Source organism: Phenylobacterium sp. LjRoot97, from assembly GCF_964254345.1.
Classification (GTDB): Bacteria; Pseudomonadota; Alphaproteobacteria; order Caulobacterales; family Caulobacteraceae; genus Phenylobacterium.
The window spans coordinates 3,653,614-3,707,701 of sequence record NZ_CAXUTH020000001.1 but is presented as its reverse complement, the minus strand read 5'-3'; the positions used below and the strand labels follow the sequence as shown (position 1 = coordinate 3,707,701).

The following is a 54,088-nucleotide window of genomic DNA, read 5'->3' as shown; positions in this document are numbered from 1 at the left end:
ATCCTGAGCGGCTGTGTTCGCGGCGAGCGTGAGCCCGAGATGGCGCGAGCCCTCGTTGTCCTGACGAGTGCGCGGGCCGCGACCCTCTATTCCCTTGAGCCCGTCACAAGCGATGTCGGGCTTCCGCACCTCAACGGCTATGCGACCTTGGGAAAGGTGCGACTCGGACCCGCCGATACGGTCAAGGCGACTCGCCAGATCGCTGACGGCATCGTCGAGAACGAATGGCTGGTCGCATGTTTCCAGCCCCGACAAGCTCTACGCATCGTCGCGGATGGTCGCGTCTACGACTATCTGGTTTGCGACGAGTGTAGCCGTGTCGTGGTCTATCTGAATGGCGAAAGGGTCGGCGCCGTCGACTATGCTGGGCCCTCTACAGTACTGGAGGGCCTCCTGAGCCAAGCGGGCGTTCCGCAGTCAAACAGCGAATTCGCTCACCGCTAGCTCTCCGACCAGACCGCCAGCTCGTTGCCGGACGGGTCGCGGAAATGGAAACGTCGGCCGCCCGGGAAGCTGAAGATCGGCTTGACGATGGCGCCGCCGGCGGCTTGCACCTTCGCGGCCATAGCCTCCAGGTCGTGGGCGTAGAGCACGACCAGCGGCTTCTCCGCCTGCGCGGCGGCGTCGGCGTCGAACCCGCCGTCCAGGCCTTCCTCGAAGGCGGCGTAGCTGGGGCCATAGTCGGTGAAGGTCCAGCCGAAGGCCGACTGATAGAAGCTCTTGGTGGCGACGAGGTCGCCGCCCGGCAGCTCAACATAGTCGATCTTGCCGTCTTCGCGCATGACGCTCTCCGCCACCTAAGTTCTCAATTCGTTCCAGTTTCGCCCGTCAGGCCGGCAGAGTCCACACCGCGGTCTTCTTCACTTCGCGGTCTTCGAGTTCGCGGGTGGTCGGCACCTCGTACTCGGCCAGCTTTTCCAGCCCGACGCGCGGGAAGTAACTGCGGCCCGGATCGCCGATGAGCACCCGGGTCCCACGCACGTGCGCGGCGGCCAGCCAGTTCATGACCTGGTCGGCCAAAGGCTTCTCGTAGCAGATGTCGCCGGCCAGGATGACGTCGACGTCCGGCGGCGGGGCGTCCAGCAGGTTCTGGTCGGTGAAGTCGATCCGCACCTCGTTGAGCTCGGCGTTGACCGCCAGGGCCGCGCCGCAGAACGGGTCGATGTCGGTGGCCGTGGCGTGCCCGGCGCCGGCCCGCATCGCGGCGATGCCGACGATGCCGGAGCCTGAGGCGAAATCGAGCACCCGCTTGCCGGCGACCTCGTCCGGGTGGTCGAGGACATACCGCGCCAGCGCCTGGCCGCCGGCCCAGGCGAAGGCCCAGAAGGGCGGCGGCAGCCCGATTTCGGCCAGCGCCTCCTCGGTCAGACGCCAGATCGGCGTCACCTCGTCGGCCAGGTGAAGCGTCAGCTCCGGCGTGTGCGGCGGCGGCTGGATGCGGGTGTTTTCGAGGATGAAGGCGCGGCGGCCTTCCAGGGTCTGGATGATCACCCGCGCCCCCTAGCATGGGCGGGCGAAGCGCGCGCGCCGCGATTGGCGGGAACCGAACGCCCAGGTTTCGCCTTTTTCCCTCCAAGCGGGAGAAGGCCATGACGACAGATCAAGGATTGCGTTCCCCCAATCCGGTGCTGACCTCGATGTTCGAAGGGGTCTCGTGGCAGGCGATCGCGCTGCGCGGCGTCGTCGGGGTGCTGTTCGGACTGTTGGCGATCTTCGCGCCGGTGACGACGGCGCTGTCCCTGGTGCTGGTGTTCTCGATCTACCTGATGGCGGACGGCTTCCTGGCCATCGCCAGCGCCTTCCGGGCGATGCGCGAGCGCCATTCCTGGGGCCTGCTGGCGGTCGAAGGGGTGGCCAACATCCTGGCCAGCCTGATCCTCTTCTTCATGCCGGGCCTCGGCATGATCACCTTCGTCGCCATCGTCGCGGTCTGGGCGCTGTTCGCCGGCGGCGTGAAGCTGGTGACGGCGATGCGCCGCGGACCGGTGCCGGCGCGCGGATGGCTGGCCTTCTCGGCGGTGGTGTCGCTGCTGTTCGGGATCGTTCTGATCCTGGCGCCGATGGCCGGCGGGGTGGTGCTGACCTGGTGGCTCGGGATCTATGGCCTGGTGTTCGGCGTCGTGCTGCTGTTCCTCGCCTTCCAGCTCCGGTCGGCGCGGAAGAGGGCCGGCCTCTAGGCCGCCTTCGACGAGGCCAGCTTCAGCACCTTCAGATATCCGCCCGGCTCGATCAGCATGCGCTCGCCGACGCCCTTGGCGCGGAGCGCGCGGTGAACCCGGGGCAGGTTGTAGCAGGGCACATGCATGAACATGTGGTGCTCGCAGTGATAGTTCACGTAGTAGGGCGCGATCAGCAGTCGCTCGAGGAAGCTGGCCCGGGTGGTGCGCGCCTGACGCATCGGGTCGGGCTCACCCACGTCGATGCAGGCGTGTTCGGCGATGTTGCGCAGCCGGGTGACCAGCGGCAGCCAGGTCGCCTGCGGCAGCACCCACAGCACCGGCCAGATCCACCACAGCCCGAACGGCGCGCCGGCCGCCGTGACGACCAGGCCGAAGCCCAGCCAGCGGCGCTTGTCCTTGATCTCCTGGACGATGATCGGCAGCAGCGGCTGGCCGGCTTTGCGCATCTTCAGCTTGGCGACGAACCCGCCGAACCGTTGCTTGAAGAAGGTCTGGCCCGTCAGGTCGCGAATGATCTTGCGCCGCAGCGACAGCGGCGTGATCGGGAACGGCGCCGACAGCACCAGATCGGGATCCTCGCCCTGCTGTGCGAAGCGGTGGTGGGTCAGATGGTAGGGACGATAGCGGTGCAGGCCGCCCGCGGTCATCCACTCGCCGATGAAGTCGTTGACCTTGAGGTTCTTGTGCAGGGCGCCGTGCGCGGCGTCGTGCATCAGTATCGCCAGGCCGAGCTGCCGCGTGCCGATGATCATCACCGCCAGCGGCAAGGTCAGCGGCCAGATCACCACCATGGCACCGGCGGCGATGATCAGCGCCCAGGCGTGGGCGATCATCGCCGGCCCGCGCCAGTACGACCGGGCCGAGATCGGCGCCCACTCCTGGTCGGTGAAGAAGTCCTTGGGCGAAAGGCGAGCGGCCGCGGCCATCAGTGTTCTCCTCCGCCGGCGCCGTGCCGCAGCAGGGCCAGCATCTCGTCGACGGCTTCCTGGGTCGTGGCGCCGGTCGCTCCGTCGCGCAGGGTGACGCCCAGCGCCAGGGTCCAGAACCGGCGGGCGGTGACGGCGGGATCATCTCCGCCGCTCCAGCCGCGCGCCGCCCTGGTCTCGGCGTAGGCGCGGTCGCCCTGGGCGTGCAGCCGCTCGAAGGTGCGCTCGACCTGCGGGACCAGGTCCTGCCGGCGGCGGGTCAGGGACAGCGCCTCAACGAACAGCGCCAGCCCCGGCGATCCGATCACCGTCTCGACCAGCACGCGATTGTAGTCAGGCCCGGTCGAAGCGCGCGCCGCGGCCTCTTCGGCCTGGCGGGCGACATAGAGCACCTCGCGGCAGGCGGCCTCGACGAACAGCGCTTCCTTGGTGCGGAAGTAATAGGTGATCTGGCTGGGAAACGCCCCGGCCGCGGCGGCGATGTCAGCCACCGCTACGCCGGACAGCCCCTGGTCCTTGAACAGTTCCACCGCTGCATCCAGCAGGCGCGAGCGCATCCGCTTGCCCGGCTCCCGCACCGCCCGCGTCGCCTTCAGGGGTCGCACGTTCGACATGGCGTTATTTGTACGCCATACAAATAATGCGGTCAATCGGGTCGAGGGGCTGTCCTGCGCGGGGTCGACCCGGTCAGGCGTTGCGCGCCATCAGCCCGCCGTCCACCGGAATGGTTACGCCGGTGATGTAGGAGGCGGCCGGCAGGCAGAGGCTCAGGGTGATGTGCGCCACCTCGTCGGGCAGGCCGTAGCGGCCCAGCGCCGTGCGCCGCTTGGCGAATACCGCCTTCTGGTCGTCGGGGATTGCCGCCGTCATGCCGGTGGCGATGGGGCCGGGGCAGATGCAGTTGACCGTGATCCCCTCGCGGCCCAACTCCACCGCCAGCGCCCGGGTCAGGCCAGTGACCCCGGCCTTGGCCGCGGCGTAAGGGCTGTCCATCGCCGTCGCCCCCAGCGCCTCGGTCGAGGCGATATTGACGATCCGCGGGGCGGGCGAGGCGCGCAGGAACGGCAGGGCTGCGCGGATCACCCGCTGGTGGGCGCTAAGCAGGATCGCCAGCGAGCGGTCCCACACCGCCTCGTAGCCGTCGCTGTCGATCGGCGAGAAGGCCGATATGCCGGCGTTGTTGATCACGGCGTCCAGGCCACCCAGCCCCTCGGCGATCTGTGGCACGACCGTCGCGATCTCGGCGGCGTCCGAGACGTCCAGCTTCCAGGCCCGCGCGCTCAGGCCGCGTGCGGTCAATTCGTCGGCGACCGCGGCCGCTGGCGCCAGGGCGTGGTCGGTGACCGCCACGTGCGCGCCTTCTTCGGCGAACACCTCGGCCGTCGCTCGACCCATGCCGGACCCTGCGCCGGTGACCAGCACCCGCGCTCCCTTCATCGATCGGCTCAGGCGGCTCACAGGCTCAGCCCTCCGTCCACGACCAGCGTCTGGCCGACGACATAGGCGGCCAACGGGGAGGCCAGGAACAGCGCCGCCCCGGCCATGTCGGCCGGCTCGCCCATGCGTCCGACCGGGATGCGGCTCAGCGCCCCGCGCAGCCGATCGGGATGCTCGGTGGTGACCTTGGTCAGCTTCGTGTCGACCAGGCCGGGGGCCAGGCCGTTCACCCGGATGCCGTCGCCGGCCCAGGCCTGGCCGAGGGTCTTGGTCAGGCTGACCGCCCCGGCCTTGGAGGCAGCATAGGCCGGATTGCCGCGATTAGCCTGGAAGCCGGACACCGAGCTGACGATGATGATCGAGCCCTTTGCTGCGGCCAGCATGTCGTGGAACTTGGCCGCGCAGGCCATCAGGCTGTCGAGGTTGACCGCCATGACCTGGTCCCAGCCGGCGCGCTCGAACTCGCCGCGCCGGTAGACCACCGTGCCCTGGCACAGCACCAGCACGTCCAGACGCTCGAAGTCGGGAATGGTGTCGGCGATCGCGTCCCGATCGGCCACGTCGACCTGGGCATAGGCCAGTCCCATGAGGTCGGAACCTTCCACGCCGGCATAGTCCGCGGCGCTCGGGCGGGTGCCCCAGACGTGGACCTCCGCGCCACGCGCCCGGAAGCCTTGCGCGATCCCGTTGCCGATCCCGCTCGATCCGCCCACGACCAGCACGGTCCGGCCGGTGAAATCCAGTTCACCCATCGTCTCGTCCTCCCATTTTTCGACATCCTCACGCCGCAGGGAGGGGTGCGGCAATGCTAACCCAACGTCAGCATTGACGTGAACGTAAGGTCGGGGAACTGTTCGTGGTGACGGGCGCGGAACAAGCCCCGCGCTTCAGAGACAAACGGGAGGTACAGATGCTCCAGAAGCTTCGCCGTCCGGCGACGACTTTCACCATCACCCAGCTTTGCCGCGAGTTCGGAACGACCCCACGGGCGCTCCGCTACTACGAGGAGCAGGGCCTGCTGTCGCCCAGCCGCGAGGGTCAGGCGCGCATCTACACCTATCGCGACCGCGCGCGGCTGACCCTGATCCTGCGCGGCAAGCACGTCGGGCTGTCGCTTGCGGAGATCCGCGACATCCTCGACCTCTACGAACGTGACGACGACCTGACCGCCCAGAACACTCAAGCCCTTGGCAAGTTCAAGGAGCGGATCAAGGCGTTCGAGGAGCAACGCCGCGAGATCGATCAGGCGATCGACGTGCTGCACGACGCCAGCGCCCGGCTGGAAGCTGCGCTCGCCGAGCGCGCCGGCCGCGCCGCCTTCGGCTGAGGACCGATCCCGTGGCGGTCTAGAACCCCGCCACGGGGCCTTTCCAGGCCCCGGCCGCCAGGGCCAGGAACAACAGCAGCCCGGCCAGATAGTTGGACCTGAACAGCGCCAGCGCCAGCGGGCCGTCGTTGACGTCGATCCGGGCCGCCTGCCGCGACAGGTGCATGCCGAACAGCGCGGCCAGCGGCAGGAACAGCGGGCCCATGCCCCCGGCCCAGGCGGCCGCCAACGCCAGGGCGAAGCTCAGCACGTAGAAGATCAGCACGCCCTTCTGGACGTTCGCGCCCAGGCGGCGGGTCGACGACTTGATCCCGGCGAGGGCGTCGTCCTCCAGGTCCTGGATCGCGTAGATCGTGTCGTAGCCGAGCGTCCAGAAGATCCCGGAAGCGTAGAGCAGCGCCGCCGCCAGGGTCAGCCGCCCGATCTCCAGCTGGTCGGCTGGGACCAGCGCCGCGCCGCCGGCCTGCGCCGCCAGCCAGCCATAGGCGCTGACCGACCCCGTGGCCGCGGCGAAGCCGAGTAGGGCGCCCCAGTTGAAGGTCAGGCCCAGCCACGCCTGCGGCCACCAGGTGATGCGCTTCATGAACGGATAGCCCGCGACCAGCGCCAGGGAGAGCACGCCCAACCCGACCGCCAGCGGCGTCATGCTGAGCAGCAGGCCCAGCGAGATCAGGCTACAGACGACGATGAAGCCCCAGGCCTGGCGCACGCTGATCTGGCCCGACGCCACCGGCCGCATGGCCGTGCGGGCTACCTTGGCGTCGAAGTCTCGGTCGACGATGTCGTTGAACGCGCAGCCGGCCGCCCGCATCAGCGCCGCGCCGACGAAGATCTTGGCCAGTAGCAACAGGTCGGGCAGCTTGCCGTCCATCGCCGCGGCCAGCGCCGCGCCTTGCCAGCCGGGCAGCATCAGCAGCCAGATCCCCGTCGGCCGGTCGAAACGGCCCAGCTTCAGCCAGGGCTGCACCGCAGCGGGCGCGTGGCGGTCGACCCAGTTGCTGGGCGCGGCGTCGGGCAGTTGGGTGGTCATGGGTTGGCTTTACTCCGCCTGTGGCGTTGCGGCCACTCCTGCGCTGCAACTCTGCGGTGCGGGTGAAATAACGCCGGTCATTGCGATTGACAGGGCGAATCCATGCGCGCAGTTTGCGTCCCGTCGTCGTCCGGCCCCGCAACCATCTGACAGGGAGGTGATCATCGTGGCAGCACTAAATCATCGCCTGCAGATGCCGTCTGTCGCCGTGATCGCCTTCGCAGGACGGTTCCGCGACTAGGTCGCGCCCGGCCCCGCCAGCGGGCTGATCTGCACCTCCATCGCCAGTCTGAAAGCGCGCTCGTTCGCGCAGCTCTGGCGTTCCCCGATTCCACGGATTTCCCCCTCGCAACGCGCGAAATCCGTCCGTCTCGAAAGACGACGACATGCCTATCGCCGAACCCATTTCGGTTCCGACCAACGCCCCCCATCCCAATCGCTACGGGGCGATGTGCACAGAGGTGTACGACCTCGACAAACCGCCTGGCTCGCTGCCCGACGTGCCGTTCTATCTGGAACGGCTCGCGGGAACCGACGGTCCGATCCTCGAGGCCGGGGTCGGGACCGGCCGCCTGCTGATCCCGCTGCTCGAGGCTGGGCTGGAGGTGGAGGGCTTCGACCGCTCCGCCGACATGCTGGCCTCCTGCGCCCGCCATTGCGCCGCGCGCGGCCTTGCGCCCGCGCTCCGCCAGGCGCGGTTCCAGGACTTCGGCTACGAGCACGACTTCGCGGCGATTCTCGTGCCGGCCGGGACCTTCACCCTGCTGGACGACTTCGCGGAGGCGCTGGCGGTGCTGAAGCGGTTCTTCGATCACCTCCGTCCCGGCGGGCGGCTACTGATCGACCTGATGCCGCTCGGTTACCTGACCAACGAGCGACCGGACATTCGCACCTGGACGACGCCCTCGGGCGACGTTCTGCGGATCGAAGGCCGGGCCGTGGAGATCGATCTCGTACGCCAGCGTCGGGTCACCCACGACCGCTACGAGCGCTGGCGCGACGGCCGGCTGGTCGAGACCGAGCTGGAGGTGATGGCCTTCCGGCTCTGGGGCTTGAAGGAGTTTGAACTGGCGCTCGCCGCGGCGGGCTTCACGGACATCCTCGTAGGCGCCGACCACCAGCCCGGACGGCCGCCCGGCCGGTCGAGCCGCATACTCAATTTCGAGGCCCGGCGACCCGTCTAGGGGCGCGGCAGCGGCGCTGGGGTCCGTGCTCCCCCACGGGCCCCGGCGCCCACCCTCGATGTCTCAATTTACCCCCGGCGGTTGCCGGGCCGATTTGCGAAACACGTTATGACCGACATTCTCGACGACGACCTCGACCGTCCCCGAACCCTGACCAACCGCCAGGTGCTCGGCTTCATGGCCGGGCACTGGATGCGCGAGCCGAAGAAGTTCGCCCTGATCATCGGCTTTGGCCTGATCGCCACGATCTGCGACCTGTCGATCCCCTGGGCGACGCGCGGCCTGATCAACGCCGTTTCCAGCCCGGACAAGGTGACCGACGCGGCCTGGATCGCCTGGGCCTCGCTCTCGGGCCTCTACCTGGTGTTCTACATGTCCCGGACCAGCATGTTCCGGGTGATGAACGGCTTCTACGCCCGGATCATGTCGCGCATGGTTAAAGAAGGCTTCGCCCGCGTGCAGGCCTTCTCCTCGGACTGGCACGCCTCGAACTTCGCCGGCGCCACGGTGCGGCGCGTCAGCCGCGCCATGTGGGGCTATGACAGCGCCGCCGACGCCCTGATCGCCATGCTGCTCCCCACCGTCCTGGTGCTCGGCGGTCTGGCGATCTCGCTGGGCCTGCGCTGGCCGCTGGCGGGGCTGTTCGTCGCGGTCGTGATCGTCGCCTTCGCGACCTACAACATCCTGATGTCGGTGCGTTTCGTGCGCCCGGCCAACCTGCGGTCCACCGCCCTCGACTCCGAGATCGGCGCGGCCCTGGCCGACGCCATCGGCGCCAACCCGACGGTCAAGAGCTTCGGGGCCGAGGAGCGCGAGGCCGAGCGTTTCGCGCAGACGGCGGACGCCTGGCGCTGGGCGGTCAACAAGACCTGGGACCGCTTCAACGTCATCGGCCTTGGACAGAACCTGCTGCTGATCATCCTGCAGGCGGGCCTCACCGGCTTCCTGGTCCATGCCTGGGCGCAAGGTCAGGCCACCCCGGGCGACGTGGCCTTCGCGATCACCTCGTTCATCGTCATGGCCGGCTACATGCGCAACTTCAGCGAGATCACCCAGATGCTCCAGAAGGGCCTGGACGACATGCTGGATGTGGCGACCTACATGCGCACCGAGCCGCAACTGAACGACCACGCGCAGGCGCGGCCGTTCCGCGGCGACCTGGGCGAGATCATCTTCGACCGGGTCACCTTCGGCTACGCCAACCAGCCGCGGCCGCTCTACGAGGGCTTCACCCTGATCGTCGCACCGGGCGAGCGCATCGCCCTGGTCGGCCCGACCGGGGCGGGCAAGTCCACCTTCGTGAAGCTGATCCAGCGTCTGTACGACGTACAGAGCGGCCGGATCCTGATCGATGGTCAGGACATCTCCAAGGTCGGCCAGACCAGCCTGCGGCGCGCCATCGCCGTGGTGCCGCAGGACCCGGCCCTGTTCCACCGCAGCATCGCCGAGAACATCGCCTACGCGCGGCCCGATGCGACGGCGGACGAGGTGATGCTGGCCGCCAAGCGGGCCCGCGCCCACGACTTCATCGCCCGCCTGCCGAACGGCTACGACACGCCGGTCGGCGAGCGCGGGGTGAAGCTGTCGGGTGGCGAGCGCCAGCGCGTGGCGATCGCCCGCGCCTTCCTGGCCGACGCGCCGATCCTGGTCCTCGACGAGGCGACCTCATCGCTGGACGTGGAGACCGAGCGCCTGGTCCAGGCGGCGATGGAGGAACTGATGGTCGGGCGTACCACCATCGTCATCGCCCACCGGCTGTCGACCATTCGCGGCGCCGACCGGATCCTGGTCTTCGACCGCGGCCGGATCGTCGAGGAGGGCCGCCACGCCGAACTGATCGACAAGGGCGGCGCCTATGCGCGGCTGCACGCCGTGACCGAAGGAACCGAGCTGTGACCGACCACTACGAAGACGCCGAGGACCAGAAGCAGCGGACCCTGCCCAACCGCAAGGTCATCGGCTTCGTCATGCGCTACTGGCTGCGGCGCCCGGGCCTGCTGAGCGGCATGGTCCTCTTCTCGCTGCTCTCCATCGCCGCCGACATGGCCATCCCGCTGGCGGCGGGGCGGCTGGTCGACGCCGTCGCCGAGGGACCGCAGGCGGCGAATGTCGCCTGGGGCGCCTGGGCGGTGTTCGTCGCCCTGTACCTGGTGCTGTCGGTGGTGCGGAACATCGCCAACAAGTTCTGGAACCCGTTGGCCGCGCTGAACATGCGTGACCTGACCGACGAGGGCTTCGCGCGGGTACAGTCGTTCTCGGCCGACTGGCACGCCGACGCCTTCGCCGGCGCTACGGTGCGCCGGCTGTCACGGGCGATGTGGGGCTACGATCTGGTTTCCGACGCCATCGTCATGTGGATCGGCCCGGCCCTGCTGGTGCTCATCGGCCTCTCGGTGATGATGATCGTCCGCTGGCCGATGGTGGGACTCTTCTCGCTCGCCATCGTCGCGCTCTACATCGCCTCCAACGTGATCCTGACGGCCAAGTACGGCCGTCCGCTGAACCAGCGTTCGGTGGCGCTGGACTCGCGGATCGGCGGCGCGCTGGCCGACTCCGTCACCGGAAACGCCACCGTCCGCAGCTTCGGCGCCGAGGCCCGCGAAAGCGCCCGCATCGGCGAGATCACCGAGACCTGGCGCGGCGCGGTGGTGCGGACCTGGAACCGCTTCACCGATCTCTGGCTGATCCAGAACATGCTGCTGGCTGTGCTGCAGGGCGGGCTGACGGGCCTGCTGCTGCTGCTCTGGTCCCAGGGCAAGGCGACCCCCGGCGACGTCGCCTTCGGCATCACCGCCTTCCTGGTGATGAGCGGCTACCTGCGCAACATCGGCGAGAACGTCCGCATGCTGCAGAAGGGGCTCGACGACGTCGAGGACGTGGCCCGCTTCGCCGAGATGGCGCCGCAGGTGGCCGATGCGGCTGACGCAGCGCCCCTCGCCGGGCAACTGGGCGAGGTGGTCTTCGAGAACGCCACCTTCCGCTACAAGTCGGTGAACGAGCCGCTGTTCCGGAATTTTTCCCTGACCATCCGTCCGGGGGAACGCGTCGCCCTGGTTGGTCCGACCGGGTCGGGCAAGTCGAGCTTCGTCAAGCTGGTCCAACGGCTCTACGACCTCGACGAGGGCAGGATCCTGATCGACGGTCAGGACATCGCCCGCGTGCAACAGGGCTCGCTGCGCCGCGCCATCGCCGTGGTGCCGCAGGACCCGGCGCTGTTCCACCGGACCATCGCCGAGAACATCGCCTATGCCCGCCCCGAGGCCACGGCCGACGAGGTGGCGCTCGCCGCCCGCCGCGCCCGGGCGCATGAGTTCATCATGCGGCTGCCCCTCGGCTACCAGACCCTGGTGGGCGAGCGCGGGGTGAAGCTGTCGGGCGGCGAGCGCCAGCGCGTGGCGATCGCCCGCGCCTTCCTGGCCGACGCGCCGATCCTGGTCTTCGACGAGGCCACCTCGTCGCTCGACGTGGAGACCGAGCGCGACGTGCAGGCGGCGATGGAGGAGCTGATGGCCGGGCGCACAACCATCGTCATCGCCCACCGCCTCTCGACCGTGCGCAACGCCGACCGGATCCTGGTCTTCGACCAGGGCCACATCGTCGAGGAGGGCCGCCACGCCGACCTCGTGAAGATGGGCGGCGCCTATGCCCGTCTGCACGCCGTCGCCGAGGGGACAGTCTGACGGCTGACAGAAGCATCGTCGTGGGTGTTAGATGGCCCAGGGACCCATCGACCCTGGGGGGAGTCGCATGACCTATATCGAGCAGGTGGTGCAGTGGCTGCGCGACCGGCTGGCGCGGGAACCGTCGCTGGCCGACCCGCGCGAGATGAACATGGCCTTGCGGGTGCTGGCGGTCTGGCGATCGCGCGGGATCGCCAGCGCCTATGTCCGCCAGTACGGCGCCAAGATCATGCAAGGTCCGTTCGCGGGCATGGACTATGTGACCTCCGCCACCGAGGGGGCGCTGGCTCCGCGGCTGATCGGCACCTACGAGTCAGAACTGCATCCCTATCTGCAGCGCTTCGCGGAAAAGGCGCTTGATTGCGTCATCGATGTCGGCTGCGCCGAGGGCTACTACGCGGTCGGCCTGGCGCGGCTGATGCCGGGCGTCACCGTCCATGCCTTCGACATCCAGGAAGCGGCCCGCGCCGCCTGCGCCGACCTCGCCGCCAAGAACGGCGTGTCCGAACGGGTGATCATCGGCGAGCGCTTCGCACCCGACGGCTTCGAGGCGTTCAAGGATCGCCGCTGTCTGGTGCTGGTCGACATCGAAGGGGCCGAGGACGACCTGCTGCGCCCCGACCTGTCTCAGGCTCTGGCAGGCATGGATCTGATCGTCGAGACCCACGACGTCTACCGCCCCGGCGTCCTGGAGCGGCTGATCGAACGGTTCACGCCGACCCACGAGATCGTGCGGCTGGATCCGCAGCCCAAGACACTGCCGCTGCCCGACTTCCTCAAGGGCGCGGGCCACCTCGACCAGCTGCTGGCGGTCTGGGAGTTCCGGCACCAGGCCACGCCCTGGCTGGTGATGACGCCGAAGGCGGAGCGCTTGGGCTCAAGCCCCAAATAGGAGAACGAAGGTCGCGACGGCCAGGAATGGCGTCGCGATTGCGGCGGCCAGATACTGAAAGAGGCGGCGGCGTTCGCTCATCCAAACCGCCCATCCGAACACCGCGTAGAACGGGGTGTTGAATAGGGCCAACTCGAGCGACGGCTCGCACCGAGCAGCCCCCAAGACGTCAGCACCTTCCCGTGCGCCAGAGCCTGGGTCATCGAAGCGCGCTCGCCAGCGCCTCGGCCAGATCACCCTTCGGCGCGACCTCGACGCGGTCCAGGCCCAGCCAGCCGGCCATCAGCTTCAGTTCGTCGGCGAGCAGGGCCGGCGTCGCCGCATTCGCGCCCGGTTCGGCGTGGGCGGCCTGGACCATCAGCAGGCCCTTCTTGCGCTCGGCCTTCAGGTCGACCCGCGCGGTGATCGCCTCGCCTTGAAGGAACGGCAGCACGTAGTAGCCGTGCACGCGCTTGTGGGCCGGGGTGTAGATCTCCAGCCGCACCTTGGTCCCGAACAGCCGCTCGGTCCGCTCGCGGAACCAGATCAGGTTGTCGAACGGCGAGAGCAGGGCGTTGGCGCTGATCTTGCGCGGTCTCCGGGCGTCGGCGTGCAGGTAGGCTCCGTTGTCCCAGCCCTTCACCTTCACCGGGATCAGGTCGCCGGCTTCGACCAGTTCGGCGATCCGCGCCTTGGTCTCGGCCACGCCCATCCGGAAATAGTCGCGCAGGTCCCGTTCCGTGGCCACGCCCTGGGCCCGCGCCGCGATCCTCAGCAATTCGCGCTGCGCCTCCTCGCGGGGCGGCGGCTCTTCGAGGGCGGCCTTGGGCAGCACCCTCTCGGGCAGGCCATAGACTCGCTCGAAGGTCCCGCGCCGGGTGGCGGTGGTCAGGTCGCCGACCCAGAACAGGCACTCCAGCGCCCGCTTGCCGTCGCTCCAGCCCCACCAGCTGCCCGCGCCCTTGGCGCCGAGGCTGAGCTCCGAAGCCGGCATCGGCCCGCGGACGGCGATCTCGTCCAGGCATTTGTCGATGAAATCGGCGTGGCTGCGCAGGAACCGGGCGATGCCCTTCCAGGTGCCGACGCCGGCGCGGGCGTCGTCCATTCGCCAGCGCAGCAGCCGATGCGTCGCCGCCGGCAACAGCGAGGCTTCGTGCGCCCAGTACTCGACCAGCGCTGGGCGCTTGCCCCAGGCGATCTCCTCCAGCAGCGGCCGCGGATAGGCCCCGAGCCGCGAGAACATCGGCAGATAGTGAGTGCGTGAGACCACATTCACCGAGTCGATCTGGATGACACCCAGCCGCTCGATGGTTTTCAGCATCTGGCGCTTGCCCGGTTCTTCGGGCCGCCGCTCGGCGAAGCCCTGGGCGGCCAGCGCGATGCGCCGCGCCTCGCGCGCGGTGATCTGCTCCACTGCCGACCGCCCCTACCTGAAGAGCCGGTCCGCGTCTGCTGCGCCGATCTCGAAGGGAAACAGCACTTGCTTGTCCGGCTTCGCGATATCGGGTGCGATGTCCTTCGGCACGATCGTGCGCACCACATGACGAAGCACGTTCAGGCGCGCTTCCTTCTTGTTGTCGGTGACCACGCAGATCCACGGCGTGATGTTGTTGTGTGTGCGGGTCAGCATTTCGTCGCGGGCGGCGCTGTACTCGTTCCACTTCTCTTGGGCTACGTCGTCGAGGGGGCTGGTCTTCAGCGCCTTCAATGGATCGCTGCGGCGGTCGTTCAGGCGTTCGGCCTGTTCTTTGCGGCTGATGTCGAGCCAGATCTTGATGAGGGTGATTCCGCTCTCGACCAGCATTTCCTCGAAATGCGGCACGTCGCGCAGAAAGATCTCATGCTGCAGCGGCGTGCAGAAACCCATGACCCGCTCGACGCCGGCCCGGTTGTACCAGGAGCGGTTGAAGATCACGATTTGGCCGGCCGACGGCAGGTGCGAGACGTAGCGCTGGAAGTACCACTGCGTCGTTTCGGTCTCGGTCGGCTTTGGCAGGGCCACCACGCGAGTCGCACGGTTCGACATGTATTCGACCATCCGCTGGATGGCGCCGTCCTTGCCGGCGGCGTCCCGGCCTTCAAAGATGATCATCACCTTGTCAGCGCCGCTCGCCGCTTGGCGCTGGTAGTCGACGAGCGCCAACTGCAGCTTCGCCAATTCGGTGTCGTAAGCTTTGTCGTCGTCTGTCTTTGACATAGGCATACCCTAATCCCGATCTCGCACGCCCCGCCAGAACCTCGTCTCATGATCAGACTTTTCGTTTCCGCTCAGCTTGCCATGGACGTCGCCCTCGGGCTCGACCACGGCCAGAGCCACTATCTGACCTCGGTCATGCGCCGGGCGGTCGGCGACGAGGTGCTGGTCTTCAACGGCCGGGACGGCGAGTGGCGCGCGGCGATCGAGGTCGCCGGCAAGCGCGGCGTGATCCTGCGCCCGACCGGGCAGGAGCGGCCGCAGGCCTTTGGTCCGGACCTCGATCTCGTGATCGCCCTGGTGAAGCGTTCGCGCGTCGAGACGATCGTGGAGAAGGCGGCCGAGCTGGGGGCCCGCCGCGTTCGGCTGGTGATCACCGAGCGCACCAACGCTGAACGAACCCGCGTCGACCGGCTGACCGCCATCGCGGCGGAGGCCGCCGAGCAGACCGGCCGCCTCGACGTGCCGGAAGTCTTCGAACCGGTGAAGCTCTCCAAGCTTATCGAGGGCTGGGACGCGCCGCGCCGGCTGCTGTTCTGCGACGAGGCCGGTGACGCCAAACCAGTGCTGGCGGCCTTGGACGGCGCGCCGCCCGCGCCCTGGGCGATCCTGATCGGGCCCGAGGGCGGCTTCTCGCCGGCCGAGCGCGAAGCTTTGCGGAACCTTCCCTACGCCACGCCCGCTACCCTAGGGCCACGGATCCTGCGGGCCGACACCGCCGCCATCAGCGCGCTTACTCTTTGGCAAGCTGCTCAGGGCGATTGGCGTAGCCTTGAGGTTTCCTGAATTGCGCCCACCTGTCTGAGCGGCGTAAAGATCGCGCCGCTTTGGGCTGGATTGGGCTGGAGAACGAGATGGCCGACGTCGTGACCGACGAGCGCCCCCTCACGCTGGAGGACCTGGTCCGCTGGTTTGAGGCAGGAGAAAAGCCCGCCAGCGCTTGGCGCGTGGGCGCTGAGCACGAGAAGTTCGTGTTTCGCCTCGGCACCGCCGAACCGATTCCTTACGGCGGTCCGGCGGGCATCCAGGCGCTGCTCAACGGCCTGACCCGATTCGGCTGGAAGGGCGTCTACGAGGGCGACAACATCATCGCCCTGGAACGCGGCATGGCGAATGTCAGCCTCGAACCCGGCGGCCAGTTCGAACTCTCCGGCGCGCCGCTGGAGACCATGCACGAGATCTGCGAGGAGACCGGCCAGCACCTCACCGAGGTGAAGGCTGTCGCCGACGAACTCGGTCTCGGCTTCCTTGGGCTCGGCTTCACCCCGCTCTGGCGGCGGGACGAAATCCCGGTGATGCCCAAGGGCCGCTACAAGATCATGCGCGAGTACATGCCGAAGGTCGGCAAGCTTGGCCTCGACATGATGTTCCGCACCTGTACGGTCCAGGCCAACCTCGATTTCGGCTCGGAAGCCGACATGGTGGCCAAGTTCCGAACCAGCCTGGCCCTGCAGCCGATCGCCACCGCGCTGTTCGCCAATTCGCCGTTCATCGAGGGCAAGCCCTCCGGTTTCCTGTCGGCCCGCGCCAACGTCTGGACCGATACCGATCCCGACCGCACCGGCATGCTGGATTTCGTGTTCGCCGACGGCTTCGGCTACGAGACCTACGCCAACTACGCCCTCGACGTGCCGATGTACTTCGCCAAGCGCGACGGCAAGTACGTCGACCTGGCCGGCAAGTCGTTCCGCAAGTTCATGGCCGGCGAACTGGCCGAACTGCCCGGCGATCGCCCCAGCCTCAAGGATTGGGCCGACCACACCACCACCGCCTTCCCGGAAGTGCGCCTCAAGCAGTACCTGGAGATGCGCGGCGCCGACTCCGGGCCCTGGAGCCGCCTGTGCGCGCTGCCGGCCCTCTGGGCGGGGATCTTCTACGACCAGGCCGCGCTCGCCGCCGCCTGGGACCTCTGCAAGGACTGGCAGGTCGAGGACCACGAGCGCCTGCGCGCCGACGTCGCGCGCCTGGGTCTGAAGGCGCAGGTCAACGGTCGCAGCGTCCAGGACGTGGCCAAGGACATGGTCGCCATCGCCAAGCAGGGCCTGAAGAATCGCAATCGGCTCAGCGCAGGCATGGTCGACGAAAGCGGCTACCTGGCCGAGCTCGAGGACATCGCCGACAGCGGGATCACCCCGGCTGAGCGCCTGCTTGAGCTTTACAACGGCCCGTGGAACGGCGACGTGCGCCGCGTGTTCGACGACTTCGCCTACTGACCATGTTGGCCGGCTCTTGCCACTGCGGGGCCGTGCGCTTCCAGGTCGAGGCCGAGATCACCGAACTCACCACCTGCGACTGCTCGCTGTGCGTGAAGAAGAACGCCGTCATGGCCAAGGTGCACGAGAGCGCCCTGACCATCACGTCGGGCGAAGACGCACTCTCGCTCTATCGCTGGAACACCCGCGTCGCGCGGCACTACTTCTGCGGCCGCTGCGGGATCTACACCTTCCACCGCAAGCGGGCGGCGCCCGATCACTTCGGGATCAACGTCTTCTGTCTCGACGGCTTTGATCCGGCCTCGGTTCCGCTGCGCGCTACCGAGGGCGTCGGCATGACGCTGGAGGATCCCAATGCGCGGCCGGAGTGGCCCGGACCGCGCGGGTCCTAGGCGCTAGCCCTCGGGGGACGGCGTGGTGACGTTCGGCGGCCAATGGTCGCGCTGGCTTGCGCCCGAGCCGCTGTCGGTATGCTGGACGATCTCGTCCACTGCGGCATGCGGATGCTTGCGGTCGACCAGCATGTCCTCGACCGCATAGACCTCGACCTTGTCCGGATAGAAGGCCAGCCGGCCGCGGATCGCGTCCATCGCCGGATACGGCTCCTCGTAGGTCCAGACCGCGTTCTCGGCGAACCGGCCGTCCATCAGGATCGTGTAGTAGGCCGCGTCACCCTTGTACGGACAATGGGTTTGGCGGTCGGAGCGGGAGAAGTACTCCATCGAGACGTCGGCTCGCGGGAAGTACGCGACCGGCGCGTAGCTGGCCTCGGTCAGGATGAGGACGTCGCCGCTGTCGGCGATCACGTGCTCGCCGTACATGACGCGCCAGCGGGTCTTGGCCGGAGTGATCTCGATGGGATGGTCGGGACCGGGGGTCAGCATGGGGACGCTCCTCCTTCGTGCAGATGCAACGCTCAAGGTGGGGTGCAGGCTCCCTCATTGCCAAGCTTCAGGCGCCCGATTGCTTGTGCTCGGCCGAGCCGCGTGATCTTCTCCCGCCAAATTAGCCGGCGGGGGCGAAAACGACCCCCTTCAACGAGCCGGCAGTCCAAGGAATCGGAACACCGCCCTCATGAACATCGTAATCCTTTTGGGGATCGTCATTACGTTGGCGACCGGGATCCCCGTCCTCATGCAGTTGCTGAAACAGCATCCGCGAGGGCTGATCATCCTGTTCTTCGCCGAGATGTGGGAGCGGTTCTCCTACTACGGGATGCGCGGCATCCTGATCTTCTTCCTGACGCAGCATCTGCTGTTCGACGACGCCACCGCCGGGGCGCAATACGGCTCCTACACCAGCCTCGTTTACTTGCTGCCGCTGATCGGCGGCCTGCTCGCCGACCGCTATCTTGGCACCCGCAAGGCGGTGGCCTTCGGCGCCCTGCTGCTGGTTGCCGGGCACCTGACCATGGCGGTCGAAGGTAAACCGGCGACCCAGCAACTCGTCTATGGCGGCCAGAAGTACGAGGTCGTCGCCGAGGGCCGGATGGAATCGCGGACCGTCAAGCTGATGGTCGGCGACAAGACCTACGACTTCGGTCCCGCCGAGGGCGGCGGCCTGGAGATCAAGGGCCTTCAAGCCGGCGGCCCGCTGCCCACCGTCCTGCCCAAGGACAGCTACACCATGGAGAAGCAGGTCGATCCGCTCGGGAAGAACGCGTTCTACCTGGCGGTTTCGCTGATCATCATGGGCGTCGGCTTCCTGAAGCCGAACATCTCGACCATCGTCGGCCAGCTCTATCCGCAAGGCGACCCGCGGCGGGATTCCGGCTTCACCCTCTACTACTACGGCATCAACCTCGGCGCCTTCTGGGCCTCGGTGCTCTGCGGCATGCTCGGCCAGACGGTCGGCTGGTGGGCGGGCTTCGGCCTTGCCGGCGTCGGCATGGCGCTGGGCTGGGTCGTCTTCGTGTTCGGCAAGCCGCTGCTGCAGGGCAAGGGCGAGCCGCCGAACGCCGAGCTGCTGAAGGCCCCGATCGCCGGTCCGATCAATCGCGAATGGCTGATCTACATCCTCGCCATCCTGGGCGTCGCCCCGATCTGGCTGCTGGTGCAGAGCAACCAGCTGGTCGGCTGGGCGCTGGGCGTCTCGACCATCCTGGCGCTGGCGTTCATCGCCTACTTCCTGGTCGTGAAGTGCGGCAAGATCGAGCGCGAGCGGATGATGCTGGCGCTGGTGCTGATCTTCGGCTCGGTGGTGTTCTTCACCCTGTTCGAACAGGCCGGCACCTCGCTGAACCTGTTCGCCGCGCGGAACGTCGATCTGATGGGCATCTCCGCGGCTCAGACCCAATCGTTCAACGCCGGCTTCATCCTGATCTTCGCCCCGGTCTTCGCGGCGATGTGGGCCTGGCTCGGCGCTCGCGGCCGCGATCCGAACCCGACGCTGAAGTTCGGCTTCGGCCTGCTGCAGGTCGGTCTCGGCTTCCTGGTCGTGGTCTGGGCCCAGGGCCTGGCCGACGACAACTACCGCCTGCCGCTGATCATGCTGGCCCTGCTCTACATGCTGCACACCACGGGCGAGCTCTTCCTGTCGCCGGTGGGCCTGTCCGAGATCACCAAGCTCTCGGTGGCTTCGGTGGTGTCGTTCATGATGGCCGTGTGGTTCCTGTCCTCCTCGATCGCCCAGTACGTCGGCGGCATCATCGCCGGCGCCATGGGGACCGAGACGGTGGGCGGCCAGGTGCTGGACCCGGCCGCAGCGCTGGCCACCTCGATGGACGGCTTCAACAAGCTCGGCTGGGCCGGCGTCGGCGTCGGCGTGGTGTTCGTGGTGCTCAGCTTCTTCATCAAGCACTGGGCTCACGGCGCCAATAATCCCGCCCACGCCCAGCACGAGCCGATCGCTCCGGTGCTGGACGGCGAGCGCCAGGCCGTCAGCCCGGCCGCTATCCGCGCCGACCGCGAAAACTGATCGCGGCCCGCATTCGGGCGTGAAAAAGGGGCCGGACGCAGCGATGCGTCCGGCCTTTCTTCGTTCTGCGGCGGCGGTGTCAGGCGCCGAAGGTCTTGCGGATGCGAACGTAATACATCCGTCCGAACTCCAGCTTTCGGTCGTCGATGAACGCCACCTGGCTCGACCCACGCGGACCGTCGTAGACCGTACGCGTGCGGCGCAGGCCCCGTTCGGTGATGTTGGGCAGCTCGAAGCGGACAATGATGTCGGGCCGCACCCGCCACTCGGCGAAGGGACGCACGTAGGTTCCGAGCTTGAAGGTCGAGACCTCGTTGAACCGGTAGCTGGTCTCGCGCCAGCCGCCATAGACGTCCACGCCCCAGGTCGTGCGCCACTGCGGCAGGTCCTGCGAGAAGGTCGCTTCCCATTCCACGGGCCGCAGCTTGGAAATCTCGCGGCTCTCGCCGGTCGTCGGGTCGGTGACGTCCGACCGCCGCCACGTCGCCTCGCCCTTCAACTGGGCGCCGGTCAGGCCGAACCGGCCGAGCGGCGCGGTCAGGTTCAGCACCAGTTCGTCCTTGGTCCCGTCGCCGATGTTGGCCGGGGAGTCGAAGATCGCTACCTCGGTGATGATCGGGGCGCGGTCGATCACATCGGTGAGGTCCGAGCGCCGCAGGGTCACGCCGACCACGCCGTCCTTCCAGAACCGCTGCTCGACCGCGACTTCGCTGACCCAGGCCTGTTCGGGATTGAGGTCGGGATTGCCCGCCGTGACGACGCCGGTGTTCAGCGACGAATCGGCCACGAAATCGTCGAACGACAGCTGCCCGACCACGCGCTCGAAGCGCAGGCGGACCTGCGTGGCCTCGGTCGGGGCCCAGGTCGCCGCCAGCCGCGGCTTGAGGAAGTTCAGGCTCTTTTCCAGCGCCACGTCGCCGGACGAGGAGATCGACGAGGCCTCGTAGCGCAGGCCGCCTTCGAGCGTCCATTTGCTGGTCGGGCGCCAGACGCTCTTGGCGAACACCTCGCCGCGGGTCTCCTCGACGACGACGTTGGCGGCGGGCAGCAGGATCGGCGCGCCGCTGACGATCAGGCGGGTTTCGCTTTCCAGTTTGTTGAAGGCGCCTTCGCCGCCGGCCTCGAACGAGAGGGTCTCGCTGGCGCGATAGGACAGCACGCCCCGGCCGATCGTCTCGCTGCCGTCGCGCTGCAGGTTGAAGCGGTCTTCCTCCGCCGCCTCGACATAGACCGAGGAGATGTCGCGATCGCGGGTCTGACGCAGGCCGATCAGGTCCAGGGTCGCGCGCGGGCCGAGGTCACGGGTGAAGCGCAGGCCAAGCTCGGTCTCGTAGGTGTGGTTGATGTCGTCGGTCGTCGCCAGGCCCGGCTCGGGCAGGGTGAAGACGTTGTCCTCCTTGAACTTGTACTTCTCCCAGAACAGCCGCCCGTTGACGCGGAACTTGCCGCCCAGCACCGGCTGCTCGTAGGCCCCGGTCAGGGTCTGGTTGCCGATGCCGCCGGTGGAGTCGATCTGGCTGACGCGGATCGGGCGTCCGTCCGGGCCCATGACCACGCCCGGCCCGAAGTCGCCGCCATCGTCGGCCCCGAAGCCATAGCGGGCCGAGCCTTCCCAGTTGCGGCCGTCCTTGCCGCCCGACAGCTCCAACCGGAAGCCGTGCAGGTTGCGGCCGTCATAGATGTGGTTGTTGGCGACAGCGACCAGGCCCTGCAGGCCGCCGCCCGGCTTGCGGATCACGTTGGCGATCACCGTGCGGCCCTGCATGTCGATGCCGGGCGCGCCGCCGCGGATCAGGTCGATGCGTTCGATCTGGGCGAGCGGGACGCGGCGTAGCAGTTCGTCGAGCGGGTCGGTCTTGCTGGTCGGCCGCTGGCCGTCGATCAGGGCGTTGCCGCCGCCGCCCTCGAAACCGCGGATCTTGTCGCCAGTGTCGAGCGTGAAGCCCGGAAGCCGCAGCAGCATCTCCCAGGCGTTGGCCGCCTGGCTGTCGGCGAAGAAGGCGACGGGATAGCTGATCACTCCTTCGGTCGCGGCGCCCGACGTCGCCGGGACCGGCGGTGCGGACTGGGCGGAATTCCCCGCGGCCGCCTCGGGCGCGGCGAGGGCGAGTGCGGAGGCCAGGGCCGGCGCGATCATGTAACAAAGCTCCCCAAAGACACAGGCAAGTGACCTGCGCCTCTGGGTGCGCGCCAATTAAATCCAGGAAAGGTGGATTAAATTCCCGAAAGAAATCCGATGATTACGGGCCTGTAACCATCGGCTCTGCGGCTAGATGCTTGTGCCGCCGACCGTCAGGCCGGTCAGCTTCAGCGACGGCTGGCCGACCCCGACCGGGACGCTCTGGCCGGACTTGCCGCAGACGCCGACGCCGGCGTCGAAGTCGAAGTCGTCGCCGATCATCGTCACCCGGGTCAGGGCCGAGGGGCCGTCGCCGATCAGCGTCGCGCCCTTGACCGGCGTGGTGATCTTGCCGTCCTCGATCAGGTAGGCCTCGGTGCACTGGAAGACGAATTTGCCGTTGGTGATGTCGACCTGCCCGCCGCCGAAGTTGGCGCAATAGAGCCCGCGCTTGGTCGAGGCGATCATCTCCTCGCGCTTGTGCTGGCCGCCCAGCATGGCGGTGTTGGTCATCCGCGGCATCGGCATGTGGGCATAGGACTGGCGCCGTCCGTTGCCGGTCGCCTCCATGCCCATCAGCCGCGCGCTCATCCGGTCGTGCATGTAGCCGACCAGGATGCCGTCCTCGATCAGGATGGTCCGTTCGGTCGGGGTTCCCTCGTCGTCGACGGTCAGCGAGCCGCGGCGGCCGGGCAGGGTGCCGTCGTCGAAGACGGTGACGCCGGGCGCGGCGACGCGCTGGCCGATCTTGCCGGAGAAGGCCGAGGTGCCCTTGCGGTTGAAGTCGCCTTCGAGCCCGTGGCCGACCGCCTCGTGCAGCAGCACGCCGTTCCAGCCGGGGCCCAGCACCACGTCCATCTCACCGGCCGGGCAGGGGACGGCGTCGAGGTTGACCAGCGCCTGGCGGATGGCCTCGTCGGCCTGCGACTGCCACTTGTCGGGCGCGATCCAGGCGTCGAAGCCGGCGCGGCCGCCGGCGCCCGAATAGCCGCTCTCGCGCTTGCCGTCCTTTTCCATGGTGACCTGGACGTTCACCCGGCACAGCGGGCGCACGTCGCGGATCAGCCGGCCGTCGGCGCGCAGGATTTCCACGATCCGCCGCTCGCCGGCGATGCTGGCCATCACCTGCACCACGCGCGGGTCGCGCGCCCGCACCCAGGCGTCGATCTCCTGCAGCAGGGCGACCTTGTCCCCGAAGGCGGGCGAGGCGGTGGGATCGTCCTCGCCATAGAGCTTGGTGTTGGTGGCGCGCGGGCCCTCGGCCGACACGCCCGAGTAGCCCCGCTTGGCCAGCGACGACGATGAAGCCGCGCGCTTGATCGCGGCCTCGGAGACCTCGCTCGAGTGCGAGTAGCCGGCGGTTTCGCCGGCCACCACCCGCAGGCCGAAACCCTCGGACGAATCATACGACGCCGATTTCAGCCGTCCGTCGTCGAACAGGAACGCTTCGCTCTCGGAGCGCTCGACGAACAGTTCGCCGTCGTCGGCGCCGGCCAGGGCCTCGCCGAGGATCTCGCGGGCGCGTTCGGGGGCGACACCGACGGAATCGAGAATCGAGGCGGCGGGAGCGAGGGCGTTCATCGGCGGTTCTGCTTTCGGAAGGCGAGCCCACAGAAATAGGGGCTCGCGCCGCGAACGTCACCCCAAACCGCCGCGGGGCCCCGGTTTGCTGGCGCCTTGATGGAAACTCGGCCGCTTAACCTTCCGCAGTTATGCGAAAACGGCCGTTTTCAGGCGCGCTCGGACGATCCGAAGCGTCTCCATGTCGAGACATTGCGCCATAGGGGGTCTTAGCGCCTTGGCAAGCTCCGGGAGAGCGCGTATGCACCCCGGCTTAAGGGCGGGGCCTCGCGGTTTGCGCGGCGCTACGTCTTGATTCAGTCGGCGGGGGCGATCGTCTTTCGCGAGGCGCGGCCGGCCAAGCAGACCGAGGGGACATGAAGTCTAGGGTTCAGGGCATGCGGACGTGGGCGGCGGCAGCCGCGGCGGGCGCAACGTCGGCGTTCTGGGGCGTCCAGGCGTTCGCAGAGGAATTGATGGGTCAACCGACCCCGGGCGGCATCGGGCTGCAGCCGGCGGCTTCGCCGCTGAAGCACGCTGCGCACGATTTCCACAATCTTATCCTGCTGCCGATCATCACGCTGATCTGCGTGTTCGTGCTGGCCCTGCTGATCTGGGTCGTCGTGCGCTACAACAAGCGCTCGAACCCGGTTCCGGCGAAGTGGAGCCACAACACCCTGATCGAGGTGATCTGGACGATCGTTCCCGTCCTTATCCTGATGGGCATCTCGATCTTCTCGTTCCGCCTGCTGTTCGCCTATCACGACATGCCCAAGCCGGATTACACGGTGAAGGCCACCGGTTATCAGTGGTACTGGGGCTACGAGCTTCCGGACCAGAAGGTCGGCGAGTTCGTCTCGAACATGCTGCCGGAAGACGAAGCCAAGAAGCGTGACGTTCCGTTCCGCCTGGCCGCCACCGAGCCGCTGGTCGTTCCGGTCAACAAGACCGTCCGCGTGCTGGTCACCGGCGCCGACGTCATCCACGCCTTCGCCCTGCCGGCCTTCGGCCTGAAGATCGACGCGATCCCAGGCCGCATCAACGAAACCTGGTTCAAGGCTGAGCGCACCGGCACCTTCTATGGTCAGTGCTCGGAACTGTGCGGCGTCGACCACGCCTTCATGCCGATCGAGATCAAGGTCGTGACCCAGCCGGAATTCGAAGCCTGGGTGGCTTCCAAGGGCGGCTCGATGACCCCTGACGCGCCGGCTCCGGCCGCTGCCCCGGCGGCGCCCGCCGCCGAGGCCGCTCCGGCCGCCGAAGGCGCCGCGACCCCGGCCGCCGCCACGGCGCCCGCCGCGGCTCCGGCCGCCGCCGCGCCGGCCCCGACCTCCACGCCCGCCGCGCCCGCCGCGGCGCCGGCCGCGAAATGAGCCTAGGACATAGTAAGATGGCACAAGCCGCAGCTCACGATCATCACGACGAAGCCGAACACAAGCCAGGCTTCATCGCTCGCTGGTTCTTCTCCACGAACCACAAGGACATCGGCACCCTCTACCTGCTGTTCGCCATCATGGCGGGCCTGGTCGGCGGCGCCCTTTCCGGCCTGATCCGCTGGGAGCTCGCTGAACCGGGCATCCAGATCTTCAAGGAAGGCTCCTCGATCCAACTGTTCGGGCTCGTTGAGCAGTCGAAGCACGGCTACAACGCCGTGGTCACTGCGCACGCCCTGATCATGATCTTCTTCATGGTCATGCCCGCCATGATCGGCGGCTTCGGCAACTGGTTCGTGCCGCTGATGATCGGCGCGCCGGACATGGCCTTCCCGCGGATGAACAATATTTCGTTCTGGCTGCTGGTGGCCGCCTGGATCCTGCTGCTGGTCTCGATGTTCGTCGACGGCGGCCCGGGCAAGGGCTTCGGCGGCGGCTGGACGGCGTATCCGCCGCTCTCGACCAGCGGTCACGCCGGTCCGTCGATGGACGCCGCGATCCTGGCGCTCCACCTCGCCGGCGCCTCGTCGATCCTGGGTGCGATCAACTTCATCACCACGATCTTCAACATGCGCGCGCCGGGCATGACCCTGCACCGTATGCCGCTGTTCGTGTGGTCGGTTCTGGTCACCGTCTTCCTGCTGCTGCTCTCGCTGCCGGTTCTGGCGGGCGCGATCACCATGCTGCTGACCGACCGTAACTTTAACACCCACTTCTTCGATGCGGCCGGCGGCGGCGACCCCGTCATGTACCAGCACCTGTTCTGGTTCTTCGGTCACCCGGAAGTGTACATCCTGATCCTGCCGGGCTTCGGCATCATCAGCCACATCGTCTCGACCTTCTCGCGCAAGCCGGTGTTCGGTTACCTGGCCATGGCCTACGCCATGGTGGCCATCGGCTTCATCGGCTTCGTCGTGTGGGCCCACCACATGTACACCGTGGGCATGAGCATCAATCTGCGCGCCTACTTCGTGGCCGCCACGATGGTCATCGCGGTGCCGACCGGCGTGAAGATCTTCTCCTGGATCGCCACGATGTGGGGCGGCTCCATCGACTTCAAGACCCCGATGCTCTGGGCGATGGGCTTCATCTTCCTGTTCACCGTGGGCGGCGTCACCGGCGTGGTCCTGGCGAACGCCGGCATCGACTACACCCTGCACGACACCTACTACGTGGTCGCGCACTTCCACTACGTGCTGTCGCTGGGCGCCGTCTTCGCGATCTTCGCGGGCTTCTACTACTGGTTCGAGAAGATCTTCGGCGTGAAGTACCGCGAGTGGCTCGGCCAGGTGCACTTCTGGGTCATGTTCGTCGGCGTGAACCTGATCTTCTTCCCGCAGCACTTCCTTGGCCTGCAAGGCATGCCGCGCCGCTACATCGACTACCCGGAAGCGTTCACCTACTGGAACCACGTGTCTTCGATCGGCTACCTGGTGACCCTGGCTGCGGTCGGCGTCTTCCTGGTCGTGCTGATCGACGCGATGATCTTCCGCCGCAAGGCTGAAGCCAATCCGTGGGGCGAAGGCGCCACGACGCTGGAGTGGACCCTGTCCTCGCCGCCGCCGTTCCACCAGTTCAACGAACTGCCGGTGGTCAAGCCGGACCTCCACTAGGTCCGGCTCCCCAAAGACCTCTGTGGGGCGCGGGCTGGGACATTCCAGCGCGCGCCCTTCGGTCGTTTTGAGAGTATTGTGATGGCCATGTCGCCAGCCGTTCCACGCTCCAGCGCGCCCCCGCGGTGGCAGGACTATGTCCAGCTGCTGAAGCCGCGGGTCATGTCGCTGGTTATCTTCACCGCGATCACAGGGCTGATCTGCGCCAACGCGCCGATCAATCCGGTGCTGGCCGGCGTGGCGATCTTCTGTATCGCCGTCGGGGCGGGCGCATCGGCCGCATTCAACATGTGGTACGACGCCGACATCGACGCCAAGATGCGGCGGACGCGCGCGCGGCCGGTGCCGGCCGGCAAGGTCCAGGGCGCCGACGCCCTGGCGATGGGCGTCGTCCTGTCGCTGTTCTCGGTGATGCTGCTGGGAATGACCACCAACTGGCTGGCCGCGGGCCTGCTGGCCTTCACCATCTTCTTCTACGCCGTCGTCTACACGATGTGGCTGAAGCGCTCGACGCCGCAGAACATCGTCATCGGCGGTCTCGCCGGGGCGCTGCCGCCGGTCATCGGCTGGGCCGCGGCGACGGGAACCGCGCCGCTGAACGCCTGGCTGCTCTGCGCGATCATCTTCATGTGGACCCCGCCGCACTTCTGGGCGCTGTCGCTCTACACCAGCGAGGACTACCAGAAGGCCGGCGTGCCGATGATGCCGGTCACGGCCGGCGCGGCCTCCACCCGCAAGCAGATCCTGATCTACAGCCTGCTGTTCGTGCCGCTGTGCATTGTTCCGGCCTTCACCGGCCTGGGCGGCATGACCTATCTAGCGGTCGCGGCCCTGGGCGGCCTGGTCTTCCTCATGCTCGCCTGGCGCGTCTTCCGCAGCCGGGCCGGCGAGACCGGCGGCCAGCGCAACGACGACGGCCTCTATGACGTGAAGGCCAGCTCCAAGGACGCGCGTAACCTGTTCGCGTTCTCGATCCTCTACCTGACCCTTCTGTTCGCCACCCTGCTGGCCGAGCACCTGCTCGACCTGCCTGCTGTCGGAGTATTCTAGTGAGCGAGCCCACCCCCGATCCGACCGTCGAAGCCCGCGCCCGTCGCGGCCGCAACATCGCATTGGCGCTGGGCCTGGTCCTGTTCGTCGTCCTGGTCTTTGTCGTGACCATCGTGCGTCTGGGAGGCAGTGTTGGCCACCGGCCCTTCTAAGTCCGAGCTCTCGCCGCTCCAGAAGCGCAACCGCAAGGTCGCCATGATCGCCGCCGGCGGCTTCGTCGCCATGGTCGGCGCCGCCTTCGCCTCGGTGCCGCTCTACAAGGCCTTCTGCCAGGTCACCGGCTTCGACGGCACCGTGCGCAAGGCCGAGGCCGCGCCGGACAAGACGCTCGACCGCAAGCTGACGATTCGCTTCGACGCCAACATCCGCGAGCTGCCCTGGACCTTCACCGCCGAGCAGGTGACCCAGGAGGTCAAGATCGGCCAGACCGGCCTGGCCTTCTTCAGGGTGACCAACAACAGCGACCGGCCGCAGACCGGCCGCGCGATCTACAACGTCGTGCCCGAATCGGCCGGCGCCTATTTCCAGAAGCTCGAGTGCTTCTGCTTCTCGGATCAGACGATTCCGCCGAAGACGACCATCGAATTCCCGGTCGTCTACTTCGTCGATCCGAAGTTCGCGGACGACTTCGAGACCAAGGGCAAGGGCGAAGTGACCTTGTCGTACACCTTCTTCCCGTCGGTGGAGGCCGCGCGCGCCGAGAAGCGCGCAGACGCCACGCCGTCAAAGCACTCTTCCGCCCTTGGCGTACCGGCCAAGGCGGGGCTATAGCACACGCGAATTGTCTTTCGTCGGCCCGAGAGAGGGGCTGGCGTCTGTAGGATCTGAGAGGGGTTAGGACCGAAATGGCCCACGGCGAAGTTAAGCACGACTACCACCTGCTGCCGCCCAGCCCGTGGCCGTTGGTCGGATCGCTGTCCGCGACGGTCATGGCGATCGGCGGGGTGATCTGGATGAAGGGCCTGTTCGGCCTTCCCCAGCACTTCCCGTGGGTGTTCTTCGCCGGCCTGGCTGGCGTGCTGTACACGATGTACGGCTGGTGGTCGGACGTGATCAAGGAATCGAAGGCGGGCGACCATACCCCCGTCGTGTCGATCGGCCTGCGCTACGGCATGATCATGTTCATCGCTTCTGAAGTGATGTTCTTCGTCGCCTGGTTCTGGATCTTCTTCGAAATGGCCCTGTTCCACGGCCATCGGACCCTGTCCTCGATCGAGGAAGTCCGTCTGGCCTGGGCCACCTGGCCGCCGGCCGGCATCGAAACGGTTCCGGCCTGGAACCTGCCGCTGCTGAACACCCTGATCCTGCTGCTCTCGGGCACCACCGTCACCTGGGCGCACCACGCGCTGCAGCAAGGCGACCGCAAGGGCACCAAGATCGGCCTGATGCTGACCATCGGCCTCGGCGCGATCTTCACCATGGTGCAGGTCTACGAGTACCACCACATCCTCGAGCATAAGTACTTCTTCGGCGGCGAGGGCGCGGAGCATTCGGGCCTCTACGGTTCGTCGTTCTTCATGGCCACCGGCTTCCACGGCTTCCACGTCCTCATCGGGACGATCTTCCTGGCCGTCTGCCTGATCCGCCTGCTGCGCGGCGGCATGTCCCCGCAGAAGCACTTCGGCTTCGAAGCCGCCGCCTGGTACTGGCACTTCGTCGACGTCGTCTGGCTCTTCCTGTTCGCCTTCATCTACGTGGTGTTCGGCGGGGCGGGCCACTAAGGCCCGCCGATATGGACAGCCCCAATCCGCTGATGGCGGGCCTTCGCGGCCGCTGCCCGAACTGTGGAGAGGGGCGTCTGTTCCAAGGCTTCCTGACCGTAGCCCCCGCCTGCGAGCGGTGCGGCTACGATCTGGCCAAGGCGGACTCTGGAGACGGTCCCGCGGTCTTCGTGATCCTGATCGCGGGCTTCCTCTGCGCCTTCGCCCTGCTCTTCACAGAGCTGACGTTCTCGCCCCCGATCTGGGTGCACTTCGTCATCTTCCTTCCCCTGACGCTTGTCGTGTGCCTCGGCCTGCTGCGCCCGCTGAAAGGGCTCATGTTGGCGGCCCAGTTCGCCAACAAGGCATCGGAAGCCCGTCATGACTGATCGCGCCCGGCGCTTCCCGGTCGGCCTGACGGTCGCCACCGCGATCTCCCTCGCCATCCTGATCGGCCTCGGCAGCTGGCAGATGCAGCGCCTCCACTGGAAGGAAGCTCTGCTCGAACGCGTCGCCGCCCTGCAAGCGGCCCCCGCCACCAGCGGCGAAGCGGCGCTGGAGCGGATGGCCGCCGGCGCTGATCTCGATTTCGCCCGCATCCGGCTGGTGTGCCCGGGCCTCAGCAGCGCGCCCTTTCTCGAGCTGTATTCGGTCCGCGAGGGCAAGGCCGGCTCACGGTTGATCTCGGCCTGCCGCGTGGCCGGTGGGCGCTACCGGAGCATCCTCGTCGATCGCGGTTTCGTGCGCGACGACGTCTCGGCCCGCCCGCGGGTCAACGTCTCGGACCTGGTCCCCATCGAGGTGATCGGCGTGTTGCGCGTCCCGGAGGCCGGCAACCGCTTCAGCCCCGCCAACGACGCGGCCGGCAATCGCTGGTACGTCCGCGACGTCGCCGCCATGGCCCAGGCCCTGAAGGTCGACGCCCCGGCGCCCCTGTTCCTGATGGCCGAGACCTCGTCGAACCCCGACTGGCCGGCGCTCAATCCGGCTCCGCTGCCGGCGGAAATCTCCAACCGTCACCTCGAATACGCCCTGACCTGGTTCGGCCTTGCCGCCGCCCTGGTCGGCGTCTATGCCGCCATGCTCTGGCGCAAGTGGAAGTCCTGATGCGGTACGTCTCTACGCGGGGGCAGTCGCCCTCGGTCGGCTTTGTCGATGCGGTCCTGGCGGGCCTGGCCCCGGACGGCGGGCTCTATGTTCCGCAGGAGTGGCCGAGCTTCACGCGCGACGAGATCGCCGCCTTCGCCGGCCGGCCCTACGCCGAGGTCGCCACCGCTGTGCTCGCCAAGTTCGTCGGCGACGAGATCGACCGCGAGACGCTGGCCGAGATGTGCGCCGAGGCCTATGCCAGCTTCACCCACGCCGCCGTCGTGCCGGTGCGCCAGATCGCGCCGGGCGGCTTCATCGCCGAGCTGTTCCACGGCCCCAGCCTGGCCTTCAAGGACGTGGCGATGCAGCTGCTGGCCCGCCTGTCGGACCATGTCCTCGGAGAGCAGAAGCGCACCCAGACCATCCTCTGCGCCACGTCGGGCGACACCGGCGGCGCGGCGGTCGAGGCCTTCCGCGGCCGCGGCAACACCAAGATCGTCGTGATGTTCCCGGACGGCCGGATCTCCGAGGTCCAGCGCCGCTTCATGACCACCGCCGAGGAGGACAACGTCCGCTGCGTGGCGGTGGACGGCGACTTCGACGACTGTCAGGCGATCCTCAAGACCTCGCTGTCGGACGCTTCGCTCAAGCAGTCGGTGGGCCTGTCGGCGGTCAACTCGATCAACTTCGCCCGCATCGTCGCCCAGAGCGTCTACTACTTCACCGCCGCGGTGGCCCTGGGCGCCCCGCACCGCCCGGTGTCGTTCGCCGTGCCGTCGGGCAACTTCGGCGACGGCTTCGCCGGCTACGTCGCCAAGCGCATGGGCCTGACCATCGACCGCATCATCGTGGCGACCAACTCCAACGACATCCTGGCCCGCGCCTTCGAGGACGGCCGCTATGTCCGCGGCGTCACCGCCCCGACCCAGTCGCCGGCCATGGACATCCAGTCGGCCTCGAACTTCGAGCGCCTGTACTTCGAGTGCGTGCGCCGCGACGGCGTCGAGACCGCCCGCGCCTTCGCCGCCTTCGCCGAGACCGGCGGCGTCGACATTCCGCCGCAGGCGCTGGCCGCCATGCGCGAGACCTTCACCGGCGTGACGGTGGGCGAGGGCGACACCACCCGCACCATCGTCGCCACCCTGCGCGAGACCGGCGAACTGATCGATCCGCACACCGCCGTCGGCGTGTCGGGCATGCAGCGCGCCCGGGGCGTGACCACCGCGCCGATCGTGGTGCTGTCGACGGCCCACCCGGCCAAGTTCCCGGAAACGGTCGAGGCCGCCACCGGCGAGACCCCGGTGATGCCGCGCACCGCCGCGCATCTGGCCGGCAAGGCCGAACGTTTCGACCGCCTGCCGGCTGACGCCGAGACCATCAAGGCCTATGTCAGGGCCTTTGCGGAAGGCTGAGGCTCTGCCCAACATCCATACCCTGAAGAACGGGGTCCGGGTCGTCTGCGACCCGATCGCCGGTCTTGAGACCCTGGCGCTGTCGGTCGTCGCCGGCCGCGGCGCGCGTTCCGAGGACGAGGCCCGCTCGGGCTGGTCGCACCTGCTCGAACACATGGTGTTCAAGGGCGCGGGCGATCGTTCGGCCCGCGACATCGTCGAGGTGATCGAGGCCGAAGGCGGCCAGATCAACGCCGCCACCGGCTATGAGCGGACCAGCTTCCAGATCCGCGCGCTGAAGGGGGGGCTGGACCTCGGCAGCGCCGTGGTCGCCGACCTCGTGCAGCGCCCGACCATGGACGCCGGCGACCTCGCCCGCGAGATTCAGGTTGTCGGCCAGGAGATCGCCGAGGCCGCCGACACTCCAGACGACCATGTCTTCGAGATGGCCCAGGATGCGGCCTTCAACGGCCAGCCGCTGGGGCGCCCGATCCTCGGCACCGACGAGTCCATCGGCCGCGCCTCGCCAGCGACGCTGGCGGCCTGGCGCAGCGAGCTCTACGCCCCCGACGCCCTGGTCATCTGCGCGTCCGGGGCGGTCGACGAGGACGAACTGCTGGCCCTGGCCGAGCGCGACTTCGGCGGTGCGGCCGGGCAGGGCGCCAGCGAGCCGGCCCCGGCCGCTTTCGTCGGCGGCGTGCGGACCACGCCCAAGGCGCTGGAGCAGGCCAACCTCGTCTTCCTGCTGCCGGCCGTCGGGGTGCGCAGCGAGGCCTACTTCGCGCTGCGGCTCTATGCCGAGATCCTGGGCGGCGGCATGGCCTCGCGGCTGTTCCAGGAGGCGCGCGAGAAGCGCGGCCTAGCCTATGCGGTCGACGCCTATTCCGAGACCTATGCCGACACGGGCGTGCTGGGGATCTTCGCCGGCTGCGCGGCCAAGGACGCCGTCGAGTTGGCCAAGGTCGCGGCCGAGGAGATCAAGGGGATGGCCGCCGGCGTGCAGGGCGCTGAGCTGGCCCGCGCCAAGGCGCAGCTGAAGGCCTCGATGTTCATGGCGCGCGAGCAGCCGTTGTCGCGGGCCGAGCAAGCCGCCGCTCAGGTGCTGCTGTTCGACCGCACCCTGCCGCCAACCGAGTTGGCCGCGCAGATCGACGCCGTCGAGGCCGCCGACATCGCCCGCCTCGGCGCGCAGATGCTGGCCCCGGGCGCGGCGGCGGCGAGCATCCTTGGGCCCAAGGGCGCGATGAAGGCCGGAGAGGCCTTCCAGCGGGCGCTGTTCGGCTAGCGTTCGACAGCGTCAGGCCGCTTGACGGATTTCGCGCATCCCGCGACGTTCCGCGCATGGCCCTGTTGGACTGGATCGCGCCGGAAAGCGGCCTTCGCATCGAGGGAGACGGCGTGCGCCTGCGCCCGCCGCGGGCGGCCGACTTCGCCGAATGGCGCGAACTGCGGGCCCAGTCGAAGGAATTCCTGCAGCCGTGGGAGCCGACCTGGCCGGCCGACGACCTGACCCGTGCGGCCTTCCGCCGCAGGCTCACCGCCTATGCGCGTGATCGCGAGGCCGGGACGGCCTATCCGTTCTTCGTCTTCCGCACGAGCGACGACGCCCTGACCGGCGGCATCACGCTGTCCAACGTCCGGCGCGGCGTCGCCCAGATGGGATCGATCGGATACTGGTGCGGCCAACCCTTTGCGCGGCAAGGGCAAACGCTCGGCGCCGTGCGCGCCCTGACCGTCTTCGCCTTCCGCACCCTGGCCCTGCACCGTCTGGAAGCGGCCTGCCTGCCCAGCAACGAGCCCTCGCGGCGGCTTCTCAACCGTGCCGGGTTTCGGGAAGAAGGTCTCGCCCAGGCTTATCTGAAAATTAACGGCGTCTGGCGAGATCATGTGCTGTTCGGCCTTGTCTCCCCCTTGCGGGCGCACGAGGGCCCGGACGAAGGAGTGTCTGTTTAGCGCTCGGCTGTCGTGGGCCGATCCGCTCTGCGGCGCGTTGGCCAGAAATGTCTTGAGACGATGCCGAACGATCGTTGGAGCTGGGACGCAACCGCGACCTTGGAGGCGCTAGGCGCCGCCGATGTGGCCCTGTGGCTCTGGGAACCTGAAAAGGACCGCCTGCACCTGACCGGCGCCTCGCGCGCGCTGGGGCTGGGGCCGCTGGCGCCGGAATGCTCGTCCGCCGCCATGCGCGCGCTGGCCCTGCCGCCCGACCGGGCGCTGGCCGAGGACGTGCTGCGCGTCCAGGAGCCAGGCACCGAGATTTCCGTTCGTCTGCGCATGCGCGGCGGCGGCGTCTGCATCTGGCGCGGGGTCTGGCTGGAAGAGGGCCTGCGGGCCGCCGGCGTCGTTGCGCCCGAGGCGAAGTTCGCCGCCTCCGACCTCGACGGCCTGACCGGCCTGCTCGACCGCAAGAGTTTCGTCGCCCGCGCCCGCGAACGGCTGGCCCATCCCGGCCAGCACGAACTGGTGGTGGCCGACCTCGACCGCCTGCGCCGCCTGAACGAGGCGCTGGGCCACGAGCGCGCCGACCTGGTGCTGGCTGCGCTCGGCTCGCGCCTGGCCGCCGCCTTCCCGCCGCACGCGCTGCTGGCGCGGGTCGGAGAAGACGAATTCGCTGTGCTGACCCCGGTCAGCCAGATGCCCGCCGCCGAGACCCTGCGCCAGGCGCTGGAGCAGCCGCTGCGCGTCGCCGGTTTCGATATCCATCCGACCCTGTCGATCGGCGCCGTCGAGGCGACCGGAGGCGAGGACGCCCCGGAGGCCGCCGAACTGCTGCGGCGCGCCGAACTGGCCGTCGAGGCCGCCAAGAGCGGCGGCCGCGGCGGGGCGGCCGCCTATGGCCGCAGCCTGGAAAGCGACGGGCTTTCGCGCTTGGCGCTGGAAAGCGACCTGCGCGGGGCGCTGGGCCGCAACGAGATCGTGCCGTTCTATCAGCCGATCGTGCGGCTCTCGACCGGCGCGCTGTCCGGCTTCGAGGCCCTGGTCCGCTGGCGCCACCCGCGCCGCGGCCTGCTGACCCCTGACCAGTTCCTGCCGCTCTGCGAGGAGATGGGCCTGATGAGCGAGCTCGGCGCGCTGATGATGCGCCAGGCCGGTTCGCAGCTCGCCCGCTGGCGGCTCGACCACCGCGCCGCCGGCGAACTGACCGTGGCGGTGAACCTCTCGACCGGCGAAATCGACCGGCCCGACCTGATTTCCGACGTCCTGGACATCCGCCGCGAGACCGGGCTGCCGCCCGGCGCGCTGAAGCTGGAAGTCACCGAAGGCGACGTCATGCGCGATCCGGACCGCGCGGCGATCATCCTGCACAAATTGCGTGAGGCGGGCGCCGCCCTGGCGCTCGACGATTTCGGCACCGGCTTCTCGTCGCTCAGCTACCTGACCCGCCTGCCGTTCGACACCCTGAAGATCGACCGCTACTTCGTGCGCACCATGGCCACCAACGAGGGTTCGGCGAAGATCGTCTCGTCCGTGGTCAAGCTTGGCCAGGACCTGTCGCTCGAGGTCGTCGCCGAGGGCGTCGAGAACGCCCAGATGGCCCGCCAGCTGCTCTCGCTCGGCTGCGACTACGGCCAGGGCTTCGGTTACGCGCCGGCGCTCTCGCCGCAGGAAGCCGAAGTCTATCTCAACGAAAGCTATGTCGACGGCGCCGCGCCCGTGAAGGCGCGCGGCTAGGCGCGGCCGGCGGTCGAGGTCAGCAGGCTGGCGTCGACCCCGATCTTGGCCAGGGCGTTCGACCACTTGTGCGCATGGTCGCCGCCGAAGATCAGCGTCTCGTCGGGCTCGCAGGTCAGCCACACGTTCTCGCGCAGCTCGCGCTCCAGCTGGCCAGGACCCCAGCCGGCATAGCCGAGCGCCAGGGTGGACCTACGGGGCGGATCGCCGTGACCGGCGATCGCTTCCAGCACCTCGCGCGTGGCGGTGAGGGCGACGCCGTCGCCGACGTGCAGACTGTGGTCGCCGGCCATGTAGTCGTCGGTGTGCAGGACGAAGCCGCGCTCACGATCCACCGGCCCGCCCAGCAGCACGAGTTCGGGCGGAAGCTCGATGGTCGGCTTGACGTCGAGCCGACCCAGCAGGTCGGGCAGGGTCAGCCCCTCGACCGGCCGGTTCACGGCGATGCCCATGGCATGGCTCTCGTCGTGGGCGCAGATGAGCACCAAGGCGCGCTCGAAGCGCGGGTCGCCGATGCCGGGCATGGCGATCAGCATCTTGCCTGAAAGGAATTCGCCGTCTCCCATGCGTCGAATGTGACGCTGATCGCGGCGCTTTCAAGTCTTCGCGTTACACAAGGCCGTTGATGCCTGCGCCAAGCTCGCTATCTGGTGGGGCTGAGCTGATCAGGGAGACAGATCATGACCATCAAAGTCGGCGACAAGCTGCCCGCCGCCACCTTTTCCGCCGGGACCGCCGAAGGTCCCAAGCCGATGACGACGGACGAGATCTTCGCCGGCAAGAAGGTCGCGCTGTTCGCGGTGCCCGGCGCCTTCACGCCGACCTGCTCGGCCCGCCACCTGCCGGGCTTCAAGGATCACGCCGCCGACTTCAAGGCCAAGGGCGTCGACGCCATCGCCTGCGTGTCGGTCAACGACGCCTTCGTCATGAAGGCCTGGGGCGAAAGCCAGTCGGTGCTGGGCGACATCCTGATGCTGGGCGACGGCAACGGCGACTTCACCAAGGCCCTGGGCCTGGAGATGGACGGCTCGAAGTTCGGCATGGGCCTGCGCTCGCAACGCTACTCGATGATCGTCGAGGACGGCGTCGTGAAGGAGCTCAACGTCGAAGCTCCGGGCGAGTTCAAGGTCTCGGCCGCCGACTACATGCTGGCCCAGCTCTAGGGCCTCACGCCCCCAGAGCTTCCGCGCCGACGGCTTCGTAGTCGTCGGCGCCTTCCATGACCCCGGCGGCCAGGCCGGGAGCCTGGGCCAGGACCTGGCTTGCGAACACGCGGGCCAGGGCCGGCTTGCTCTTGCTCCAGGCGTCGTCGCCGCCCGCCACGGCCTGGGCCTGGCGCGCGAGAATCCAGCCGCCAATGACGTCGCCGGCCAGCTTCAGATAGGGCGTGGCGCCGGCCAGGGCGTTGGGCCCCTTGTTCTGCAGGACCCAGTCGGTGGCGCGTTCCAGCGCCGCCACCCCGGCCTCCAGATGCGCCGCCACGCCGCCGAGCGCCGGATCACCCTGCAGGGCCTGGGCCGTCTCGTGCATCTCGGCGCAGAGCGCGTCCATCACCGCGCCGTCCTGCATGGCGACCTTGCGGCCGATCAGGTCGATGGCCTGAATGCCGTTGGTGCCCTCGTAGATCGGGGCGATGCGGGCGTCGCGATAGTGCTGGGCCGCGCCGGTCTCCTCGATGAAGCCCATGCCGCCGTGCACCTGCACGCCCATCGAGGCGACCTCGACGCCGACGTCGGTCGACCAGGCCTTGGCGATCGGGGTCAGCAGCTCCTGGCGGGCCTTGGCGGTGGCGCGCTCGGCCTCGCTGGACGCCAGGCGGGCCTGGTCGGCCAGCACGCCGGTGGTCATGCAGATGCCGCGGGCGGCCTCGATCTTGGCCTTCATCAGCAGCAGCGAACGGCGCACGTCGGGGTGGCCGTAGAGCGGGGCGGGATACTCGGCCGACCAGACGGCGCGGCCCTGCTTGCGCTCCTGGGCGAAGGCCAGGGCCTGCTGGAAGGCGCGCTCGGCGATGCCGACGCCCTGGACCCCGACCTGCAGGCGGGCGGCGTTCATCATCACGAACATATGGGCGATGCCGTTGTTGATCTCGCCGACCAGCTCGGCCTTGGCGCCCTCGAACAGCATCACGCAGGTGGGCGAGCCGTGGATGCCCAGCTTGTGTTCGATCGAGCCGGCGCGCAGCTCGTTGGCGACGCCGAGCGAGCCGTCGTCGAGGACTTCGCGCTTGGTGGCCAGGAACAGCGAGATGCCCTTCACGCCGGGCGGGGAGTCGGGCAAGCGGGCCAGCACCAGGTGGCAGATGTTGTCGGCGGCGTCGTGGTCGCCCCAGGTGATGAAGATCTTCTGGCCGTAGAGGCGATAGCCGCCGTTCCCGTCGGGCTCGGCGCGGGTGGTTACGGCGGCGAGATCCGAGCCGGCCTGCGGCTCGGTGAGGTTCATCGTCCCGGTCCATTCGCCCGAGACCAGCTTGGGCAGCACCAGCGACTTCTGGCGTTCGGTGCCGTGCAGGTCGAGGGCCTCGATCGCGCCCTGGGTCAGCATCGGACAGAGGCCGAAGGCCATGTTCGAGGCATGGACCATCTCGAACACCGCCAGCTCCATGGCCTTGGTAAGGCCCTGGCCGCCGTGCTCGGGATCGGCCGACAGCGAGTTCCAGCCGCCGGCGACGAAGGCCTGGTAGGCGTCGGCGAAGCCGGGCGCGGCGATCACCGTGCCGTTCTCGTAGCGGGCGCCGACCTGGTCGCCCTTGCGGTTCAGCGGCGCGAGTTGCTCCTCGGTAAAGGCCCCGGCGGCGTCGAGCACGGCGGCGACCGTATCGTCATCGAGATCGGCAAAGGCGCCGGATACGAGTGCCGGGTGGCCGGCGATCCGCAGCGAGAGGGCGAGGTCACGGATGGGCGCGCGATAGGACATGCTGAACTCCGATATGTCAGGCGTTCTTTAGGGGAGGCGCGGCGGCGCTCCAAGCGCCAACGAGTTGCGAAATGCAAGTCTTTGGCCAGGTAAGGGGTTGAGCGGTGCTTTCCGGGTGTCGGGCGGCCCCGGCGGAGCGCCCAAGCGGCGCCGTTGCGGCGAGCGCAACGGTGCGTTGCGCGACGTGGTCCGGTTCGGGCCTAGCCAGAGGGGCCGCCCGGCCCATATGGGAATCTGGAACGCAACAGCGCCTTAGCGGCAGGTTTTCGCGGAGTCCTTCCACGAACCTGCCGGGCGGCGCCGGCGCGCTCGCAGTCGCGTCGAGTACGAGTAAGCTTCCATGTCCCAGCAGCGCAGTCATTACAGCGCCGTCGCCATCGTTCTGCACTGGCTGATCGCCGCGGCCATCGTGTTCCAGGTGATCATCGCCTGGCGGATGGGCGGCGGGCGGACGCCGGAAGGCTTCGCGCTCGTCCAGCTCCACAAGTCGATCGGGATCACGGTCCTGCTGCTCAGCCTGGCGCGGTTGGCCTGGCGGCTGACGCATCGGCCGCCGCCGCTGCCGGCCGGCATGGCGGCCTGGGAGAAGGCGTTGGCCAAGGTCGCGCACGTCGGGCTCTACGTGATCATGATCGGCCTGCCGATCACCGGTTGGATCATGGTCTCGGCGAGCCGGATCCAGGTGCCGACCCTGCTCTACGGTGTCGTCCCCTGGCCGCACGTGCCTGGGCTGGCGCACCTGGCCGAGCCGGCCAAGAGCGCCTGGCATGCGTTCGGCGAGACCGGGCACGAGGTGCTGGCCTGGGGCGCCTATGTCCTGGTGGCGCTGCACGTGGCCGGGGCGCTCAAGCACCAGCTCTTCAGCAAGGACGAGCCGGTGCTGGCGCACATGGCGCCTGGGACCAAGCCCGGCGCCTGGCTCGACCCGCGGCTGGTCGGCATCGTCGTCGCGGCCCTGGCGGTTATCGGCGCCGGCTACGCCGTGCGGCCCGCGCCGCCGGCCAGCAAGCCGCTGCCGCCCCCGCCGCCGGTCGTCGAAGAGACGCCGATCGAAGCGCCGCAAGCCGCCGCGCCGGTGGCGGTTGAAGCCGCGCCCACCGCCGAGACGCCGACTGAGGCGGCCGCGCCGTCGGCCTGGAAGGTCAATGCCGGCTCGACCCTGGGCTTCGCCACCTCGTGGAGCGGCTCGGCCATCGAGGGCCGCTTCGACCGTTGGAGCGCCGACATCCTCTTCAGCCCCGAGGCGCTCGACAAATCCAAGGTCAGCGTCAGCATCGACCTGGCCTCGGCCGTCTCGGGCGACAGCCAGCGCGACGAGTCCATGCAGGGCGCCGACTGGTTCGACACCGCCGGCCACGCCAAAGCGACCTTCACCGCGACCCGCTTCGAGAAGACCGGCGAGAACCGCTATGTCGCCCACGGGACGCTGACCCTGCGCGGGGTCGCGAGGCCGCAGCGGCTGCCGTTCACGCTCAAGATCGAGGGCGACAAGGCGCGCGTCAGCGGTGTAACGACCCTGGACCGCACGGCCTTTGGCGTCGGACAGGGCGAGTGGAAGAGCACCGATCAAATCCCGGCCGAGGTGAAGGTCAGCGTCAACCTGACGGCGACGCGGCGCTAGACGCCGCCGTCGCCGCGCTGCGCGCCGGCCAGCTGGTCATCCTGCCGACCGAGACGGTCTACGGGCTGGCGGGCGACGCCGGCGATCCGCAGGCCGTCGCCGCGATCTTCGAGGCCAAGGGTCGCCCGAGCTTCAACCCGCTGATCTCGCACGTCGCCGACCTGGCCGGCGCGGAGAGGATCGCGCTGTTCGACGACCGCGCCCGCGCCCTCGCCGAAGCGTTCTGGCCCGGCCCCCTGACCCTGGTGCTGCCGGTCGCCGACACCGGAGCGGTCAGCGACCTGGCCCGCGCCGGCCTCGACACCGTGGCGGTGCGCGCGCCGGCCCATCCGCTGGCCCGCGCGCTGCTGGCGCGGTTCGGCGGGCCGGTGGTGGCCCCCTCGGCCAACCGCTCGGGGCGGCCCAGCCCGACCAACTACGCCGACGCCATGGAGGAGACCGGCGACAAGGTCGCCGCCGCCCTCGACGGCGGCCCCTGCGAGGTCGGCCTGGAGTCGACGGTGGTCTCGCTGCTCGACCAGCCGCGGCTGCTGCGGCCCGGCTCGGTGACCCGCGCAGAGATCGAGGCGGTGATCGGCCCGCTGGCCGAGGCGGAGGGCGACGCCAAGCGCTCGCCCGGCCGGCTGGCCCGCCACTACTCGCCCAAGGCGCCGGTGCGCCTGAACGTCGCCCAGCCCGAGCCGGGGGAGGCGTACCTGGCCTTCGGTCCCGGCGAGCACCGCTGGAACCTCAGCCCGACCGGCGATCTGCGGCAGGCCGCCGCCCGGCTCTTCGCCTATCTGCGCGACGCCGACCGCACCGCGCCCGCCGCCATCGCCGTCGCCCCGATCCCGCACGAGGGGCTGGGCGAGGCCATCAACGACCGGCTGAAGCGGGCGGCGGGGTTCGTCGGGTAGGCAGGAGCGGTGCTTGCGGCGGACGCGCGTCGACCCTTAGATCCGGGCCACGCTGTTGCGCAGGCGTGCGCCATGCCAAGCGTCACCACAGATCGACTTCGACGTCCGGGCCCCTACTGGGTCAACCCGCCGACTTCGGGGAGAGCAGGAAGGCCAGCCCCCGCAGAACCGCCTGCTCCAGCCGTTCGGCCGAATCCACGTCCTCCTGCATGTGGACGCTGAGTGCGATGCCCCGCCCCAGCACCCAGAACACTCGGGCGATGTCCTCGACCCGATCAGGCGGGGCCCTATCGTCGCCGAGCAATGAGCTCTGGAACACCTCGAACGCCCTCTGCTCAGCTTCCCGCACTGCGAGGTTCGGCTCCATTTGCATGAGGGCGTAGAGGTGCGGCCGTCGGCGGATGAACGTCAGCAACGCGGCCGAAGCAGCGTCGATCCGGCGCGAAAACTTGCCGCTCGCCATGGACCGCTCGATCGTTTGGGCGAGGTCCCGCCAACCCTCGATCGCCACCGCCGCCAGCAAGGCCTCCTTGTTGGCGAAGTGGTAGTAGAGGCTCGCGACTCCGCTGCCGACCTCCGCGGCGACGAGCCTCAACTGCAAGGCGTCGCCCCGCCCTTGTCGACCAGGCGGCGCGCGGCGTCCAATGTGCGCCGGCGCAACGTTCCGGGGCTTGCGATCGCCAAGCGCGTCATCTCATGCCGTCCCTAGTAGACAGCCGAGACCATGGACGATGACCCTCGCTGCTGCCAGCCTCAGTGGCGGGTCGGCAGCACCACGGTCATGTCTTCGTAGCCCTTCACGAAGGTCGAGTAGCTGCGCTTCGGCTCGGCCTGCAGCTGGATGTCGGGGAAGCGCTTGAGGATCTCTTCCCAGATGATGGTCAGCTGCAGCTCGGCTAGCCGGTTGCCCACGCAGCGGTGGATGCCGAACCCGAACGACATGTGCTGGCGCGGCCGGGCGCGGTCGACGATGTAGCTGTTGGGGTTCTCGATCACTCGCTCGTCGCGATTTCCCGAGACGTACCACATGACCACCTTGTCGCCTTCGCGGATGGTCTTGCCGCCCATCTCGAAGTCCTGGGTGGCGGTGCGCGACATGTGGGCCAGCGGCGTCTGCCAGCGGATCGTCTCGGAGACCATCGAGGTGATCAGGCCGTGGTCGGCGCGCAGCTTGGCGTACTGGTCCGGGTTCTGGTTGAGGGCGTAGACCGAGCCGCTGATCGTGTTCCGCGTGGTGTCGTTGCCGCCGATGATGAGCAGGCCGACATTGGCGTGGAACTCGGCCATGGTCATGTTCCGGGTCTCCTCGCCGTGCGCCAGCATCGAGATCAGGTCGCCGGCCGGTTCGGCGTTCACCCGCTGGTTCCACAACTCGGTGAAGTAGCCGAAGCACTCATTCATGGTCGTGCGCAGGTCCTGCAGGCTGGCCGCGCCGCCGGGATAGCCGGGCGGCGTGGTCATGGCGTCGGACCAGCGGGTCAGGTTGCGGCGCTCCTCGAACGGGAAGTCGAACAGGGTCGCGAGCGTCATGGTGGTGAGCTCCTTCGACACCAGGTCGACCCAATCGAAAGCCTCGCCGACCGGCAGCGAGTCGAGGATCAGCCCGGCCCGCTCGCGGATCTGCGGGGCCATGATGGTCAGGGCGTGCGGCGACAGGGCCGGACTGACGGTCTTGCGCTGCACGTCGTGGCGCGGGGGATCCATGGCGATGAAGTTGGTGGCGGTGTTGTTCGGGTCGCGGAAGCCTTGGGCCGCCTTCGGGGTCAGCGAGATGCCTTTGGCCGACGAGAACACCTGGTGGTTGGAATCCACCGACATGATGTCGTTGTAGCGGGTGATCGACCAATAGGGCCCGTAGTTGCTGTCGGGCGTGAAGTGGACCGGCGACTCATCGCGTAGGCGCTGGAAGATCGGCCACATGGAGTCGTCGCGAAACAACGAGGCGCGGGCCGGATTCAGCTCCTCCAGCGGCGCCTCGTAGGCGGCCTTGTGCGCGGCGGCGCGCTTGTCCTTCAGGATGTCCGCGGTTCCGTCAGCCATGGCTGTTCCCTCGCCCTTAAACGCCCACTGTCGGGGCGACGACTGATCCGACCCTTTCGAACAAGGTTCCACAAGGTCTCAGGAAGCGCCTGATCCCAAGGCGTGCCTCTCAGGTGTTTCCCAGCCGGACGTGAGGGCGCGGCGGGATAGGCGCGGGGCGGCGGGGGCCGAAGCTGGCGGCGATGTCGCAGAACCGCCGCTTCCGCCTGGGCCGGCTCGCCAAGCTGCTGCTGTGGGCGGCGGGGGCGGTCGCGCTGCTGGCCGCGGCGGCGGTGGCCGCCTATGTCTGGAAAGGCTCGCACCCCTCGTTCCTGGGAGAGGAGCCGCGCGCGGCGCACGCCAAGTTCATGGCCTCGGGGCTGACGCTGCACACCCCGCCCGGCGCCGGCCCGTTCCCGACCGTGCTGCTCATCCCCGGCTGCGGCGGCATCAGCAACGGCCGGGGGCCCAATCCGATCATGGACGAGTATGCGCGCTCGGCGCTGCAGGCCGGCTGGGCGGCGGCGATCCTCGACAGCTATGGCCCGCGCGGCTGGGATCCGGAGTGGGCGCGGCGGCGGGTCTGCGCCGGGGCGCGGCTGCAGGGGCTGTTCCGGACCGCCGACATCCTGGCCGGGCTGGACCTGTTGGCGAAGGACCCGCGCGTCGACCATCGCCACGTGCGCGTCGCCGGCTGGAGCCATGGCGGCTGGGCGCTCGGCGACCTGGTCACCCTGCATGGCGATGAGGACTTCCAGCGGACCATGGCCGGGGTCGAGGCGATCCGCCTGACCTATCCGTTCTGCGCGCCGCCGGCCCGCGGCGGTCGCCGCGACTGGACCTGGAGCGGCGGGGTCGACCTGGTGATGGCCGAGCGCGACGTCGTCCAGCCGCCGGCCGGCTGCACGCGGCTGGTCGAGCGGGCCAAAGCGGCCGGGGCCAAGGTCGAGGTCATGGTGGTTCCCGGCGTCACCCACGCCTTCGACGAGCGGGTCCAGAGCGCGGACTCGGCCTTCCGCTTCGATCCCGCCGCCACCGCCAAGGTCCACCAGCAGTTCATCGGCTGGCTGCAGACCCCGGCGCGCTAGGGCGGCTGCGCCTTACTCCGCGTAGACCGCCCGCTCGAAGGCCTCGAAGGCGGCCAGCATGCCGGGGTCGGCGAAGGGCAGGAACTGGCCGCAGAGCATGCCGGCCACGCCGCTGGCCGGGTCGGCCCAGTAGTAGCAGTTGGCCAGGCCCCCCCAGGCGAGGCTGCCGGCGCGGCGCATGCCGGGAACGTCGGCCTCGTTGCGCAGGAAGCCCAGCGTCCAGGTCTTGGGCGTGCCGGGCATCGGCCGGAAGTCCAGGCTGATCGGCGCCATGGCGGTGGTGAGGTCGCCGGCCGGGATGGCGCTGTCGGCCTCGCGCAGCCAGGCGAGCGTCCTGGGTCCCAGCACCCCGCCGCCGTCCTCGGCGAGCACGGCGCGGAGGAACTTGAGGTAGTCGGGCGCGGTGGAGCGCAGGCCGCCGCCGCCATAGTAGATCGGCGACGACGGCAGGTGCGGCGCGGGGATGAAGGCGCCGTCGGGGCCGTGGTGGTGCATGCCGGCCGCGCGGGCCTCGAGCTGCGGCGTGGCGACGAAGGCGGTGTCGCGCATGCCGAGCGGGCCGGTGAGGTGCTGGGCGACATAGGCGTCGAGGCCCTGGCCGGTCGCCTGTTCGACCAGCCAGCCCACCGCGTCGAGGCCGATGCCGTACTGCCAGCCCTCGCCCGGGTCGAAGGCCAGCACCGGGGCCGCCGGGGCGCTCTCCATCAGGCTGCCGCCGACCTGGGCGTAGTAGCGGGCGAGGTCGGCGTGGAAGAAGTCGTAGGCCAGGCCCGAGGTGTGGGTCAGCAAGCGGCGCAGGGTCAGCGGGGTGCGGGCCGCTCGCAGGCGTGGCGCGCCGTCGGGACCGAAGCCCTCCAGCACCTGCGGCGCGGCGAGATTGGGCAGCCGCTCGCCGACCGGCGCGTCGAGATCGAGCACCCCGCGCTCGACCAGCTGCAGCGCTGCGGCCGAGGTGATCGCCTTGGTGCAGGAGGCGATCCAGAAGGTGTCGTCGGGCGCCATCGGCGTCGGGTCCGCCGCGCCGCGCACGCCGGCGGCGAAGTAGCTGTCGGCGCCGTCGGCGCGGGCGACGGCGGCGGTCAGGCCTGGGGCCGCGCCCTTGGCCACGGCGTCGTCGAGCAGCGCCTGAATCGTCTGCGAACCCATGCTTCCTCCCCGGCCTCTCGTGAGGCTCTCGTCGTCCGCCAGCGGGGCCCATGAACGGGGGGCTGTCAACGGTCGGCTGCGCCGGCGTTGACCGCCGGTCGGCGACTTCGTAGCGTTCGTGCATGTCGACAATTGCGTGACCCTGGCGCCGCGTCGCGGCGCCGCCAGCCTTCGTCGCGACCCGCACAAGCTGCGGCCGCATTGCTGCGTCACGTCTGTTGAAAGACATCCCCGTTGAAAACGATATCTCCGCGCATCGAACCCGAGCGTCCCGGCGACGCGCCCGCCATCAGCCGCCTCACCACCACGGCGTTCGCGCCGATGCCGTTCAGCGACGGCGACGAGGCCCGCGTGATCGAGGCCCTGCGCGAGGCCGGGGCCTTGACCCTCTCGCTCGTGGCCCTGACCGACGACGGGGAGCTGGCCGGCCATGTCGCCTTCTCGCCGGTGCGGATCGAGGGGCGGCCGGGCGACTGGTACGGGCTGGGGCCGGTCTCGGTCGCGCCGGGGCTGCAGAAGCGCGGCGTCGGCGGCGCCCTGATCCTGGAGGGCTTGGATCGCCTAAGGGCGATGAACGCCGGAGGCTGCGTGCTGCTGGGGGATCCGAACTACTACCGGCGCTTCGGGTTCGCGAGCGATCCCGCGCTGACCTATCAGGGCAAGCCCAACCGGTACTTCCAGCACCTGGTTCTGAAAGGGCCGGCGCGGACGGGAGATGTCAGCTTCCACCCCGCGTTCGATCCGCCGTGAAACTTCAGGCGGCGCAATGCGCCGCCAGGGCGCGCAGCGCCGCAGCGCCGTCGCCGCGGAACGACGAGCCATGCATCAGGGCCAGGGTCGCCGGCTCCAGGTCGGCGAGGCGGTGAAGCACGGCGCCGGTGTTGGGGGCCATGGACATCGCGTGGAACATGGCCTCCATCGCGATCGCCGGCCCGGCGACATCGCTTTCGGTGAGCGGCGGTCCATCGCCGCCATGGGTCAGCAAGTCGCCGCAGAACAGCGTGGCGCCGGTCTCCTCGTAGAAGAGGCCCGCCTCCCAGCCGTGCGGCACGTGGGGCGTATCCATCCAGCGCAGGCGCTTGCCGCCGAGGTCGAGCGCCTCACCGTCCGCCAGCGGCCGGGGCGCGCGATCGGCGAGGTCGTTCAGCGAGACCATGCACGCGGTCTGGCCGTGGACCACCTCGGCGTTCGGAGCGGCGGCCAGCCAGTCGTTCAGCGCGCCGCACTCGTCGGCCTCGACATGGCCGAATCCCAGATACCGAATTCGCGCCAATGGCGTCACGCGCTCCACGGCGGCGGCGATCGAGGCGTGCATTGCCCGATGCCCGAGATGAAACAGCATCGGCGCGTCGGCCATGATCAGGAACTGGTTGAAGGTGAACGGCTCGGGGCCGACGCCGCTCACCGCGGTCGAAAAGCGGTAGATGTTGTCAGCGATCTCGAACGTCTTCGTTTCGGTCATATCGCGCGCCTTTGCCGCGAACCCTTACAGACGAGGGGGCGAGCGACAAGCGAAAGGGCCGGTCTTGCAACCATGCCTTGCTGTCTGCGCCCAGCCGCCCCGATAGCGGGCGGCCCGTCGAGATTTTAGGTTCAAGGGCGCGGGGCGGGGGCCTAGGGTCGCGGCATGACCGTTTCCGTGCCCGCCGACGTGATCTCCCGCCTCAAGGCCGTGCTCGGCGAGGGCGGCTGGAGCCAGGACCCCGAGCGGCTGGCGCCCAAGCTGGTCGAGTGGCGCGACCGCTGGCAGGGGAACACGCCGTTCCTGGCGCTGCCGAAGACCACGGCCGAGGTCGCCGCGGTGATCGGCGTCTGTGCGGAGTCGGGGACGCCGGTGGTGCCGCAGGGCGGCAATACCGGCCTGGTCGGCGGCCAGATCCCGCTGGGCGAAATCCTGCTCTCGACCGAGCGGATGCGGGCGATCCGCGACATCGACGCCTTCGACGACGTGCTGGTGGCCGAGGCCGGCGTGACCTTGCAGGCCGCGCACGAGGCGGCGCTGGAGAAGCGGCGGCGCTTCCCGCTGGACATCGCCTCGCAGGGGACGGCGACGATCGGCGGCATCATCTCGACCAACGCCGGCGGCACCGCGGTGCTGCGCTATGGCAACACCCGGGACCTGGTGCTGGGGCTGGAGGCGGTGCTGCCGAACGGCGAGATCTGGAACGGGCTCAAGCGCCTGCGCAAGGACAACACCGGCTATGACCTCAAGCAGCTGCTGATCGGCGCCGAGGGCACCTTGGGCGTCGTCACCGCGGCCAGTCTGAAGCTGTTCCCGGTGCTGGTGTCGCGCGCCACCGCGATCGCCGCGGTCGACAATCCGGAGGCGGCGATTCAGCTGCTGGCGCGGGCCAAGGACGAGGCCGGCGGGGCGGTCGAGGCGTTCGAGCTGATGGGCCGGCGCGGCGTCGACTTCGTGCTGAAGAACATCCCGAACCAGCGCGATCCGCTGAGCGCCGTCCATCCGTGGTACGTGCTGATCGAGATCGCCTCGGGCGAGCCGGGCGCGGCCGAGGCCGCGATGGAGCGGCTGCTGGGCGCGGCGCTGGAGGACGGGCTGGTGCGCGACGCCGCCGTCGCCCAGAGCCAGGCCCAGGCGCAGGCGTTCTGGTCGGTGCGCGAGAACCAGTCGCCGGGCCAGAAGCCGGAAGGCGCGACCTGGAAGCACGACGTCTCGGTGCCGGTCAGCCGGGTGGCCGACTTTCTCAACCAGACGACGGCTCGGATGGAGGCGCTGGTTCCCGGCGCGCGGGTCACCGCCTTCGGCCACGTCGGCGACGGCAACATCCACTACGACGTGATCCGCCCGGATGGCGGCGACGACGCGGCGCATTCGGCGCTGCGCGGCGAAGGCTCGCGCATCGTCCACGACATCGTCGCCTCGATGGGCGGGTCGATCTCGGCCGAGCATGGGCTGGGATCGATGAAGACCGAGGAGGCGAGGCGCTACAAGTCGCCGGTCGAGGTTGCGGCGCTCTCGGCGATCCGGCTAAGCCTGGACCCGAAGCGGATCATGAATCCGCGAGTCCATTTCTGAGTCCCCATGCTGATCGTCATCTCCCCCGCCAAGGCGCTCGACTTCACGCGACCGGACGGCGCCGCGCCGATGACGACGCCGCAGATGGCCGACGACATCGCCGAGCTGAGCATCACGGCCAAGAAGCTGAAGGTCTCGGACCTGAAGAAGATGATGGACCTGTCGGACAAGCTGGCCGAGCTGAACCGGGAGCGGTTCGCCGCCTTCGATCCGGCGATGGAGGACGGCCTGCAGGCGGCGTTCGCGTTCAACGGCGACGTCTATTCCGGGCTGAAGGCGCGCGAGCTGAACAAGAAGGGCCTGAACTACGCCCAGAAGCACCTGCGCATCCTATCGGGGCTGTACGGGGTGCTGCGGCCGCTCGACGCCATCCAGCCCTACCGCCTGGAGATGGGCGTGCGGATCAAGACCAAGCGCGGCGCCAGCCTCTACGACTTCTGGGGCGACAAGATCTCGGCAGCGCTGAACGAGGCCGGGCGCGGACACAAGGACCCGACCCTGGTGAACTGCGCCAGCCAGGAATATTTCGGCGCGGTCGACCGCGCGGCGATCAAGCTGCCGGTGGTGACGGCCAAGTTCTTCGAGGAGAAGGACGGCTCGTCGAAGATCATCTCGTTCTACGCCAAGAAGGCGCGCGGCCTGATGGCGCGCTACGCCATCGACCACGGCGTCGAGAAGGCCGAGGATCTGAAGGCCTTCGACAGCGAGGGCTACCGCTTCCAGAAGAGCGCCTCGAGCGACACCGAATGGGTGTTCTCGCGGCCACAGCCTCCGCCGCCGTCAGCGGCCAAAAAGCAGAAGGATTGATCGGATGGCCGTGGACTATGGGCTGCAGGGCCATGTGGCCGTCATCACTGGCTCCACCAGCGGCATCGGCCAGGCGCTCGCCGCCGCGCTGGCCGAGCAGGGGGTGAACGTCATCCTCAACGGCTTCGGCGACCCGGCCAAGATCGAGGCCGACCGCGCCGCGCTGCAGGCGCGGACCAACGCGGCGATCCGCTACCACGGCGCGGACATGACCAAGCCGGACGAGATCACCGACCTGATCGACTATGCGGTGCGCGAGTTTGGCCGGCTGGACATCCTGGTCAACAACGCCGGCATCCAGCATGTCGCCCCGGTCGACGAGTTTCCGCCCGAGAAGTGGGACGCGCTGATCGCGATCATCCTCTCCTCGACCTTCCACGCCAGCCGCGCGGCGATCCCGATCATGAAGGCGCAGGGCCGCGGGCGGATCGTCAATATCGCCTCGGCTCACGGGCTGGTCGCCTCGCCGTTCAAGGCCCCCTACGTGGCGGCCAAGCATGGCGTGGTCGGCTTCACCAAGGGGCTCGGCGTCGAGCTGGCGCGGACCGGCATCACCGCCAACGCCATCTGCCCGGGCTATGTGAAGACGCCGCTGATCGAGGCGCAGATCGTCGACCAGGCCAAGACCCGCGGCATTCCCGAGGACCGGGTGATGGAGGACGTGATCCTGGCCGCGCAGCCGACCAAGAAGTTCGTCGAGTACGAACACCTGGCCGGGATGCTGCTCTACCTGGTGTCGGACATGGGCGCCTCGGCGACCGGCGCGGCAATGGTCGTCGACGGCGGCTGGACGGCGACCTAGCGGCCGCCGCCCCCCGACGGGCGCTACTTCTTGAAGGTCAGTTCGCGGGCGGTGAGGCCGCCGCGCAGCACGCGGACCTGTTCGCGCGAGACCGCGGCCTGGTTGCTCTTGGTGACGCTGCCGAAGGCCTTGGCCATGACCGCCTCGCCCTCTTCGAGGCTGCGGTCGAACACGGCCATGTTCTTGTATTGGATCATCAGGATGACGTCGGCCTCGCCGTCGCGCGGCGAGTCGATCGCCAGCACGCGGTAGTCGAGGACGTCGCCGCGGGCCTTCTCGGCCTCCTGGATGTTGCGCCAGGTCGAGTTCAGGTAGGACATGTAGTCATCGAACATGCCGGCCTTGGTCTCGATGTAGGAAATCTGCCAGACCGGGCCGAGATCGTAGGTCCTGGGCGCGTTCTGGGCCATGGCCGAGCCAGCCATCGCCAAGGCCAGAGCGGCCGAAACAAGCATCGTCTTCACGCGAACTCTCCCTCTATGTTTCGCGCGAAGCCCGCGCGAGCGGGAGCATGCTCTGCTGTAACTGAAAGAACAACGTTACTCAGGTTGTGGCGACCTGCGCAGCGTCCACAGCACCCAGACCGAGACCGGCAGGTTGACCAGCACGGCGGTGATCGCGCCGGGGGCGTAGCCGCCGGACGCCCAGGCCGCCGTCAGGTGCGGCACCGGCACGTTGAGCAGCAGAACCACGGCCACGGCCCGAAGGGTGAAGATCTTGCCGGAGGTCGAGACGCCGGTCGCCGCCCAGGCCGCCAAGGCGCCCACCGCCAGGGTCAGGAACGTCAGGGCCAGCGCGAACACCGCCGGCTCCGGCCGCCACCAGGTGACGCCATAGGCGTCGAGCATGGCCGCGACCCGGTCGCGGAGCAGGGCGTAGGCCAATCCCTCCTCGAGATTGTGCAGGGCGAGGGCGGCGATCAGGGCCAGCCCGGCGGTCCGGCGGGCGCCCATCCTAGCCGCCGCTGCGGGGCCCGAAGTCCGGGCTGAAGCGGATGTTGTCCTTGGCCAGGCCGTCGATGACCACCTGGGCGCCGCCGCTCTTGATCATCCATTCCAGGCGGTGGTCGCGGTACTCGCGCTTGAACAGGCCCTGGCGGACCAGCTCGGCGACGTTGGGCATGGTCGCGGCGCGCGACGAGGCGGCGGCCTCCTCGGCGGTGCGCGCGACCGAGCTGCGGGCGTTGGCGCGCTCCAGCCAGGCGGCCAGGCGCGTGCCCTTGTCGGGCGGCAGGCCGTGGCCGACCGAGCCGTTGAGATAGGGCGCGACGGCCAGGTCGCCCCAGCCGAACGCCTCGCCGTTGAACCAGGTGCGGTCGGCGAGTTCGCCCTCCAGCCAGGCGAACCACCGGCGGGTCTGGGCGGCGGCCCGCGCCAGCAGGGTGCGTTCAAGCTCACCCTCGGCGCGCCGGAACCAGCGGATCTCCGACAGGCCCCAGTTGATCGCCTCGAAGTGGGTGTCCATCGCCTCTTCCAGCATCCGCACGCGGGCGCGTTCGGCCGGCGTCGCCGGCAGCAGCGGCGGGTCGGGCCAACGGTCCTCGACGTATTCGAGGATGATGGTCGAGTCGAAGATGCGGACCTCGCCGTCGACCAGGGCCGGGACCTCGGCGCGGGGATTGGCCTCCAGGAACTCGCCCGCCGCGCCGCCGGCCCCGAGGCCTCCGGGCGTCAGGGTCTCGAACGGCTGGCCCTTCTCGCGCAGGGCGATCTTGACCTTCTGGGCGTAGGGCGAAAGCGGGTGGTCGTAGAGCTTCAGCATGGCGCGGCTCCCTCCAGCGGCATGATCGAGCCGCGCTTGCGCCGCGGAAGTCAACAGGGGCGCCTTGACGGCGCCCGCGGAAGGCCGCTCCTTGTGGTCCAACAAACGTTTGAAAAACCAGGGAGGCGTGCGTGGCCTACAAACCTTTCGACCTGACCGGCAAGGTGGCGCTGGTCACCGGCGGCAACGGCGGCATCGGCTTCGGCATGGTCGAGGCCATGGCCCAGGCCGGCGCCGACATCGTCATCTGGGGCTCGAACCCCGGCAAGAACGCCGACGCGGCCGAAAAGCTGAAGGCGACCGGCGTGCGGGTGCTGACCCAGGTGGTCAACGTCGCTGACGAGGAAGCGGTGCGCGCCGGCATGGTCGAGGCGGTGAGCAAGATGGGCCGGGTCGACACCGTGGTCGCCAACGCCGGCATCGGCGGCGGCGCCAAGTCGTTCGCCGAGTTCGACACCGCCACCTATCGCAAGGTGCTGTCGGTCAATCTGGACGGGGTGTTCTTCACCTTCCGCGAGGCCTGCAAGCACATGGTCGAGCGTGCGGGCCAGGGCGACCACGGCGGCTCGCTGGTGGCGATCTCGTCGTTGTCGGCGCTCGACGGCGCGGCGCGCAACGAAGCCTATGCGGCGACCAAGGGCGCGCTGATCCCGATGATCCGCGCCATCGCCGTCGAGCACGCCCGCTACGGCGTGCGGGCCAACTGCATCCTGCCCGGCTGGATCGCCACCGACATGACGGCCGGCGCGCAGGACAACGACAAGTTCAACGACAACGTCATCAAGCGGGTGCCGATGCGCCGCTGGGGCAAGCCGGCCGACTTCGGCGGCATGGCGGTCTATTTCGCCTCGGACGCCTCGGCCTTCCACACCGGCGACTCGGTGCTGATCGACGGCGGCTACGCGATCTTCTGATGAAAGATCCTCCCCTCTTGGGGGAGGTGGCGCGCGAAGCGCGACGGAGGGGGACTGCTCTCAATGAGAGTCAAAGTCCCCCTCAGTCAGCCATGCGGCTGACAGCCCCCCAGCGGGGGAGCATCGACTTTGAAGTCCTGTCTAACGTCGGGTCATAGTTTCCATGGCGGCCGCCCGGCGCCATCCTCCCGGCCATAAAATTCGGGAGGATTTCGATGAGCCTGCATACTCCGCTTTGCGATCTTCTGGGTGTGAAGCACCCGATCATGCTGGCCGGGATGGGCGGCGTCTCCTACGCCGAGCTGGTGGCCGCGGTGTCCAACGCCGGCGGCTATGGCGTGCTGGGCATGGCCGGCCGCACGCCCGACTTCATCCGCGACGAGATGCGCAAGGTCAAAAGCCTGACTGACAAGCCGTTCGGGGTCGACCTGCTGGCCGCCTCGCCGGAGAGCCTGACGGCCTCGGTCGAGATCATCATCGAGGAGGGCGCCTCGTCCTTCGTCGCCGGGCTCGGCGTGCCGATGCCGATCATGGAGAAGCTCAAGAAGGCCGGCCTCAAGGTCATGGTGGTCTGTGGCGCGGTGAAGCACGCGGTGAAGGCCGAGCAGGCCGGCTGCGACGCGGTCATCTGCCAGGGCGGCGAGGGCGGCGGCCACACCGGCCTGGTCGGCACCATGCCGCTGGTGGCGCAAGCGGTCGAGGCCGTGAAGATCCCGGTGGTGGCGGCCGGCGGCCTCTATGACGGCCGTGGTCTGGCCGCGGCCCTGACCCTGGGCGCGACGGGCGTCTGGATGGGCACGCGGTTCATCGCCTCGCAGGAAGCCCATGCCGGCGAGATGTACCGCCAGGCGATCCTGGAAGCGGCCGACGAGGACACCATCCGCACCCGCTCGTATTCCGGCAAGCCGATGCGGGTGAAGAAGAACCCCTATGTCGAGGAGTGGGAGACCCGCCCGCAGGACATCCAGCCGTTTCCGATGCAGGCGATGCTGTCGACCCGCGAGGGCGTGATGGGCGGCATCGGCGGCCAGCTCGAGGGCCTGGACCCCGACCGCTCGTGCTTCGCCATGGGTCAGTCGGCCGGCGGTGTGCACGAGGTGCTGCCCGCGGCCACGATCGTCGCCAACCTGATCAAGGAAGCCGAGGCGGCCATCGACCGCACGGCCAAGCTGCGCGCCGGCGTGCCGGCCTAGCAGCCAAAGAAAAGAGCCCGCCCCCGGGGCTGGCGGGGACGGGCTCGGCGTTGCGGCGGAAGGGGTGTGCGCCTTCCGCCGGCGTTCCGGACGTTACGCTGCGACCTTGGCCGCAATCTGGGCCAGGTGGCGGCCTTGGTAGCGCGCGCCGTCCAGTTCGTTGGCGCTGGGCTGGCGCGAGCCGTCCCCCGCGGTGATGGTCGAGGCACCGTACGGGCTGCCGCCGGTGATCTCGTCCAGCTTCATCTGGCCGGCCCAGGCGTAGGGCAGGCCGACGATCACCATGCCGTGGTGCAGCAGCTG

At 68.9% G+C, this 54,088-nt stretch carries 55 protein-coding genes (2 of these 55 running past the window's edge); 33 read left to right on the top strand and 22 right to left on the bottom strand.

The features are described 5' to 3' along the window. Nucleotides 1–444 carry the 3' portion of a hypothetical protein gene (locus ACSQ2H_RS18325; protein WP_436062813.1) on the top strand. 75 nt of this gene lie to the left of the window's left edge, so the window shows 444 of its 519 coding nt (coding positions 76–519); its start codon lies off the left edge, out of view; the stop codon is at nt 442–444. On the opposite strand, the gene ACSQ2H_RS18320 is transcribed toward ACSQ2H_RS18325, so the two are convergent. Then, entirely contained in the window at nt 441–782 is a 342-nt protein-coding gene (locus ACSQ2H_RS18320) for a VOC family protein (protein ID WP_436063585.1), read from the bottom strand. The two genes, ACSQ2H_RS18325 and ACSQ2H_RS18320, sit on opposite strands and share 4 nt — an antisense overlap. 46 nt (nt 783–828) lie before the next feature. Beyond that, nucleotides 829–1,491: a class I SAM-dependent methyltransferase gene (locus ACSQ2H_RS18315; RefSeq protein WP_436062812.1), complete on the bottom strand. Its 663-nt coding sequence runs from the start codon at nt 1,489–1,491 to the stop codon at nt 829–831. Between the two features lie 98 nt (nt 1,492–1,589). Between ACSQ2H_RS18315 and ACSQ2H_RS18310 the strand changes: the two genes are divergently transcribed. Continuing rightward, nucleotides 1,590–2,177 (top strand): HdeD family acid-resistance protein, encoded by a 588-nt coding sequence (locus ACSQ2H_RS18310; RefSeq protein WP_436062811.1) that lies wholly within the window; start codon nt 1,590–1,592, stop codon nt 2,175–2,177. Here the strand turns inward: ACSQ2H_RS18310 and ACSQ2H_RS18305 are convergent. The 4 genes from ACSQ2H_RS18305 to ACSQ2H_RS18290 form a co-directional block, all read right to left on the bottom strand. Further along, nucleotides 2,174–3,106 (bottom strand): fatty acid desaturase family protein, encoded by a 933-nt coding sequence (locus tag ACSQ2H_RS18305; protein ID WP_436062810.1) that lies wholly within the window; start codon nt 3,104–3,106, stop codon nt 2,174–2,176. The two genes, ACSQ2H_RS18310 and ACSQ2H_RS18305, sit on opposite strands and share 4 nt — an antisense overlap. Beyond that, nucleotides 3,106–3,720 (bottom strand): TetR/AcrR family transcriptional regulator C-terminal domain-containing protein, encoded by a 615-nt coding sequence (locus tag ACSQ2H_RS18300; protein ID WP_436062809.1) that lies wholly within the window; start codon nt 3,718–3,720, stop codon nt 3,106–3,108. The genes ACSQ2H_RS18305 and ACSQ2H_RS18300 overlap by 1 nt, the downstream gene beginning before the upstream one ends. Nucleotides 3,721–3,793: 73 nt before the next feature. After that, nucleotides 3,794–4,564, bottom strand: a complete 771-nt coding sequence (locus tag ACSQ2H_RS18295) for an SDR family NAD(P)-dependent oxidoreductase (RefSeq protein ID WP_436062808.1) — start codon at nt 4,562–4,564, stop codon at nt 3,794–3,796. Continuing rightward, nucleotides 4,561–5,295 (bottom strand): SDR family NAD(P)-dependent oxidoreductase, encoded by a 735-nt coding sequence (locus ACSQ2H_RS18290; RefSeq protein WP_436062807.1) that lies wholly within the window; start codon nt 5,293–5,295, stop codon nt 4,561–4,563. The genes ACSQ2H_RS18295 and ACSQ2H_RS18290 overlap by 4 nt, the downstream gene beginning before the upstream one ends. A gap of 158 nt (nt 5,296–5,453) precedes the next feature. On the opposite strand from ACSQ2H_RS18290, the gene ACSQ2H_RS18285 reads away from it, so the two are divergent. Beyond that, complete coding sequence (locus ACSQ2H_RS18285) at nt 5,454–5,870, top strand: MerR family transcriptional regulator (RefSeq protein ID WP_269628235.1); 417 nt, start codon at nt 5,454–5,456, stop codon at nt 5,868–5,870. Between the two features lie 19 nt (nt 5,871–5,889). Here the strand turns inward: ACSQ2H_RS18285 and ACSQ2H_RS18280 are convergent, their stop codons facing one another. After that, the gene (locus tag ACSQ2H_RS18280) at nt 5,890–6,900 is read right to left on the bottom strand and encodes a UbiA family prenyltransferase (protein WP_436062806.1); all 1,011 of its coding nucleotides are present in this window, start codon (nt 6,898–6,900) and stop codon (nt 5,890–5,892) included. Between the two features lie 386 nt (nt 6,901–7,286). Between ACSQ2H_RS18280 and ACSQ2H_RS18275 the strand changes: the two genes are divergently transcribed. The 4 genes from ACSQ2H_RS18275 to ACSQ2H_RS18260 all read left to right on the top strand — a co-directional run bounded on the left by ACSQ2H_RS18275 (nt 7,287) and on the right by ACSQ2H_RS18260 (nt 12,656). Then, a complete protein-coding gene (locus ACSQ2H_RS18275) occupies nt 7,287–8,084 on the top strand; it encodes a class I SAM-dependent DNA methyltransferase (protein WP_436062805.1) in 798 nt (265 codons plus the stop codon). Nucleotides 8,085–8,192: 108 nt separating this feature from the next. After that, nucleotides 8,193–9,980: an ABC transporter ATP-binding protein gene (locus ACSQ2H_RS18270; protein ID WP_436062804.1), complete on the top strand. Its 1,788-nt coding sequence runs from the start codon at nt 8,193–8,195 to the stop codon at nt 9,978–9,980. Next, nucleotides 9,977–11,764, top strand: a complete 1,788-nt coding sequence (locus tag ACSQ2H_RS18265) for an ABC transporter ATP-binding protein (RefSeq protein ID WP_436062803.1) — start codon at nt 9,977–9,979, stop codon at nt 11,762–11,764. The genes ACSQ2H_RS18270 and ACSQ2H_RS18265 overlap by 4 nt, the downstream gene beginning before the upstream one ends. A 67-nt stretch (nt 11,765–11,831) precedes the next feature. Further along, nucleotides 11,832–12,656: a hypothetical protein gene (locus tag ACSQ2H_RS18260; protein ID WP_436062802.1), complete on the top strand. Its 825-nt coding sequence runs from the start codon at nt 11,832–11,834 to the stop codon at nt 12,654–12,656. Nucleotides 12,657–12,855: 199 nt separating this feature from the next. Here ACSQ2H_RS18260 and ACSQ2H_RS18255 read toward each other — a convergent pair whose 3' ends face one another. Together ACSQ2H_RS18255 and ppk2 are read right to left on the bottom strand one after the other, a co-directional pair. Further along, on the bottom strand, nt 12,856–14,049 hold the full coding sequence (locus ACSQ2H_RS18255) for a winged helix-turn-helix domain-containing protein (RefSeq protein ID WP_436062801.1): 1,194 nt from the start codon (nt 14,047–14,049) through the stop codon (nt 12,856–12,858). 12 nt (nt 14,050–14,061) lie between these two features. Beyond that, nucleotides 14,062–14,832, bottom strand: a complete 771-nt coding sequence (gene ppk2, locus ACSQ2H_RS18250; protein WP_436062800.1) for a polyphosphate kinase 2 — start codon at nt 14,830–14,832, stop codon at nt 14,062–14,064. 48 nt (nt 14,833–14,880) lie between these two features. Here ppk2 and ACSQ2H_RS18245 point away from each other — a divergent pair, with 48 nt between their 5' ends. The 3 genes from ACSQ2H_RS18245 to ACSQ2H_RS18235 all read left to right on the top strand — a co-directional run bounded on the left by ACSQ2H_RS18245 (nt 14,881) and on the right by ACSQ2H_RS18235 (nt 17,434). After that, entirely contained in the window at nt 14,881–15,615 is a 735-nt protein-coding gene (locus ACSQ2H_RS18245) for a 16S rRNA (uracil(1498)-N(3))-methyltransferase (protein WP_436062799.1), read from the top strand. 68 nt (nt 15,616–15,683) lie between these two features. Next, nucleotides 15,684–17,042, top strand: coding sequence for a glutamate--cysteine ligase (locus ACSQ2H_RS18240; RefSeq protein WP_436062798.1), 1,359 nt, complete (start codon nt 15,684–15,686; stop codon nt 17,040–17,042). Nucleotides 17,043–17,044: 2 nt separating this feature from the next. Further along, nucleotides 17,045–17,434, top strand: coding sequence for a GFA family protein (locus tag ACSQ2H_RS18235; protein WP_436062797.1), 390 nt, complete (start codon nt 17,045–17,047; stop codon nt 17,432–17,434). Between the two features lie 3 nt (nt 17,435–17,437). Here ACSQ2H_RS18235 and ACSQ2H_RS18230 read toward each other — a convergent pair whose 3' ends face one another. Then, nucleotides 17,438–17,926, bottom strand: coding sequence for a DUF427 domain-containing protein (locus tag ACSQ2H_RS18230; RefSeq protein ID WP_436062796.1), 489 nt, complete (start codon nt 17,924–17,926; stop codon nt 17,438–17,440). Between the two features lie 190 nt (nt 17,927–18,116). On the opposite strand from ACSQ2H_RS18230, the gene ACSQ2H_RS18225 reads away from it, so the two are divergent. Continuing rightward, on the top strand, nt 18,117–19,958 hold the full coding sequence (locus ACSQ2H_RS18225; RefSeq protein WP_436062795.1) for a peptide MFS transporter: 1,842 nt from the start codon (nt 18,117–18,119) through the stop codon (nt 19,956–19,958). A gap of 79 nt (nt 19,959–20,037) precedes the next feature. Here the strand turns inward: ACSQ2H_RS18225 and ACSQ2H_RS18220 are convergent, their stop codons facing one another. After that, nucleotides 20,038–22,095 (bottom strand): TonB-dependent receptor plug domain-containing protein, encoded by a 2,058-nt coding sequence (locus ACSQ2H_RS18220; RefSeq protein WP_436062794.1) that lies wholly within the window; start codon nt 22,093–22,095, stop codon nt 20,038–20,040. A 132-nt stretch (nt 22,096–22,227) separates the two neighbouring features. Then, a complete protein-coding gene (tldD, locus tag ACSQ2H_RS18215) occupies nt 22,228–23,658 on the bottom strand; it encodes a metalloprotease TldD (protein WP_436062793.1) in 1,431 nt (476 codons plus the stop codon). Nucleotides 23,659–24,014: 356 nt separating this feature from the next. Here tldD and coxB point away from each other — a divergent pair, with 356 nt between their 5' ends. From coxB to ACSQ2H_RS18155, 12 genes are all read left to right on the top strand, one after another. Continuing rightward, on the top strand, nt 24,015–25,010 hold the full coding sequence (coxB, locus tag ACSQ2H_RS18210) for a cytochrome c oxidase subunit II (RefSeq protein WP_436062792.1): 996 nt from the start codon (nt 24,015–24,017) through the stop codon (nt 25,008–25,010). 17 nt (nt 25,011–25,027) lie between these two features. Next, the gene (ctaD, locus tag ACSQ2H_RS18205; RefSeq protein WP_436062791.1) at nt 25,028–26,683 is read left to right on the top strand and encodes a cytochrome c oxidase subunit I; all 1,656 of its coding nucleotides are present in this window, start codon (nt 25,028–25,030) and stop codon (nt 26,681–26,683) included. Between the two features lie 81 nt (nt 26,684–26,764). Continuing rightward, nucleotides 26,765–27,733 carry a heme o synthase gene (gene cyoE / locus ACSQ2H_RS18200; protein WP_436062790.1) on the top strand — a complete coding sequence of 323 codons (969 nt, stop codon included), beginning with the start codon at nt 26,765–26,767 and terminating at the stop codon, nt 27,731–27,733. Next, nucleotides 27,733–27,885 (top strand): hypothetical protein, encoded by a 153-nt coding sequence (locus ACSQ2H_RS18195; protein ID WP_183771973.1) that lies wholly within the window; start codon nt 27,733–27,735, stop codon nt 27,883–27,885. The genes cyoE and ACSQ2H_RS18195 overlap by 1 nt, the downstream gene beginning before the upstream one ends. Further along, nucleotides 27,866–28,504: a cytochrome c oxidase assembly protein gene (locus ACSQ2H_RS18190; RefSeq protein WP_436062789.1), complete on the top strand. Its 639-nt coding sequence runs from the start codon at nt 27,866–27,868 to the stop codon at nt 28,502–28,504. The genes ACSQ2H_RS18195 and ACSQ2H_RS18190 overlap by 20 nt, the downstream gene beginning before the upstream one ends. A 74-nt stretch (nt 28,505–28,578) precedes the next feature. After that, entirely contained in the window at nt 28,579–29,454 is an 876-nt protein-coding gene (locus ACSQ2H_RS18185) for a cytochrome c oxidase subunit 3 (protein WP_436062788.1), read from the top strand. An 11-nt stretch (nt 29,455–29,465) separates the two neighbouring features. Next, nucleotides 29,466–29,822 carry a DUF983 domain-containing protein gene (locus tag ACSQ2H_RS18180; protein ID WP_436062787.1) on the top strand — a complete coding sequence of 119 codons (357 nt, stop codon included), beginning with the start codon at nt 29,466–29,468 and terminating at the stop codon, nt 29,820–29,822. After that, nucleotides 29,815–30,540, top strand: coding sequence for an SURF1 family protein (locus tag ACSQ2H_RS18175; protein WP_436062786.1), 726 nt, complete (start codon nt 29,815–29,817; stop codon nt 30,538–30,540). The genes ACSQ2H_RS18180 and ACSQ2H_RS18175 overlap by 8 nt, the downstream gene beginning before the upstream one ends. After that, complete coding sequence (thrC, locus tag ACSQ2H_RS18170) at nt 30,540–31,934, top strand: threonine synthase (RefSeq protein WP_436062785.1); 1,395 nt, start codon at nt 30,540–30,542, stop codon at nt 31,932–31,934. The genes ACSQ2H_RS18175 and thrC overlap by 1 nt, the downstream gene beginning before the upstream one ends. Next, nucleotides 31,909–33,198: a M16 family metallopeptidase gene (locus ACSQ2H_RS18165; protein ID WP_436062784.1), complete on the top strand. Its 1,290-nt coding sequence runs from the start codon at nt 31,909–31,911 to the stop codon at nt 33,196–33,198. Before thrC ends, ACSQ2H_RS18165 begins: the two co-directional genes overlap by 26 nt. 56 nt (nt 33,199–33,254) lie before the next feature. Next, a complete protein-coding gene (locus tag ACSQ2H_RS18160; RefSeq protein ID WP_436062783.1) occupies nt 33,255–33,866 on the top strand; it encodes a GNAT family N-acetyltransferase in 612 nt (203 codons plus the stop codon). 60 nt (nt 33,867–33,926) lie between these two features. After that, complete coding sequence (locus ACSQ2H_RS18155) at nt 33,927–35,585, top strand: putative bifunctional diguanylate cyclase/phosphodiesterase (protein WP_436062782.1); 1,659 nt, start codon at nt 33,927–33,929, stop codon at nt 35,583–35,585. Here ACSQ2H_RS18155 and ACSQ2H_RS18150 read toward each other — a convergent pair. Further along, nucleotides 35,582–36,151: a YqgE/AlgH family protein gene (locus ACSQ2H_RS18150; RefSeq protein ID WP_436062781.1), complete on the bottom strand. Its 570-nt coding sequence runs from the start codon at nt 36,149–36,151 to the stop codon at nt 35,582–35,584. The genes ACSQ2H_RS18155 and ACSQ2H_RS18150 overlap by 4 nt on opposite strands. A 114-nt stretch (nt 36,152–36,265) precedes the next feature. On the opposite strand from ACSQ2H_RS18150, the gene ACSQ2H_RS18145 reads away from it, so the two are divergent. Next, on the top strand, nt 36,266–36,748 hold the full coding sequence (locus tag ACSQ2H_RS18145) for a peroxiredoxin (protein WP_183771992.1): 483 nt from the start codon (nt 36,266–36,268) through the stop codon (nt 36,746–36,748). 4 nt (nt 36,749–36,752) lie between these two features. On the opposite strand, the gene ACSQ2H_RS18140 is transcribed toward ACSQ2H_RS18145, so the two are convergent. Then, nucleotides 36,753–38,501, bottom strand: coding sequence for an acyl-CoA dehydrogenase (locus ACSQ2H_RS18140; RefSeq protein WP_436062780.1), 1,749 nt, complete (start codon nt 38,499–38,501; stop codon nt 36,753–36,755). Nucleotides 38,502–38,841: 340 nt separating this feature from the next. On the opposite strand from ACSQ2H_RS18140, the gene ACSQ2H_RS18135 reads away from it, so the two are divergent. Then, the gene (locus tag ACSQ2H_RS18135; RefSeq protein WP_436062779.1) at nt 38,842–40,122 is read left to right on the top strand and encodes a YceI family protein; all 1,281 of its coding nucleotides are present in this window, start codon (nt 38,842–38,844) and stop codon (nt 40,120–40,122) included. Beyond that, complete coding sequence (locus tag ACSQ2H_RS18130; protein ID WP_436062778.1) at nt 40,053–41,018, top strand: L-threonylcarbamoyladenylate synthase; 966 nt, start codon at nt 40,053–40,055, stop codon at nt 41,016–41,018. Before ACSQ2H_RS18135 ends, ACSQ2H_RS18130 begins: the two co-directional genes overlap by 70 nt. A 121-nt stretch (nt 41,019–41,139) precedes the next feature. Here the strand turns inward: ACSQ2H_RS18130 and ACSQ2H_RS18125 are convergent, their stop codons facing one another. Both ACSQ2H_RS18125 and ACSQ2H_RS18120 read right to left on the bottom strand, forming a co-directional pair. Beyond that, nucleotides 41,140–41,619, bottom strand: a complete 480-nt coding sequence (locus tag ACSQ2H_RS18125) for a TetR/AcrR family transcriptional regulator (protein ID WP_436062777.1) — start codon at nt 41,617–41,619, stop codon at nt 41,140–41,142. A 152-nt stretch (nt 41,620–41,771) separates the two neighbouring features. Further along, nucleotides 41,772–43,058, bottom strand: coding sequence for a cytochrome P450 (locus tag ACSQ2H_RS18120; RefSeq protein WP_436062776.1), 1,287 nt, complete (start codon nt 43,056–43,058; stop codon nt 41,772–41,774). A 182-nt stretch (nt 43,059–43,240) separates the two neighbouring features. Between ACSQ2H_RS18120 and ACSQ2H_RS18115 the strand changes: the two genes are divergently transcribed. After that, on the top strand, nt 43,241–44,125 hold the full coding sequence (locus ACSQ2H_RS18115) for a dienelactone hydrolase family protein (protein WP_436062775.1): 885 nt from the start codon (nt 43,241–43,243) through the stop codon (nt 44,123–44,125). A 12-nt stretch (nt 44,126–44,137) separates the two neighbouring features. On the opposite strand, the gene ACSQ2H_RS18110 is transcribed toward ACSQ2H_RS18115, so the two are convergent. Beyond that, nucleotides 44,138–45,271 (bottom strand): serine hydrolase domain-containing protein, encoded by a 1,134-nt coding sequence (locus tag ACSQ2H_RS18110; RefSeq protein WP_436062774.1) that lies wholly within the window; start codon nt 45,269–45,271, stop codon nt 44,138–44,140. Nucleotides 45,272–45,505: 234 nt separating this feature from the next. Here ACSQ2H_RS18110 and ACSQ2H_RS18105 point away from each other — a divergent pair, with 234 nt between their 5' ends. Next, the gene (locus tag ACSQ2H_RS18105) at nt 45,506–46,021 is read left to right on the top strand and encodes a GNAT family N-acetyltransferase (protein WP_436062773.1); all 516 of its coding nucleotides are present in this window, start codon (nt 45,506–45,508) and stop codon (nt 46,019–46,021) included. 4 nt (nt 46,022–46,025) lie between these two features. Here ACSQ2H_RS18105 and ACSQ2H_RS18100 read toward each other — a convergent pair whose 3' ends face one another. After that, nucleotides 46,026–46,733: an MBL fold metallo-hydrolase gene (locus tag ACSQ2H_RS18100; protein WP_436062772.1), complete on the bottom strand. Its 708-nt coding sequence runs from the start codon at nt 46,731–46,733 to the stop codon at nt 46,026–46,028. Between the two features lie 165 nt (nt 46,734–46,898). On the opposite strand from ACSQ2H_RS18100, the gene ACSQ2H_RS18095 reads away from it, so the two are divergent. From ACSQ2H_RS18095 to ACSQ2H_RS18085, 3 genes are read left to right on the top strand one after another with little or no spacing between them, the layout of a single operon-like run. Continuing rightward, nucleotides 46,899–48,308 carry an FAD-binding oxidoreductase gene (locus ACSQ2H_RS18095; RefSeq protein ID WP_436062771.1) on the top strand — a complete coding sequence of 470 codons (1,410 nt, stop codon included), beginning with the start codon at nt 46,899–46,901 and terminating at the stop codon, nt 48,306–48,308. A 6-nt stretch (nt 48,309–48,314) separates the two neighbouring features. Next, complete coding sequence (yaaA, locus tag ACSQ2H_RS18090; protein WP_436062770.1) at nt 48,315–49,115, top strand: peroxide stress protein YaaA; 801 nt, start codon at nt 48,315–48,317, stop codon at nt 49,113–49,115. A gap of 4 nt (nt 49,116–49,119) precedes the next feature. After that, the gene (locus ACSQ2H_RS18085) at nt 49,120–49,917 is read left to right on the top strand and encodes a 3-hydroxybutyrate dehydrogenase (RefSeq protein WP_436062769.1); all 798 of its coding nucleotides are present in this window, start codon (nt 49,120–49,122) and stop codon (nt 49,915–49,917) included. 23 nt (nt 49,918–49,940) lie between these two features. Here the strand turns inward: ACSQ2H_RS18085 and ACSQ2H_RS18080 are convergent, their stop codons facing one another. The 3 genes from ACSQ2H_RS18080 to ACSQ2H_RS18070 all read right to left on the bottom strand — a co-directional run bounded on the left by ACSQ2H_RS18080 (nt 49,941) and on the right by ACSQ2H_RS18070 (nt 51,678). Beyond that, nucleotides 49,941–50,381, bottom strand: a complete 441-nt coding sequence (locus ACSQ2H_RS18080; RefSeq protein ID WP_436062768.1) for a hypothetical protein — start codon at nt 50,379–50,381, stop codon at nt 49,941–49,943. Nucleotides 50,382–50,456: 75 nt separating this feature from the next. Continuing rightward, entirely contained in the window at nt 50,457–50,870 is a 414-nt protein-coding gene (locus ACSQ2H_RS18075) for an HXXEE domain-containing protein (protein ID WP_436062767.1), read from the bottom strand. 1 nt (nt 50,871) lies between these two features. Continuing rightward, a complete protein-coding gene (locus tag ACSQ2H_RS18070; protein ID WP_436062766.1) occupies nt 50,872–51,678 on the bottom strand; it encodes a glutathione S-transferase family protein in 807 nt (268 codons plus the stop codon). Between the two features lie 131 nt (nt 51,679–51,809). Here ACSQ2H_RS18070 and ACSQ2H_RS18065 point away from each other — a divergent pair, with 131 nt between their 5' ends. Beyond that, nucleotides 51,810–52,592: an SDR family NAD(P)-dependent oxidoreductase gene (locus ACSQ2H_RS18065; RefSeq protein ID WP_436062765.1), complete on the top strand. Its 783-nt coding sequence runs from the start codon at nt 51,810–51,812 to the stop codon at nt 52,590–52,592. Nucleotides 52,593–52,807: 215 nt separating this feature from the next. After that, entirely contained in the window at nt 52,808–53,785 is a 978-nt protein-coding gene (locus ACSQ2H_RS18060) for an NAD(P)H-dependent flavin oxidoreductase (RefSeq protein ID WP_293404157.1), read from the top strand. Between the two features lie 93 nt (nt 53,786–53,878). Here ACSQ2H_RS18060 and wrbA read toward each other — a convergent pair whose 3' ends face one another. Continuing rightward, on the bottom strand, nt 53,879–54,088 hold the 3' portion of the coding sequence (wrbA, locus tag ACSQ2H_RS18055; protein ID WP_436062764.1) for an NAD(P)H:quinone oxidoreductase. 390 nt of this gene lie beyond the right edge of the window; only the last 210 of its 600 coding nucleotides appear in the window; its start codon lies beyond the right edge, outside the window; it ends in the stop codon at nt 53,879–53,881.

Bases quoted from the DNA above. Each gene is read 5' to 3' on its own strand.
- ACSQ2H_RS18320 (WP_436063585.1), bottom strand. From the start codon at position 782: ATGCGCGAAGACGGCAAGATCGACTATGTTGAGCTGCCGGGCGGCGAC.
- ACSQ2H_RS18310 (WP_436062811.1), top strand. From the start codon at position 1,590: ATGACGACAGATCAAGGATTGCGTTCCCCCAATCCGGTGCTGACCTCG.
- ACSQ2H_RS18305 (WP_436062810.1), bottom strand. From the start codon at position 3,106: ATGGCCGCGGCCGCTCGCCTTTCGCCCAAGGACTTCTTCACCGACCAG.
- ACSQ2H_RS18300 (WP_436062809.1), bottom strand. From the start codon at position 3,720: ATGTCGAACGTGCGACCCCTGAAGGCGACGCGGGCGGTGCGGGAGCCG.
- ACSQ2H_RS18290 (WP_436062807.1), bottom strand. From the start codon at position 5,295: ATGGGTGAACTGGATTTCACCGGCCGGACCGTGCTGGTCGTGGGCGGA.
- ACSQ2H_RS18285 (WP_269628235.1), top strand. From the start codon at position 5,454: ATGCTCCAGAAGCTTCGCCGTCCGGCGACGACTTTCACCATCACCCAG.
- ACSQ2H_RS18280 (WP_436062806.1), bottom strand. From the start codon at position 6,900: ATGACCACCCAACTGCCCGACGCCGCGCCCAGCAACTGGGTCGACCGC.
- ACSQ2H_RS18275 (WP_436062805.1), top strand. From the start codon at position 7,287: ATGCCTATCGCCGAACCCATTTCGGTTCCGACCAACGCCCCCCATCCC.
- ACSQ2H_RS18270 (WP_436062804.1), top strand. From the start codon at position 8,193: ATGACCGACATTCTCGACGACGACCTCGACCGTCCCCGAACCCTGACC.
- ACSQ2H_RS18260 (WP_436062802.1), top strand. From the start codon at position 11,832: ATGACCTATATCGAGCAGGTGGTGCAGTGGCTGCGCGACCGGCTGGCG.
- ppk2 (WP_436062800.1), bottom strand. From the start codon at position 14,832: ATGTCAAAGACAGACGACGACAAAGCTTACGACACCGAATTGGCGAAG.
- ACSQ2H_RS18245 (WP_436062799.1), top strand. From the start codon at position 14,881: ATGATCAGACTTTTCGTTTCCGCTCAGCTTGCCATGGACGTCGCCCTC.
- ACSQ2H_RS18240 (WP_436062798.1), top strand. From the start codon at position 15,684: ATGGCCGACGTCGTGACCGACGAGCGCCCCCTCACGCTGGAGGACCTG.
- ACSQ2H_RS18235 (WP_436062797.1), top strand. From the start codon at position 17,045: ATGTTGGCCGGCTCTTGCCACTGCGGGGCCGTGCGCTTCCAGGTCGAG.
- ACSQ2H_RS18230 (WP_436062796.1), bottom strand. From the start codon at position 17,926: ATGCTGACCCCCGGTCCCGACCATCCCATCGAGATCACTCCGGCCAAG.
- ACSQ2H_RS18225 (WP_436062795.1), top strand. From the start codon at position 18,117: ATGAACATCGTAATCCTTTTGGGGATCGTCATTACGTTGGCGACCGGG.
- ACSQ2H_RS18220 (WP_436062794.1), bottom strand. From the start codon at position 22,095: ATGATCGCGCCGGCCCTGGCCTCCGCACTCGCCCTCGCCGCGCCCGAG.
- tldD (WP_436062793.1), bottom strand. From the start codon at position 23,658: ATGAACGCCCTCGCTCCCGCCGCCTCGATTCTCGATTCCGTCGGTGTC.
- coxB (WP_436062792.1), top strand. From the start codon at position 24,015: ATGAAGTCTAGGGTTCAGGGCATGCGGACGTGGGCGGCGGCAGCCGCG.
- ctaD (WP_436062791.1), top strand. From the start codon at position 25,028: ATGGCACAAGCCGCAGCTCACGATCATCACGACGAAGCCGAACACAAG.
- cyoE (WP_436062790.1), top strand. From the start codon at position 26,765: ATGGCCATGTCGCCAGCCGTTCCACGCTCCAGCGCGCCCCCGCGGTGG.
- ACSQ2H_RS18185 (WP_436062788.1), top strand. From the start codon at position 28,579: ATGGCCCACGGCGAAGTTAAGCACGACTACCACCTGCTGCCGCCCAGC.
- ACSQ2H_RS18180 (WP_436062787.1), top strand. From the start codon at position 29,466: ATGGACAGCCCCAATCCGCTGATGGCGGGCCTTCGCGGCCGCTGCCCG.
- ACSQ2H_RS18175 (WP_436062786.1), top strand. From the start codon at position 29,815: ATGACTGATCGCGCCCGGCGCTTCCCGGTCGGCCTGACGGTCGCCACC.
- thrC (WP_436062785.1), top strand. From the start codon at position 30,540: ATGCGGTACGTCTCTACGCGGGGGCAGTCGCCCTCGGTCGGCTTTGTC.
- ACSQ2H_RS18165 (WP_436062784.1), top strand. From the start codon at position 31,909: ATGTCAGGGCCTTTGCGGAAGGCTGAGGCTCTGCCCAACATCCATACC.
- ACSQ2H_RS18160 (WP_436062783.1), top strand. From the start codon at position 33,255: ATGGCCCTGTTGGACTGGATCGCGCCGGAAAGCGGCCTTCGCATCGAG.
- ACSQ2H_RS18155 (WP_436062782.1), top strand. From the start codon at position 33,927: ATGCCGAACGATCGTTGGAGCTGGGACGCAACCGCGACCTTGGAGGCG.
- ACSQ2H_RS18150 (WP_436062781.1), bottom strand. From the start codon at position 36,151: ATGGGAGACGGCGAATTCCTTTCAGGCAAGATGCTGATCGCCATGCCC.
- ACSQ2H_RS18145 (WP_183771992.1), top strand. From the start codon at position 36,266: ATGACCATCAAAGTCGGCGACAAGCTGCCCGCCGCCACCTTTTCCGCC.
- ACSQ2H_RS18140 (WP_436062780.1), bottom strand. From the start codon at position 38,501: ATGTCCTATCGCGCGCCCATCCGTGACCTCGCCCTCTCGCTGCGGATC.
- ACSQ2H_RS18135 (WP_436062779.1), top strand. From the start codon at position 38,842: ATGTCCCAGCAGCGCAGTCATTACAGCGCCGTCGCCATCGTTCTGCAC.
- ACSQ2H_RS18120 (WP_436062776.1), bottom strand. From the start codon at position 43,058: ATGGCTGACGGAACCGCGGACATCCTGAAGGACAAGCGCGCCGCCGCG.
- ACSQ2H_RS18115 (WP_436062775.1), top strand. From the start codon at position 43,241: ATGTCGCAGAACCGCCGCTTCCGCCTGGGCCGGCTCGCCAAGCTGCTG.
- ACSQ2H_RS18110 (WP_436062774.1), bottom strand. From the start codon at position 45,271: ATGGGTTCGCAGACGATTCAGGCGCTGCTCGACGACGCCGTGGCCAAG.
- ACSQ2H_RS18100 (WP_436062772.1), bottom strand. From the start codon at position 46,733: ATGACCGAAACGAAGACGTTCGAGATCGCTGACAACATCTACCGCTTT.
- ACSQ2H_RS18095 (WP_436062771.1), top strand. From the start codon at position 46,899: ATGACCGTTTCCGTGCCCGCCGACGTGATCTCCCGCCTCAAGGCCGTG.
- yaaA (WP_436062770.1), top strand. From the start codon at position 48,315: ATGCTGATCGTCATCTCCCCCGCCAAGGCGCTCGACTTCACGCGACCG.
- ACSQ2H_RS18085 (WP_436062769.1), top strand. From the start codon at position 49,120: ATGGCCGTGGACTATGGGCTGCAGGGCCATGTGGCCGTCATCACTGGC.
- ACSQ2H_RS18075 (WP_436062767.1), bottom strand. From the start codon at position 50,870: ATGGGCGCCCGCCGGACCGCCGGGCTGGCCCTGATCGCCGCCCTCGCC.
- ACSQ2H_RS18070 (WP_436062766.1), bottom strand. From the start codon at position 51,678: ATGCTGAAGCTCTACGACCACCCGCTTTCGCCCTACGCCCAGAAGGTC.
- ACSQ2H_RS18060 (WP_293404157.1), top strand. From the start codon at position 52,808: ATGAGCCTGCATACTCCGCTTTGCGATCTTCTGGGTGTGAAGCACCCG.